This is a genomic window from Acinetobacter sp. WCHA45 (assembly GCF_002165255.2).
Lineage (GTDB): Bacteria > Pseudomonadota > Gammaproteobacteria > Pseudomonadales > Moraxellaceae > Acinetobacter.
Window position 1 is genome coordinate 1 of record NZ_CP028560.1, and the last position, 57,671, is coordinate 57,671.

General features: G+C 45.1%; 48 protein-coding genes and 12 pseudogenes (1 of these 60 running past the window's edge). 38 read left to right on the forward strand and 22 right to left on the reverse strand.

The features are described from left to right. Window positions 1-939, forward strand: a complete 939-nt coding sequence (gene repM / locus CDG55_RS00160; RefSeq protein ID WP_002046604.1) for a replication initiation protein RepM — start codon at window positions 1-3, stop codon at window positions 937-939. 82 nt (window positions 940-1,021) lie between these two features. Here the strand turns inward: repM and CDG55_RS00165 are convergent. After that, window positions 1,022-2,112, reverse strand: a pseudogene (locus CDG55_RS00165) (IS3 family transposase). Window positions 2,113-3,210: 1,098 nt separating this feature from the next. Here CDG55_RS00165 and CDG55_RS15400 point away from each other — a divergent pair. From CDG55_RS15400 to CDG55_RS15415, 4 genes are all read left to right on the forward strand, one after another. Further along, a complete protein-coding gene (locus tag CDG55_RS15400; protein WP_153565456.1) occupies window positions 3,211-3,354 on the forward strand; it encodes a hypothetical protein in 144 nt (47 codons plus the stop codon). A 543-nt stretch (window positions 3,355-3,897) separates the two neighbouring features. Continuing rightward, complete coding sequence (locus CDG55_RS15405; protein ID WP_153565456.1) at window positions 3,898-4,041, forward strand: hypothetical protein; 144 nt, start codon at window positions 3,898-3,900, stop codon at window positions 4,039-4,041. Window positions 4,042-4,584: 543 nt separating this feature from the next. Beyond that, on the forward strand, window positions 4,585-4,728 hold the full coding sequence (locus tag CDG55_RS15410; RefSeq protein WP_153565456.1) for a hypothetical protein: 144 nt from the start codon (window positions 4,585-4,587) through the stop codon (window positions 4,726-4,728). A 199-nt stretch (window positions 4,729-4,927) separates the two neighbouring features. Beyond that, entirely contained in the window at window positions 4,928-5,071 is a 144-nt protein-coding gene (locus CDG55_RS15415) for a hypothetical protein (RefSeq protein ID WP_153565456.1), read from the forward strand. 1,416 nt (window positions 5,072-6,487) lie between these two features. On the opposite strand, the gene CDG55_RS00170 is transcribed toward CDG55_RS15415, so the two are convergent. The 5 genes from CDG55_RS00170 to CDG55_RS00190 form a co-directional block, all read right to left on the reverse strand. After that, window positions 6,488-7,753 carry a type II toxin-antitoxin system HipA family toxin gene (locus CDG55_RS00170; RefSeq protein WP_000934717.1) on the reverse strand — a complete coding sequence of 422 codons (1,266 nt, stop codon included), beginning with the start codon at window positions 7,751-7,753 and terminating at the stop codon, window positions 6,488-6,490. Continuing rightward, on the reverse strand, window positions 7,753-8,058 hold the full coding sequence (locus CDG55_RS00175; protein ID WP_000366814.1) for a helix-turn-helix domain-containing protein: 306 nt from the start codon (window positions 8,056-8,058) through the stop codon (window positions 7,753-7,755). Before CDG55_RS00175 ends, CDG55_RS00170 begins: the two co-directional genes overlap by 1 nt. Window positions 8,059-8,978: 920 nt before the next feature. Continuing rightward, window positions 8,979-9,236: a hypothetical protein gene (locus CDG55_RS00180; protein ID WP_004726728.1), complete on the reverse strand. Its 258-nt coding sequence runs from the start codon at window positions 9,234-9,236 to the stop codon at window positions 8,979-8,981. Window positions 9,237-9,585: 349 nt separating this feature from the next. Continuing rightward, complete coding sequence (locus CDG55_RS00185; RefSeq protein WP_046267492.1) at window positions 9,586-10,182, reverse strand: putative adenosine monophosphate-protein transferase Fic; 597 nt, start codon at window positions 10,180-10,182, stop codon at window positions 9,586-9,588. A gap of 12 nt (window positions 10,183-10,194) precedes the next feature. After that, window positions 10,195-10,362 carry a YhfG family protein gene (locus CDG55_RS00190; protein WP_087537545.1) on the reverse strand — a complete coding sequence of 56 codons (168 nt, stop codon included), beginning with the start codon at window positions 10,360-10,362 and terminating at the stop codon, window positions 10,195-10,197. Between the two features lie 273 nt (window positions 10,363-10,635). On the opposite strand from CDG55_RS00190, the gene CDG55_RS00195 reads away from it, so the two are divergent. From CDG55_RS00195 to CDG55_RS00225, 6 genes and pseudogenes are all read left to right on the forward strand, one after another. Continuing rightward, a complete protein-coding gene (locus CDG55_RS00195; protein WP_000911011.1) occupies window positions 10,636-11,100 on the forward strand; it encodes a hypothetical protein in 465 nt (154 codons plus the stop codon). 12 nt (window positions 11,101-11,112) lie between these two features. Continuing rightward, window positions 11,113-13,452: a hypothetical protein gene (locus tag CDG55_RS00200; RefSeq protein WP_111313890.1), complete on the forward strand. Its 2,340-nt coding sequence runs from the start codon at window positions 11,113-11,115 to the stop codon at window positions 13,450-13,452. Window positions 13,453-13,456: 4 nt separating this feature from the next. Then, on the forward strand, window positions 13,457-16,651 hold the full coding sequence (locus CDG55_RS00205; RefSeq protein ID WP_074163991.1) for a site-specific integrase: 3,195 nt from the start codon (window positions 13,457-13,459) through the stop codon (window positions 16,649-16,651). A gap of 454 nt (window positions 16,652-17,105) precedes the next feature. Further along, the gene (locus CDG55_RS00215; RefSeq protein WP_039047814.1) at window positions 17,106-22,262 is read left to right on the forward strand and encodes a DUF4011 domain-containing protein; all 5,157 of its coding nucleotides are present in this window, start codon (window positions 17,106-17,108) and stop codon (window positions 22,260-22,262) included. Window positions 22,263-22,463: 201 nt separating this feature from the next. Beyond that, window positions 22,464-22,676: pseudogene (locus CDG55_RS00220) on the forward strand (TIGR02391 family protein); the annotation flags it as partial. Window positions 22,677-22,689: 13 nt separating this feature from the next. Continuing rightward, a pseudogene (locus CDG55_RS00225) lies at window positions 22,690-23,987 on the forward strand (hypothetical protein). Here CDG55_RS00225 and CDG55_RS00230 read toward each other — a convergent pair. Then, window positions 23,903-24,691: a hypothetical protein gene (locus CDG55_RS00230; RefSeq protein WP_016165493.1), complete on the reverse strand. Its 789-nt coding sequence runs from the start codon at window positions 24,689-24,691 to the stop codon at window positions 23,903-23,905. The pseudogene CDG55_RS00225 and the gene CDG55_RS00230 overlap by 85 nt on opposite strands. A gap of 6 nt (window positions 24,692-24,697) precedes the next feature. Then, entirely contained in the window at window positions 24,698-25,600 is a 903-nt protein-coding gene (locus tag CDG55_RS00235; protein WP_016165492.1) for a WYL domain-containing protein, read from the reverse strand. A gap of 89 nt (window positions 25,601-25,689) precedes the next feature. Between CDG55_RS00235 and CDG55_RS00240 the strand changes: the two genes are divergently transcribed. From CDG55_RS00240 to CDG55_RS00300, 13 genes and pseudogenes are all read left to right on the forward strand, one after another. After that, entirely contained in the window at window positions 25,690-26,883 is a 1,194-nt protein-coding gene (locus CDG55_RS00240; protein WP_016165491.1) for a hypothetical protein, read from the forward strand. Then, complete coding sequence (locus CDG55_RS00245; protein WP_087537478.1) at window positions 26,880-29,135, forward strand: ThiF family adenylyltransferase; 2,256 nt, start codon at window positions 26,880-26,882, stop codon at window positions 29,133-29,135. Before CDG55_RS00240 ends, CDG55_RS00245 begins: the two co-directional genes overlap by 4 nt. A 45-nt stretch (window positions 29,136-29,180) precedes the next feature. After that, window positions 29,181-30,251: a hypothetical protein gene (locus CDG55_RS00250; protein ID WP_016165489.1), complete on the forward strand. Its 1,071-nt coding sequence runs from the start codon at window positions 29,181-29,183 to the stop codon at window positions 30,249-30,251. 401 nt (window positions 30,252-30,652) lie between these two features. Then, a pseudogene (locus CDG55_RS00260) lies at window positions 30,653-31,209 on the forward strand (DUF6685 family protein). Window positions 31,210-31,473: 264 nt separating this feature from the next. Next, window positions 31,474-31,824 (forward strand): helix-turn-helix domain-containing protein, encoded by a 351-nt coding sequence (locus CDG55_RS00265; RefSeq protein ID WP_016165486.1) that lies wholly within the window; start codon window positions 31,474-31,476, stop codon window positions 31,822-31,824. 3 nt (window positions 31,825-31,827) lie between these two features. After that, window positions 31,828-32,361 (forward strand): ImmA/IrrE family metallo-endopeptidase, encoded by a 534-nt coding sequence (locus CDG55_RS00270; protein ID WP_016165485.1) that lies wholly within the window; start codon window positions 31,828-31,830, stop codon window positions 32,359-32,361. 155 nt (window positions 32,362-32,516) lie between these two features. Then, complete coding sequence (locus tag CDG55_RS15320; RefSeq protein WP_016165484.1) at window positions 32,517-32,669, forward strand: hypothetical protein; 153 nt, start codon at window positions 32,517-32,519, stop codon at window positions 32,667-32,669. A gap of 63 nt (window positions 32,670-32,732) precedes the next feature. Further along, window positions 32,733-32,963 carry a hypothetical protein gene (locus CDG55_RS00275; protein WP_016165483.1) on the forward strand — a complete coding sequence of 77 codons (231 nt, stop codon included), beginning with the start codon at window positions 32,733-32,735 and terminating at the stop codon, window positions 32,961-32,963. 24 nt (window positions 32,964-32,987) lie between these two features. Then, window positions 32,988-33,233, forward strand: a complete 246-nt coding sequence (locus tag CDG55_RS00280; RefSeq protein WP_016165482.1) for a hypothetical protein — start codon at window positions 32,988-32,990, stop codon at window positions 33,231-33,233. 7 nt (window positions 33,234-33,240) lie between these two features. Beyond that, a complete protein-coding gene (locus CDG55_RS00285) occupies window positions 33,241-33,492 on the forward strand; it encodes a hypothetical protein (protein ID WP_016165481.1) in 252 nt (83 codons plus the stop codon). 33 nt (window positions 33,493-33,525) lie between these two features. Continuing rightward, window positions 33,526-33,762: a hypothetical protein gene (locus CDG55_RS00290; protein ID WP_016165480.1), complete on the forward strand. Its 237-nt coding sequence runs from the start codon at window positions 33,526-33,528 to the stop codon at window positions 33,760-33,762. Between the two features lie 475 nt (window positions 33,763-34,237). Then, a complete protein-coding gene (locus CDG55_RS00295) occupies window positions 34,238-35,437 on the forward strand; it encodes a tyrosine-type recombinase/integrase (protein ID WP_000059658.1) in 1,200 nt (399 codons plus the stop codon). A 33-nt stretch (window positions 35,438-35,470) separates the two neighbouring features. After that, window positions 35,471-35,692: a hypothetical protein gene (locus CDG55_RS00300; RefSeq protein ID WP_001986288.1), complete on the forward strand. Its 222-nt coding sequence runs from the start codon at window positions 35,471-35,473 to the stop codon at window positions 35,690-35,692. Between the two features lie 252 nt (window positions 35,693-35,944). Here the strand turns inward: CDG55_RS00300 and CDG55_RS00305 are convergent, their stop codons facing one another. After that, window positions 35,945-36,196 (reverse strand): hypothetical protein, encoded by a 252-nt coding sequence (locus CDG55_RS00305; RefSeq protein ID WP_004658363.1) that lies wholly within the window; start codon window positions 36,194-36,196, stop codon window positions 35,945-35,947. 194 nt (window positions 36,197-36,390) lie between these two features. On the opposite strand from CDG55_RS00305, the gene CDG55_RS00310 reads away from it, so the two are divergent. The 4 genes and pseudogenes from CDG55_RS00310 to CDG55_RS00325 all read left to right on the forward strand — a co-directional run bounded on the left by CDG55_RS00310 (window position 36,391) and on the right by CDG55_RS00325 (window position 39,588). Continuing rightward, window positions 36,391-36,612: a helix-turn-helix domain-containing protein gene (locus tag CDG55_RS00310; protein ID WP_004658364.1), complete on the forward strand. Its 222-nt coding sequence runs from the start codon at window positions 36,391-36,393 to the stop codon at window positions 36,610-36,612. A gap of 283 nt (window positions 36,613-36,895) precedes the next feature. Further along, window positions 36,896-38,040: pseudogene (locus tag CDG55_RS00315) on the forward strand (IS3-like element ISAba14 family transposase). A gap of 132 nt (window positions 38,041-38,172) precedes the next feature. Next, window positions 38,173-39,033: an aminoglycoside N-acetyltransferase AAC(3)-IId gene (gene aac(3)-IId / locus CDG55_RS00320; protein ID WP_000557454.1), complete on the forward strand. Its 861-nt coding sequence runs from the start codon at window positions 38,173-38,175 to the stop codon at window positions 39,031-39,033. A 12-nt stretch (window positions 39,034-39,045) separates the two neighbouring features. After that, window positions 39,046-39,588 (forward strand): AAA family ATPase, encoded by a 543-nt coding sequence (locus CDG55_RS00325; protein WP_000587837.1) that lies wholly within the window; start codon window positions 39,046-39,048, stop codon window positions 39,586-39,588. A 481-nt stretch (window positions 39,589-40,069) separates the two neighbouring features. On the opposite strand, the gene CDG55_RS00330 is transcribed toward CDG55_RS00325, so the two are convergent. Then, the gene (locus tag CDG55_RS00330) at window positions 40,070-40,261 is read right to left on the reverse strand and encodes a hypothetical protein (RefSeq protein WP_000951934.1); all 192 of its coding nucleotides are present in this window, start codon (window positions 40,259-40,261) and stop codon (window positions 40,070-40,072) included. Between the two features lie 23 nt (window positions 40,262-40,284). Here CDG55_RS00330 and CDG55_RS00335 point away from each other — a divergent pair, with 23 nt between their 5' ends. The 4 genes and pseudogenes from CDG55_RS00335 to CDG55_RS15610 all read left to right on the forward strand — a co-directional run. Then, window positions 40,285-40,512: a hypothetical protein gene (locus tag CDG55_RS00335; RefSeq protein ID WP_000248278.1), complete on the forward strand. Its 228-nt coding sequence runs from the start codon at window positions 40,285-40,287 to the stop codon at window positions 40,510-40,512. 50 nt (window positions 40,513-40,562) lie between these two features. After that, on the forward strand, window positions 40,563-41,699 hold the full coding sequence (locus CDG55_RS00340) for a DUF3883 domain-containing protein (protein WP_000080860.1): 1,137 nt from the start codon (window positions 40,563-40,565) through the stop codon (window positions 41,697-41,699). Window positions 41,700-41,813: 114 nt separating this feature from the next. Further along, window positions 41,814-43,185 (forward strand): annotated as a pseudogene (locus tag CDG55_RS00345) (IS1182-like element ISCfr1 family transposase). 1,113 nt (window positions 43,186-44,298) lie between these two features. After that, a pseudogene (locus tag CDG55_RS15610) lies at window positions 44,299-45,285 on the forward strand (site-specific integrase); the annotation flags it as partial. Here CDG55_RS15610 and CDG55_RS00360 read toward each other — a convergent pair. The 3 genes and pseudogenes from CDG55_RS00360 to CDG55_RS00370 form a co-directional block, all read right to left on the reverse strand. Further along, complete coding sequence (locus CDG55_RS00360) at window positions 45,248-45,724, reverse strand: AraC family ligand binding domain-containing protein (protein ID WP_074163966.1); 477 nt, start codon at window positions 45,722-45,724, stop codon at window positions 45,248-45,250. The pseudogene CDG55_RS15610 and the gene CDG55_RS00360 overlap by 38 nt on opposite strands. 173 nt (window positions 45,725-45,897) lie before the next feature. Further along, window positions 45,898-46,604 (reverse strand): annotated as a pseudogene (locus tag CDG55_RS00365) (IS1 family transposase). Window positions 46,605-46,694: 90 nt separating this feature from the next. Continuing rightward, window positions 46,695-47,537, reverse strand: coding sequence for a carbapenem-hydrolyzing class D beta-lactamase OXA-58 (locus CDG55_RS00370; protein ID WP_002002480.1), 843 nt, complete (start codon window positions 47,535-47,537; stop codon window positions 46,695-46,697). Between the two features lie 80 nt (window positions 47,538-47,617). Between CDG55_RS00370 and CDG55_RS00375 the strand changes: the two are divergent. Further along, window positions 47,618-47,986, forward strand: a pseudogene (locus tag CDG55_RS00375) (IS1-like element ISAba3 family transposase); the annotation flags it as partial. Between the two features lie 150 nt (window positions 47,987-48,136). Beyond that, the gene (locus CDG55_RS00380) at window positions 48,137-48,556 is read left to right on the forward strand and encodes an SMI1/KNR4 family protein (protein WP_001180106.1); all 420 of its coding nucleotides are present in this window, start codon (window positions 48,137-48,139) and stop codon (window positions 48,554-48,556) included. A 79-nt stretch (window positions 48,557-48,635) separates the two neighbouring features. Here CDG55_RS00380 and CDG55_RS00385 read toward each other — a convergent pair whose 3' ends face one another. Genes CDG55_RS00385 through CDG55_RS00395 form a run of 3 tightly spaced genes read right to left on the reverse strand, consistent with a single transcriptional unit; the run spans window position 48,636 to window position 50,239 of the window. Beyond that, the gene (locus tag CDG55_RS00385; protein ID WP_000985609.1) at window positions 48,636-48,917 is read right to left on the reverse strand and encodes an addiction module antidote protein; all 282 of its coding nucleotides are present in this window, start codon (window positions 48,915-48,917) and stop codon (window positions 48,636-48,638) included. Beyond that, entirely contained in the window at window positions 48,918-49,220 is a 303-nt protein-coding gene (locus CDG55_RS00390) for a type II toxin-antitoxin system RelE/ParE family toxin (protein ID WP_000286964.1), read from the reverse strand. 50 nt (window positions 49,221-49,270) lie between these two features. Continuing rightward, window positions 49,271-50,239: an IS30 family transposase gene (locus CDG55_RS00395; protein ID WP_012308653.1), complete on the reverse strand. Its 969-nt coding sequence runs from the start codon at window positions 50,237-50,239 to the stop codon at window positions 49,271-49,273. A gap of 349 nt (window positions 50,240-50,588) precedes the next feature. On the opposite strand from CDG55_RS00395, the pseudogene CDG55_RS00400 reads away from it, so the two are divergent. After that, window positions 50,589-50,834, forward strand: a pseudogene (locus CDG55_RS00400) (hypothetical protein); the annotation flags it as partial. A 249-nt stretch (window positions 50,835-51,083) separates the two neighbouring features. Here CDG55_RS00400 and CDG55_RS00410 read toward each other — a convergent pair. The 3 genes from CDG55_RS00410 to groES form a co-directional block, all read right to left on the reverse strand. Further along, window positions 51,084-52,577 carry an IS91 family transposase gene (locus tag CDG55_RS00410; protein ID WP_043907034.1) on the reverse strand — a complete coding sequence of 498 codons (1,494 nt, stop codon included), beginning with the start codon at window positions 52,575-52,577 and terminating at the stop codon, window positions 51,084-51,086. A 224-nt stretch (window positions 52,578-52,801) separates the two neighbouring features. Beyond that, complete coding sequence (groL, locus tag CDG55_RS00415; protein ID WP_004201176.1) at window positions 52,802-54,442, reverse strand: chaperonin GroEL; 1,641 nt, start codon at window positions 54,440-54,442, stop codon at window positions 52,802-52,804. A gap of 55 nt (window positions 54,443-54,497) precedes the next feature. After that, window positions 54,498-54,788 (reverse strand): co-chaperone GroES, encoded by a 291-nt coding sequence (gene groES / locus CDG55_RS00420; RefSeq protein WP_004201172.1) that lies wholly within the window; start codon window positions 54,786-54,788, stop codon window positions 54,498-54,500. Window positions 54,789-54,981: 193 nt separating this feature from the next. On the opposite strand from groES, the gene cutA reads away from it, so the two are divergent. From cutA to CDG55_RS15425, 3 genes and pseudogenes are all read left to right on the forward strand, one after another. After that, entirely contained in the window at window positions 54,982-55,311 is a 330-nt protein-coding gene (cutA, locus tag CDG55_RS00425; protein WP_004201171.1) for a divalent-cation tolerance protein CutA, read from the forward strand. Between the two features lie 4 nt (window positions 55,312-55,315). Further along, window positions 55,316-55,690 (forward strand): annotated as a pseudogene (locus CDG55_RS15420) (protein-disulfide reductase DsbD domain-containing protein); the annotation flags it as partial. Window positions 55,691-55,780: 90 nt separating this feature from the next. Then, window positions 55,781-56,347, forward strand: a pseudogene (locus CDG55_RS15425) (twin-arginine translocation (TAT) pathway signal sequence domain protein); the annotation flags it as partial. Between the two features lie 10 nt (window positions 56,348-56,357). Here CDG55_RS15425 and CDG55_RS00435 read toward each other — a convergent pair. The 3 genes in view from CDG55_RS00435 to CDG55_RS00445 are tightly spaced (at most 4 nt apart) and all read right to left on the reverse strand, a layout consistent with a single transcriptional unit that may run on beyond the window. Beyond that, the gene (locus CDG55_RS00435) at window positions 56,358-56,996 is read right to left on the reverse strand and encodes a phosphoribosylanthranilate isomerase (protein WP_004201168.1); all 639 of its coding nucleotides are present in this window, start codon (window positions 56,994-56,996) and stop codon (window positions 56,358-56,360) included. A gap of 4 nt (window positions 56,997-57,000) precedes the next feature. After that, on the reverse strand, window positions 57,001-57,366 hold the full coding sequence (gene ble, locus CDG55_RS00440; protein WP_004201167.1) for a bleomycin binding protein Ble-MBL: 366 nt from the start codon (window positions 57,364-57,366) through the stop codon (window positions 57,001-57,003). A 3-nt stretch (window positions 57,367-57,369) separates the two neighbouring features. Next, window positions 57,370-57,671 carry the final stretch of a subclass B1 metallo-beta-lactamase NDM-1 gene (locus CDG55_RS00445; protein ID WP_004201164.1) on the reverse strand. It continues 511 nt past the right edge of the window, so only the last 302 of its 813 coding nucleotides appear in the window; its start codon lies off the right edge, out of view; it ends in the stop codon at window positions 57,370-57,372.

The following is a 57,671-nucleotide window of genomic DNA, read 5'->3' on the forward strand; positions in this document are numbered from 1 at the left end:
ATGAGTAACATAGTATATAAAGATAATAATTTGGTTGAAGCATCGTATTCACTAAATCTATCTGAGCAAAGGCTAATATTAATTGCGATCATTGCTGCTCGAGAAATTGAGAAAGAACTTACTTCTGATACTATACTTACGATTCATGCTTCTGAATACATGAAACAGTTTAATTTAGGACGTCAAGCATCTTATGAAGCGTTACAATCTGCATGTGATAATCTTTTTGAACGGCATTTGAATTATAAAGCAGTAGATCCTATAACTGGAAAAATAGGAATATACAAAAGTAGGTGGGTTTCAAAAGTTGGTTATGTTAAGGAAGAGGGATGCGTCCAACTAATTTTTGCACCAGATATTATCCCCTTATTTGTAAAACTTGAAGAAAAGTTCACAAGATATGAACTTAAACAAATCTCACCACTTACAAGCATTTATGCTATTCGCCTGTATGAGTTACTCATACGTTGGAGATCAACTGGTAAGTTATATATTTCTATAGATGAGCTTAGATCAAAACTCGGATTGATAGAAGATGAATATAAAAAGATGGGAGACTTTAAAAAAAGGGTTCTTACCGTAGCTTTAAATCAAATTAACAAATTTACGGATATTACTGTTTCTTATATACAAAAAAAGGAGGGAAGAAATATTTCAGAATTACATTTCATGTTTGAAGAAAAAGAACAAAATAAAACGAGTACAAGTGCTCCTTTAGAGCCAACTTATAAATTGACAGCTAAGCAATGTATATTCTTTGCTAAAAAGCTATGTGATATTACTAACTATCCAAAATTTGGTAATGATTTCGCACATCGTGGAGAGACTCTAGAAGACTTTCAGGAAAGGATATCAAGTGATCTTCTTGATAGCGATAATGTTAGAAAGTATTTTTCTTATTTGTTAGAAGTTGGTTATGCTCCTAAATACAAGAAGTAACCCTTTAGTTAATTGTCACTTTAAACAAAAGACCACGCCCTCTGGTAATCCTCCCATAAATAACCGAAGTTAAAAGTAGAGGTTAAGCAGCCATTAGAGGTGGCTTTCCTTTGTTAGCTTGATGTGGTCTTTCATGGTTGTAATGCCACAACCAGTTTGTTGCATAATCTTGTACTTCATCCAAAGTATCAAATAAATGCTTGCTCAGCCAACTATAACGTATGGTCCGATTATAGCGTTCAATATACGCATTCTGCTGTGGCTTACCCGGTTGAATATATTCAATACGAATACCGTGCTCAGTAGCCCAGCGCACAAATTCGTGACTGATAAATTCGGGACCATTATCGCATCGGATCACTAACGGTTTTTCTCTCCACTCCAGCAATTGATTCAACGTACGAATAACCCTGATTGTGGGCAATGAGAACCCTGCTTCAATGGCTAGGCCTTCGCGGCGGTAATCATCAATCACATTCAATAATCGAAACTTGCGACCATCGGAAAGCTGATCATGCATAAAATCTAATGACCAAACCTGATTTTCTCGGATTGGTTCTTTCAATGGTTCAGGCGCATGCCGTTTTAGTCTTCTTCTCGGTTTAATACGCAGATTCAGTGCCAACTCACAGTAAATGCGGTAAACCCGCTTGTGATTCCAGCAGCAACTCTCAACATGCCGTAAATACGAGAAGCACAAACCAAAGCCCCAATCGGAATTTTCCTCAGTGAGTTCAATGAGCTGTTCAGCAATGAGTGCATTGTCATCGCTGAGATTGGCTTGATAGCGGTAGCAGGTTTCACTAATGCCAAATGCTTTACAAGCCAAACGAATACTAATGGCATGCTGGGCAACTGCCTGTTGTGCCATCTTACGCCGGCAAGATGGCTTTACCCTTGCGCAGCAGTGCTGCTCATTGCCATCGCTTCCTGGATGATTTCGGCCTTTAATCGCTCTTCCGCATACATCTTTTTAAGTCTGGTATTTTCGGCTTCTAGCTCTTTCAGTCGAGCCATTAATGATGTATCCATACCACCATATTTGGCACGCCATTTATAAAAGGTAGCATTACTCATGCCGTGTTCACGGCAAAGGGTCGCTACAGGTGTGCCAGATTCTGCCTGTTTCAAGATGGACATGATCTGACTGTCAGTAAATTTAGATGTTTTCATGCAGAATCTCCTGCTCGTATCTTAAGAGAAAATTCTACTTTTAGATCCTATTTTTTTTAGGGGGGATTACCCTCTCATACTAAGTTTTTAATTAAGATTGCTTTCATGTGATTTTAATATGAATTAGCATAAGTTACATAACTTATGCTGGTTAAGTAACCACCTATCCTGCCTTTATAATTTATTGCTGCAGTTCTCATCATCATTGGAATAAGTGGACAGATTCCTGACACGGAATACTATAACTGAGGTCACCTAAATAGGATGCATAAATTATGTAAGTTACGCCACTTAAATAAGTTAAGGCGCTAAAGCGATAAAAGCTACATGATGGTCAGTACTGAGCACTGGCGATCTAAGTCAATGCTGCAGTTCTCATCATCATTGGAATAAGTGGACAAATTCCTGACATGGAAATTGCAGCGAGATTGGCTAAAGTTACTGCGCTGATTATCAGCCGAGATGTCGTTATTGATTATGCCTTATACGGAACTCCAGAGTTAGCCCTCGTTGCGAACAACAAAGCCAGAAATCCTGCAGTTCCGCGGACGCTGATAAGTAGACAGATTCCTGACACGGAATACTATAACTTACATCACTTAAATAGGATGCATAAGTTATGCAAGTTACGCCACTTAAATAAGTTAAGGCGCTAAAGCGATAAAAGCTACATGATGGTCAGTACTGAGCACTGGCGATCTAAGTCAATGCTGCAGTTCTCATCATCATTGGAATAAGTGGACAAATTCCTGACATGGAAATTGCAGCGAGATTGGCTAAAGTTACTGCGCTGATTATCAGCCGAGATGTCGTTATTGATTATGCCTTATACGGAACTCCAGAGTTAGCCCTCGTTGCGAACAACAAAGCCAGAAATCCTGCAGTTCCGCGGACGCTGATAAGTAGACAGATTCCTGACACGGAATACTATAACTTACATCACTTAAATAGGATGCATAAGTTATGCAAGTTACGCCACTTAAATAAGTTAAGGCGCTAAAGCGATAAAAGCTACATGATGGCCAGTACTGAGCACTGGCGATCTAAGTCAATGCTGCAGTTCTCATCATCATTGGAATAAGTGGACAAATTCCTGACATGGAAATTGCAGCGAGATTGGCTAAAGTTACTGCACTGATTATCAGTCGAGATGTCGTTATTGATTATGCCTTATACGGAACTCCAGAATTAGCCCTCGTTGCGAACAACAAAGCAGAAATCCTGCAGTTCCGCGGACGCTGATAAGTAGACAGATTCCTGACACGGAATACTATAACTTACATCACTTAAATAGGATGCATAAGTTGTGTAAGTTACGCCACTTAAATAAGTTAAGGCGCTAAAGCGATAAAAGCTACATGATGGTCAGTACTGAGCACTGGCGATCTAAGTCAATGCTGCAGTTCTCATCATCATTGGAATAAGTGGACAAATTCCTGACATGGAAATTGCAGCGAGATTGGCTAAAGTTACTGCGCTGATTATCAGCCGAGATGTCGTTATTGATTATGCCTTATACGGAACTCCAGAGTTAGCCCTCGTTGCGAACAACAAAGCCAGAAATCCTGCAGTTCCGCGGACGCTGATAAGTAGACAGATTCCTGACACGGAATACTATAACTTACATCACTTAAATAGGATGCATAAGTTATGCAAGTTACGCCACTTAAATAAGTTAAGGCGCTAAAGCGATAAAAGCTACATGATGGCCAGTACTGAGCACTGGCGATCTAAGTCAATGCTGCAGTTCTCATCATCATTGGAATAAGTGGACAAATTCCTGACATGGAAATTGCAGCGAGATTGGCTAAAGTTACTGCACTGATTATCAGTCGAGATGTCGTTATTGATTATGCCTTATACGGAACTCCAGAATTAGCCCTCGTTGCGAACAACAAAGCAGAAATCCTGCAGTTCCGCGGACGCTGATAAGTAGACAGATTCCTGACACGGAATACTATAACTTACATCACTTAAATAGGATGCATAAGTTGTGTAAGTTACGCCACTTAAATAAGTTAAGGCGCTAAAGCGATAAAAGCTACATGATGGTCAGTACTGAGCACTGGCGATCTAAGTCAATGCTGCAGTTCTCATCATCATTGGAATAAGTGGACAAATTCCTGACATGGAAATTGCAGCGAGATTGGCTAAAGTTACTGCGCTGATTATCAGCCGAGATGTCGTTATTGATTATGCCTTATACGGAACTCCAGAGTTAGCCCTCGTTGCGAACAACAAAGCCAGAAATCCTGCAGTTCCGCGGACGCTGATAAGTAGACAGATTCCTGACACGGAATACTATAACTTACATCACTTAAATAGGATGCATAAGTTATGCAAGTTACGCCACTTAAATAAGTTAAGGCGCTAAAGCGATAAAAGCTACATGATGGCCAGTACTGAGCACTGGCGATCTAAGTCAATGCTGCAGTTCTCATCATCATTGGAATAAGTGGACAAATTCCTGACATGGAAATTGCAGCGAGATTGGCTAAAGTTACTGCACTGATTATCAGTCGAGATGTCGTTATTGATTATGCCTTATACGGAACTCCAGAATTAGCCCTCGTTGCGAACAACAAAGCAGAAATCCTGCAGTTCCGCGGACGCTGATAAGTAGACAGATTCCTGACACGGAATACTATAACTTACATCACTTAAATAGGATGCATAAGTTATGCAAGTTACGCCACTTAAATAAGTTAAGGCGCTAAAGCGATAAAAGCTACATGATGGCCAGTACTGAGCACTGGCGATCTAAGTCAATGCTGCAGTTCTCATCATCATTGGAATAAGTGGACAAATTCCTGACATGGAAATTGCAGCGAGATTGGCTAAAGTTACTGCGCTGATTATCAGCCGAGATGTCGTTATTGATTATGCCTTATACGGAACTCCAGAGTTAGCCCTCGTTGCGAACAACAAAGCAGAAATCCTGCAGTTCCGCGGACGCTGATAAGTAGACAGATTCCTGACACGGAATACTATAACTGAGGTCACCTAAATAGGATGCATAAATTATGTAAGTTACGCCACTTAAATAAGTTAAGGCGCTAAAGCGATAAAAGCTACATGATGGTCAGTACTGAGCACTGGCGATCTAAGTCAATGCTGCAGTTCTCATCATCATTGGAATAAGTGGACAAATTCCTGACATGGAAATTGCAGCGAGATTGGCTAAAGTTACTGCGCTGATTATCAGCCGAGATGTCGTTATTGATTATGCCTTATACGGAACTCCAGAGTTAGCCCTCGTTGCGAACAACAAAGCCAGAAATCCTGCAGTTCCGCGGACGCTGATAAGTAGACAGATTCCTGACACGGAATACTATAACTTACATCACTTAAATAGGATGCATAAGTTATGCAAGTTACGCCACTTAAATAAGTTAAGGCGCTAAAGCGATAAAAGCTACATGATGGTCAGTACTGAGCACTGGCGATCTAAGTCAATGCTGCAGTTCTCATCATCATTGGAATAAGTGGACAAATTCCTGACATGGAATACTATAACTGAGGTCACTTAAATGGGATGCATAAGTTATGTAAGTTACGCCACTTAAATAAGTTGAGGTGCTAAAGCGATAAAAGTGGCACTGTTGGAAATATAGATTTAAGTCGATGATTTTTCCTTTAAAAAAAGTACTTAAAGACGGCTTTGTTGCACAAAGCTGTTTGTAAGGTCTGATTCAGCAATATAATTTCCGAATGAAGAAGCCAGCAACTAAAATCTACCGTACAACGAATTGGTCCGCATATAAACTCAGTGCGAGAAACTTTCAGAGCCAAGTGAATGAGATAACACTAAATATAAAAAAAATGGAAGAATAATTTACTAAGTTATTGTTTTTAAGTTGATCCTTGTTTTATATGTGGGTGATAATAACTTCTGATTACTAGTTTTTACCTTAAATATACCGATTGAAAGATTCATTTAAAGGCTATGAATACATGAGTTTTACAGTTTGGCTAGGTCAGCATGAGTACTTTTCACAAGATTTAAGATCGACCATGAACGTGATTAAGTTATAGGGGATTGATGAAATAGTTTTTATGAATTTCTGGCTTTCTGGGCTGATTTTATCAAATTCATGTCTATGCAAAATTGCGACATATTTCTCGTGCTGGTAGTTATCCAGAGTTTGGTCTGCATCTATCCATAGTGCAGACCTTTTTTTGGTGACAGTTTTTTCTTAGTGATTTTCGATCTGGATGTAGTGATTTCACGTTTGCAGAATATATCTTGGCGGTGATCCATCTAATATTCGTGATTATAAAGAGAGCTAATTCACAGGTTCTACAGATTATGTAGCGACTAACTATATCAAAGTCTATTTGCAGTTGATGGTTGGCGCTTAGTTTATATTTACGCTTAGGTTTCAGTTAAAAAATCAATATTCTGTTGAATCCGTGATTGAATCATCTGTAGGGTAGATTCTCGAATTTGATGGGGATACAGGCGCTGCGCAATTTGACTAAATTGAAGTGCAATTTCACGCATGGTCAAGATGATCTCATCGACTTCTAGAGTAGTCAGATTAGCTTCTGAAGTACCGAGTTTATGTATGTCATTTCGGGAAATATTGAGCGCTTCTCCCATAATGTCCATTTGATGATAACCACCTGGACCCTCGCAGAAGGTCACATCATAGGCTGGAGCCAATTTCCATTGACCATTTTTCTCCATGAGAAATGAAAAGTTCTTAGTATGGTCATCCCGATTATTGAAAAGCACATTAAACACAGCACGTTTAAAAGCATGCAATCTTTCTCGTACATCTTGCGTACACATCAAGGTTGCCCGGAGAAAATTGCGATAGTCTAGGCTACCTGGAACTTTATAGTCTGCTCCTGTATATGCAGCCAAACTCTGCATTGGAATCCGCATACCATTTTGACGATCGAATCGTTTAGAAGCAAAAGCCGTTAAACCATTGGGCAAATTAAAGAAATGGGTATCTGGAGTCTCAATTGCACAAAGTCGCAAACATTCTGCATAGACGGCTTCAATGGCGCAGACTTCAGGATGCTCTTGCTGAGCAGGAAACTTAATCAGCCAGGCTTCATGTTGATCAGAATCTTGAGTCGAAAACTCTAAATTGACAGGATCTCGGTAAACCAACGCTTTTGGTCTGGCACCTTGAGGGGAGCCACCCATGACCAATAAATGCTGTAGAAATTCACCACCTTCACCTTTGAGTACTTCTTGAACTTCCTGGGCTAGTTGTTGTAAAGGGATATTTTCTGAGGTTTGCATGTCAGCAACACAAGGTTCAAAGGAGAGGGCACCCATTGCGTGACTACTAATATAGGTCAGACGCTCCAAAGGTCCAATTCGTGCTGAATTTAAGCCAATTTTTTTGAAATATCGATCCATCAACATCATGCCCCAACCATCTGGTAAAGCGTCATAGACTGGACCTGGGAGTCCCATTTGATGAGTAGGAAAACCTTGTCTGAATGGTAGACCTTTTAAAGGCAGCAAGTAAGAAGAGAGCTCAACACCTTGCTGTATTGCTTCTGGACTATATTCAAAAGCAATGGTGGGTCTACCTGTCGTGGCTGTTGAACTAATCAGCGTTCCCCATAACCATGATTCGCCCCAACCGTTGTAATAAACATTAAGTCTATTGAGCATTATCCCTTCCTCTTAATACGGTGGCGCTTACTTTGACTCTCATAGCGAAGAATGTCATTCACACTGTTAAGCTGAGGTTTAAATAGTTCCTGAAGTTCGTTTAATCGACCCAAGACCATTGCAATACGGACTAAATTTTCAACAGATACATTTCGTCCCGCTTCAAGATTCGAAACTGTATTCACGCCGACACCAGCGCGTGCTGCTACCTCAGCTTGAGACATCTCCAGAAAGAGTCGTTGCTTACGTAAACGCTCACCTAAAAGAGTCACAACTTCTTCTGGTTTAGTGAAATATAAATCCATTAAATTGGGTCTTAAGAATGAATAATTTAATTAAATCACAAAATAATGGAATTAATCTATAGCTATAGTGTGGCTAAGGAGGGCTTTGTTGCACAGCACATCAGAAGGGTAGGTATAGTCCTTGGGTATCGGTTACAGAAAATCATCAGGATGTACTTTGACTGATTGTTGATACGGAGATTTCAGTATTTTCATTTTTCCTAATAGGTCACATTACTTAGAAAGGGTTCTTCGAAAATTAGTTCATACTTTAAAAATCCTATAAATATTGAGGATATTTTCTTAATGCTTTCAATATAGCATGCGGCTATATGTAACTCGAACGGGCTTAATCTGCCTTTCAGTATAAATTTTTTGGGCGTGAGAGGGGAGAGGTGTGAGGGCAAGCAATTTATATCGTGGATACTTCTAAATTACTTATGTAATAGAAGGTGGTAAACATGGATTTAGAGGTAATAACACTAAATATAAAAAAATTGGAAGAATAATTTATTAAATTATTGTTTTTATGTGGTTATTGGTGATGTTATGAATAATAATAACTTTTTTCTTGATGAATTTTACCTAAAAAAATTGATCAGATAATTTTCTTTAAATGTCATGCATACATAAATTTGACAGTTTGAAGGGATCGGTATGTGCATTTTTCACAAGGTTAAAGATCGACCATAAATGTGATAAACGGCAGAGGATCATTGAAAAATGAATGGATTTAAACACTACATGTATGCACGAAAAAAAGTATCGCTGCGGTTCTGCTGACAGGCTGTATTGAGCATTGAATGCAAATGATGTAGTAATTGTCTACAGGCTATAGGACCAGCATGAAGAAGAATGAAATGTAGTTGCCAATTTATAACCTTGGTTGAAAAGCATAGCATTGTTATTCGGAGAAGTGAGGTAAGCCATCCTTCTCTTATTCATTTAAAATGATTCTTACTCAACTGATCTCGACTCATGGGCTGGTTCCAATTAGACGGATAATAACTTCCATCCCCTATCTTTTTCTTACCACATTTCTTGCATTTAATCCCTTCTTTGGAGATTTGATTCAGCATCACTGTTGTCGGTTGAATCAAATCAATGACATAGTTCGTTGGTTCAGGAAAAGCAGAAGAGGCTGCTTTATTGCAAAAGAGAACATTCGGATCAAATGGATTGGATTGCACAAAAGCCATGATACAGCCACAGAGTAATTCACCTGCATGTAATCTGTAACATCCATTCAGGTCATCAGACGAAGATTAATCTGAAATTTAAGCACTAAACGCCATAAATCTATGTATGGGCAGACTTTTTTGAGACATATGTTGATAAACATGCGGCAAGTTACATTGCTTAAAAGTCTATCTAAGTTAACGATCTATTCAATTCTGGATAAGTAATCTGAATATTACGATCCTAAATTACCCGAAGAGTATTAAGATTTCTAAGAATCGTGATTGTTGGTTTATTTGGGAAATTAATCAGTGGATTGAAGCAAAGATGATGGCTCATTAAGGATTGTGGGCTTCGACTACTTAAATTTTAGGTATTTTGAATAAAGCATATTTCAAAAATCTTAATTAATGGATTTAAATTACCATAAAAACCTTCAATATTGGCTTGAATCCATTGTTGTTGAGAGTCAATGCGAGACCAATCAATACCATAACCACAATGAGCAATCAGATGCTCAAAGAAAATCCGTTGTGTACGTCCATTACCTTCACGGAATGGGTGTATGACATTAAGCTCACAATACAAGTCGGCAAGTTGAGGAATCAGTTGTTGTGGTGCTAAGCCTTGAAAGTATTTTTTTTCTTGAAGCGGTTTGAGTAGTTTATTGGTTTCAATTTCAATACGGGAAAAATTACAAAAACGGGTGTCACCTTTGGAAATATCGATTTGTCTTAACTTTCCTGCCCAGTCGTATAAGTCGCCAAAAAGCTGTGAATGAATTGATTTTAAGTATTTTAAGTCGTAGGGTGGTTCAGCATATTCAATTAGGCTGCTCGCCAATCCAGAGAGTTCCAGTTCGGCTTGCTCTAAAATATGTTCATCGCGGATATTGAGTTTGTTCTTTAGGGTGTTTGTGCCAGGGTAACAATATAGGCTATCACCCATTTCCCCATATTTATCCATACATGCACCTGACTAAGATTCGGGTTGCGAATATTTCTTATATTTTTGCAAGATTTCAGCTTTACTCTGTTGAGTTATTTGAGCTGTCGTTGTAATGCCTTCAAGCTTTAGGCTGGCTTGATAGTTTTGCACGCGTGTCGCTTGAATATATTTTTTTTTCTGTTCAGTGGTTCTGAGCATTTCTAAACTCCATTGATGCTATACGTGAAATAAGTATAGCAGAGAATCATTTGATCAATGCCTTGCACCTAATATTTCAAAATAGAAAGCAACAGTATTATTTCATGTAATAACAGAAAACTAAAAAAAAGTGGAAGAATTCTTAAAATTTAGACCACCCATGATAAGTAAACCATATGTATTTGTTGATAATTGTAATTTTGAGAAAATTTAGTTGATAAATTAAATGAATTTTAATATACAAAGATATGCTCATTTTTTATATCGATAAAAATGTTAAAATTTGACTATTTAGTAAAAAATATAGAGATATTTATGGGGCAATTTATCATGCCCTTTTGCTTTGAGCGACAAAATGTTCAATTTAAGATAGTAAAAATTAACTCAGAACTACTGAAAATCAAAAAGATTAAACAGAGCCAGAAAGTAGTAGTACAAGCAAAGTTCAAAATAATCTATGTGAAAATTTGGCAAAAAATATTGCTATTAATGCAAACGGAGCCATGCTTACGTGTACATTCTAATTATGTTGCAATCTTACAGTTGATACATAATCTTGATGATTTTATCGAAAAATCACAGCAACACTTGTGCTTTGAGAGAAAAGCTCAGAAAGAGCTGGATGCTAAATTTTTTGCTAGATTTTTTAAGCTGACAAAGAGTTCAATAAAAGATCAACTTTTACCAAATTGTTCAGATCGTAATGAATTTAACCAATGCAATTTGATAAAAAATTAAGCGAAAGCGAATATGCCAAAGATTGAAACAGAAGAGCAATTCTTAGATTTAGCAGAAAAATTCCAAAAAGATTATTGTTTATTACGCAATCATGTTGTGAATACACAATTTGTCGATCTATCAGATGATTTACGTGAAAAAGCCCATGCGCTATATGAGAAGGCGCAACAGATATACGGCTATATATCTAGTACGAGGCAAATTGGTAATTATTATTTGCTAGCTTGTTTAAGTTATTTTGCATCTCCTGATACTAGTAATACTCAAGAGCTGTCGTCTCAACGTTATCTGATTCTGCAAGCAAGTTTTTTAACTTATCGACATTACCAAGATTTTTCAAAAATTCCTAAAGGTGAGAATAAGAAAAAACAGGTCTGTGATCTCTTGCGTTATGTATCACGATATGTGCTGCATTCTAATCATGCTGAATTATTTGAAGAATGCAGTAAGCTATTAAATCGTTATGTCATGTACGAACGTAGCTTGAAAAACGAGGATCGTAATCAACTTTTTAATATTAATGATTTTCAAGAAATAAAAGTAATTGAATATTTATCGGCACTATTGATCATATTTATACGACTAGATGATCGTAGTGTTGTTCTTCGTCAACGTAAGTCAAAAGAACGGAAAGCTTTACAATGGCCAACTAAAAACGAAGTCAGAATATTTCGTGAAATAAAATCAGGTAAGCAAGAAGATGTCGGATATAACGCAAAAATCAGTTTTCATGATGCCGCTCTTCACAAAGATGAAGATGGTGAAATTGAGCTTGCAGACGCTGAAGTAGAGTTATATTCAGAAGATGAAAAGACTAAACAATTTAATCATATAATTAGTGATTATGTTGCGCATTACACGCGTCATCGCCAACGCCGGCATGCTCCATTTATTACAAATCCTCATTATTTAGCGCCGGACGTACTGAAGCAAGTTGTATATGTACTAAGAGCCGAATTATTTGGAAACTGGAAAGATGCTGCAATAGCTGCTGCATGTTTATTATCACTGTTGACAGGATTATCACCCGTTGCACTGATGAATTTTAACGAGCTTATTCAAGATGGAATTTTGATCCAAAAAGGTTCACGAAAACGACGGGAATATTTACTCAATTTAGATTTAAAAATTTCAGAGCAGAAAATACAGCGTCTTAATCATGTGCGATGGAATGAAGAGATGTCGCATCAACTACATCTACCTGCGGCATGGTTTGACTACATCGAGCAAGGAGATAATCCATCTATATCTTCAGCTTATATTAATACCAAGCTTAAGAATTGGCTTGATAATCGGTTTGTAGGTTCGATCACTGTAGAAAAACTGCAGGCTCAATTATATTTTCATATATATTATGAAACATATAATGAATATCTTGCTCATGTAATTGCTGGGCGGGATAGTCAGCATCACATGCCTGGTATCTATTATGGCGGGCTACCGAAAACTCAACTCAGTAGCACATATCTAGCCTTTTTAGAAAAAGCACTTACACCACATTCCACACATTTTACTGAAGACACGGCTGAACTAAAAATATTGCAACAACAATTCAAAGTGCAATCTGCATTATCTATAGGAAGGATAGGGAGCCAACTGGCACTTGAACCCAATTTTGTGAAAGAGCAATTCCATATTTTACATAGACATTGTCACGAAAACATCCAAGAAGATAAGCACATTATTAATCAACTTAATGCATATGCGTGTTGGATGTGGCATATCAGTTTGTTGAGTTTGGCAAGTCGGCCTAAAAAAAACCTGTTGGGGAATTTGGATGATTATTGTGTTGAGCTCAAGCTTTTATATGTGAATGATAAGAAAAATAGTAAGGCAAGAAAGGATGGTCGCTTTATCCCATTATCTGATTTTTTCATCAAAGCATTGCAAAATTACACTACTTTTTTAGAACAAATTATTGAAGCATACGGTTTATTTTTTAGACAAGTCTTTGTAAAGAAGAAAATTACTATAAATGATCTTTTTGGAATGGTCCTAGTTAGTAACGAGAGCCTTCCGATGACTGTCAAAGAGTGGCAGAGTAAAAAAATTAAGTTAATCCCGTTATCAAGGAGCTGGGTAAATGCCTATATGCGAGAGATTTTTCCCAGAAATATGTATTCAAATTGGTTACGCCATTTTGATATGAATTTTTTGATGCATGAGCAGCAAGAGGGTAAACCAGCATTAGCTTTTCACTTAATTCAGGCCCTGTATGGTCATGACCAACGTGACCGAGAGGCTTTTCATCCGCATTCTTCACTTATCCCGAATGTCTATGTACAGCAAGCCCGCCAGCAATTGCAAGATAATGTCAAATCTTTATCGATTAAACACTTAGAGCGAAAATAGTTGTATGCAAAAAATCAAAGAACTAATAAAACCACAACTAGATGATCTATTTGTTGATATTCATAAAATGGTGAAAAAGTCGCTAGATAGACAGCCTTCTCCACCTGAAGTATTGACGAAAGAAATGCAGCAAAAACTTGATCAGCAGATCGCTGAAAAATGGCATGACATTAAAGATAGTGTTGATTGTTTGAGTCAAAAGTTGAGCCGAGACGAACAATCAAAACTGATGCAATTTACTGAAGATGAATTTAATAAAAGAAGGAAGCAATTCAACCAGAATGTAGATAAAAAATCATACAGAATTAAGCTAAATCCACATACTAAACGGATCGTACTGCCTAGAAAAATTGAGAGTACAGAGTCACGGTTAGAACAGGGGCATCTACATATCCATGTACTTAAGGAATTAAGGCAGTATTGGCAAGATTCATTTGAATATTGGAATGAACCAAAGTACTTATGGGGAAATTTATGCTTAAGTTTTATATATATTTCAGGCTGTGCAGATGAACAGCATTTGATTGCTATTCAGAAGCAATTGCAGGAGGCCATTGAGCTTGGTACAGATCTGAATTGTTTTCGGTTATACCATTCGGACTACAAAAAAATCACTAATCCATTGTTACTACATTATCGTGTTGAAAACTCTCAATATGGCAACGATGTAGAACAGGGAAAGTTGTACCAATGGAAACATGTTTTTTTTAACCCATATGCGCAGTTCATTTTGCAATATTTAAAAAAGTTGAAAGCTACTCAGAAAGAATTTTGTCTGCAACATTCAGTTGAAGATTGTATTTTAGAAAGCTTGAGTAAGATAGGCAGGAAAAAAAGTCTTGGGGATCTGCAATATCAAATTAAACGCCGTGGATTTCGTGCATTTAATGATGTGCAAATGGTACTCGAATTTAATCCAAACCTCAGCATAGATATATTTTTGAGTAATGTGCTTCAGCAAGAGATTAATACTGTTGCTTTAAGGCCATCCGAATTTAGATTGCTGTGGAATAATGATTACAATCAAGTCACAGAACCAGATAATCGCCCTATTCATTTTGAACAAGAGCAGTTACTTCCTGAAGTTCCGACTGTTCAAAGCAAATTACAAACGATTCCGTATGAGTTGATGTTGTTTGGTCAAAAGAAACGTAAAGGTCAAAAAGTTGAGCGTTTAGATAAAAAGAGGAATAAAGAAGAACGCACGCTACGTTTTTGGCAAGAAACTAGAAGGGTGTTAGAGGAGAAGATAGTTGATGCTAATACGGAGGAAAAGTCTTTAATTGATGCTCAACTACGCTTAATTCACTGGTTAATGCATTTAAAAAAACGAGGGCTTCAATTATCAACTATTGAAAGCTACTTAGGATCGTTTGGCAAAGAATTTATATTTGAGATTTGGCTCAATAAATTAGATTTAAAGCAACAATCCATAGATGACTATGAGGATTTATATCGGCAGCTATTGAAATACAGCAGTGAACGTGATGAAAAAGCAGTTCAACGAGATTCGGTGAAAGGAAAAACCTCTCGTAAGATGCACCAAAGCGCAGAATACCGTTTTGGTCGCCTAAAAGATTTTCATCAATTCTGTATAGAGAATTATGATGCTCCAGGGGTATTGGTGTTACAGAATTCAAGTTTTAAGCATTTACAAATTTGCAATGCACGGCTAGTGAGTCCTTTGCTATTTGGCAAATTATTGGAAAAACTAGAAAATTTAAGTCAAGAGCCAACGGCATCAGAGTGGGTCGATCATCTGAGTTGTTTAAAGCTGATGTATTTACTAAGTTATAGAACTGGACTTCGATTAAATGAAGTTCGTTGTCTTAAAATACAAGATATTATTTGCCCAGAGCTACTTTATAAAGAAAAAGAAAATACAGTTTTTAATAATATCACGCTTCATATCCAAGACAATTCATATCGCCGTCTGAAAACGCGAAGTGCGAATCGTCAAATACCATTGAAAATTGCATTGTCAGAACATGAGTTTTTAGTAGTACAACGTTACATACAACATCGTTATGAGCAATATTTGGTTAATCAGCAGGATGATCAACTTTTTAGTGTGAATCATCGTGTATTAACTGATCAATGTATCAGCAAAATTACAGTAGATTTGTTTAGTCAAATATTAGGTATGCATCATGGCTTTAGTTTTCATACATTACGCCACAGTGCTGCTAACTATCTAGCAATAACTTTGCTCGGTTCAAAAGAAATGATCAAGACCTACACAGATTGTCCTTGGGTAAAAGCAAAAAAGATGAGGGATTTATTGTTTGGTATGAAAGCACGTGCTCAAGAAGAGATTATTCAACATAAATGGCAGGTGCTCGCCTCTTGGATGGGGCATAGCAGTATTGAGCAAACGGCTTCAAATTACCTTCATGTTTTGGATTTATTAGCAGTCGATCGAATTTATAATTCGCCGTGTATCATTTCAAAAAAAGTATTAGAACAGTGTTTTGGTCCAGTGAAGTCAAGTACAGAGTACATAAACTTAAATCGTTATACTCAGCAGCAGAAATGGTTTGATTCTTATCATCAGCAAACACAGCCATTCACAATGGTTGGCCAACAAGAGAAGAAGTTTAGTATCGAGAATAGTACTCTGACACCTTATCAACGTTTGATAAATTTTAGAGATGCCCGTAGCAAAGATCCCCAAGCTCAAGTATGGCTGCAGCGATGTCAATTGATGTGCACTAAATGGATGAGCCCCCAAAAATTTAACTTAAAAGTTGAAAATATTGAGGGAGAGATTATAGATGAAGGTTGGTTTGAGGATCTTCACAATAAAGCCAGGAAATTGTCTCGTTCTAATGAACGCAATACCTTCCTTGATTTGTACGATCAAGAAGAGAATAGGCCTGACATATATCAAAGAAAGAACAAGATTGATGCTCTAAAAATATTATTACACTTTGGTAAGTTACGTAAGAATTTTTTGCATTTTGTATGTCGAGATCAAGACGATGAGCAACGAATTAGAAGTTTTATTGCTGGAATGAAGCCAATATTAGGAGAAGAGCTAAATTTAGGTATACAAAATTATCCAGTTAATATGAATGCACCTGAGCGAAGAGTTCAATTCAGTTTTCAAAGAATAGACTCTAATAAAAATGTGACAGTTCTGGTTTTATTTAATCTAATGTTAAAAATCATGCAGGAAGATGAGCTTTGGATTAAATAGCCTAAGCTAACTAAAAGGTATTGTTTAAAAATTTCTTTGGTCATAAGTAAACGGCTTTTTTGCTCAAGCCTATACCTTAAGTCTACCGTACAACGAATTGGTGCTCTTACAATAAATCCTTGATCAATCGAGGAAACATATCGATAGGGTAAGCTCAACCACAAGATAAACAGGGATCAAATTAAGCTTATTCTGAGGCAGCTTGGGCAAATTTAATCTTCAAATCTTTGGGCAACAAAGCCGAGCGTTACCGAAATCGAGGTAAAAGACTGCGTATGGGATTTCTTTTAATTGTTGGAATTTACAATATAGAATTGAGAAAGAAATGATTTGTGTAAGAGAACTATTGTTATTCGTATAATTTTAAAACAAGATATCAACTATTTAAAATTGTGATTTTAGCATTTTAAGCATGCCATTAATTCGGTTTGATTAAATTGCAAAGGGGATAATAATGCTAGAAGATGAAAATAACCAACAACTTGATCCAAAATATTCATTGCAGGTTGATTGTGCTTCAGCTTTGAATTTTGTTTTACAGCAAAATTCAGTTCCTCTGATTCGACAAATCCTAATCTCTTCAACTGAAACGATTTCTGGTTCTCGAATCGTTATTCGTTCTAATCCTGATTATTTCAAAGAACACACTATCAATATTGCGAACTTGGAAGGCAATCAATTCTTGGCTCTTGATAAGCCAAAATTAGTTTTTGATATCAAACTATTGCAGGAGTTACCTGAGAATCTTAAAGGCAGTATTGAAATCCTTTGGTTGAATGAAAAGGAAGAGATACTGGCAGAGCAGCGGGCAGAGATTGATTTATTAACCATTGATACTTGGGGTGGGGAACGCCAACCCATAGAATTATTGGCGAGTTTTTCACAACCCAATGCTTCAGCACTCAGCCCAATTTTGGTTAAGGCCAGTGAAATTTTAAAAGCAAAAGAACTAGGTTCATTAAGTGGTTATCAAGAGCGAGATAGAGATTCTGTGCTATCTCAACTGAATGCCTTATGGGAGTCTTTATTACAACAAGATATTCATTATATTGTTAACCCAGCAAGCTTTGTTAAATCGGGCCAAAGAATACGTTTGGCAAAGCAGATTTTTGACGAGAAGTTAGCATGTTGTTTAGACACGACAATACTTTTAAGTGCCTTGGCTGAACAAATAGGCTTAGATACTTTACTTATTATTGAAGAAGGACATTCGTATCTTGGGGTTTGGTTAAATGAGACGCCAAATGTTGACTTGATCATTGATGATATTCAAGCATTAAGAAAGCGTTATGATTTGGGTGAAGTTGTTTTTATAGAAACAACGCTGCTCACACAACAAGTAAAGTTTGCATCCGCACTTGAAACAGCAAAACAGTACATTAAAGATGAATCCCGCCAGCATAAGTTCTATCTTGCGATTGATGTTCGCCAGTCCCGGTTGCGTGGCATTAAACCAATTTCCTCATATCAGGATAAGAAAAATCATCTGGATGAAACAGAAATTGAATGGGCGCCTGCATCTATTCCTGTATATGATGTTGAACGTCCTGTAGAAAGTAAAGCCACGCGGGTTGACCGCTGGTTGCGCCGTTTGCTTGATCTAAGTCTCCGTAACAAGCTCTTAAACTTTAAGGACAATCGTTACAGCATACCCTTACAATGTTCTGAGTTAACACTGGGGAAACTTGAAGATGCATTGGCGAACCAAGAGGGTTTCTTATTTAAGGGGATTGATAGCATCTCGCTAAAAGATGTCCAGCGTGACAATGAAAGCCAACATATCAATCAATATGTTGATGATAGCCTGTCCAGAAAACTATTGTTTAGTCCACTTGATACACCCTTACTGGAAAAGCGCCTAATTGAGGTTTACCGTGCCTCACGTACTGCTTTAGAAGAGGGAGGAGCGAATACACTATTTCTTGCTATTGGCTTTCTGGAATGGAAAGAGTCAGAGCGTTCAAAACGCACTTTTAAAGCGCCACTACTACTTATTCCTGTGCAGATCACCCGCGAGACCGCTAAAACAGGTTATCGCCTGTATATGTATGATGATGAGCCTCGCTTTAATTCAACTTTATTACAATTATTAAGACAGGATTTTGAACTAGATATTTCGGGTTTAAACCCTTTGCCGGCAGATGATTCTGGGATAGATGTTAACCAAGTCTTACATATTGTGCGTAAGGCTATTGTGAATATACCAGGATGGGAAGTTAAAGCTGAGGCTGCCATTGGTCAGTTCTCATTTTCAAAATATTTAATGTGGCTTGATTTGTCTACACGAATGGATCAACTTAAAAATCAATCTGTAGTAAATCATCTGATTGAATCACCACGAGAACCATTCATTAAACAGGATGATTTTCCGCAACCCGCTCAACTAGACCAACGATATCAACCTCAACAATTTTTTACACCGTTATCATCTGACTCGTCACAGTTAGCAGCAGTTATGTCCGCCGCATTAGGACGTACTTTTGTACTTTCTGGCCCTCCTGGGACAGGTAAGTCCCAGACCATTACAAATATGATTTCACAGTGTCTAGCAGATGGTAAATCTGTGTTGTTCGTTTCTGAAAAGATGGCAGCTTTAGAGGTTGTCTATCGTCGTTTGACACAGATTGGCTTGAGTGAGTTGTGCTTGCAGTTACATTCTTCCAAAGCGCAGAAAATGCAGGTTTTGGATCAACTGCGGGAAAGAGCACAGAAGAACAATGACCCATATTTTCTAAGTGCTCAGCTAAAGACAACAGAATGGCAAAAGTTGTCGGACAAATTAATCCAGTCTCGTGATGAACTGAATCAGCATGTAAATAATCTCCATACCGTACATGCGATCGGTTGGAGTCTGTATGCCGCAATGAGTGATGAACTTTGTTATCGGGATACACCACATCTACGTTTTCCTGAGATTGAAATTTCAACACTAACATCAGAAAAGCGTGAGTTGCTGAATAAGACGGTGACACAAGCAGTAAGCTTGCGTCAGCTAGTAAATGAAAATGCTAAAGACGTATTGGATGGATTTGCGGAGGGCTTGTCCGAACCTATCTGGAATCTGGCATGGCAGGAGCAATATCAACTATTACAGGACCAACTTGTAGGTCAGATACAACAATTACAAAAGTCTATTTCTGCTTGGCAACAGGTTTTTGGATTCAGTGAAAAGCAGAATCTGAGTCAGGTTAATCAGGATGTTGCGATTTTTAAAGCAATATCTAATCTGGTTCAGCAAACAGACTTAAAACTCTTAAATGCGATTAAAGATATCGATTTAAAAACCATTACCCAGACAAAACACTTAACGCAAGATCTTAAGCAACAGCGTTCTTCATTAGTAGGGAAATACCAATCTCAAATTTATCAAGCAGATTTAAGTCAAATTGGCTTTAAATGGCGTGAAGCAGAATCAAAAATGTTCCCATTTTCATGGTTTGCTAAATTCCAGCTGAGAAACTTAGTCAAAACTTATCAAGACTCAACTCAACGCCCAACAGCTTTGGCAGTTGCCCATGACTTACCAATCTTGCAGCATATCCAAAGCCAACAATTACAATTTACTGAATGTGAAAAACTGTTAGCGAGTAAGCTTGGTTCTTATTGGCAGGGTGAAGATAGCGCATGGCAAAGTTTTGAAGCTATTCACAATCAGTGGCAAGAAATTAAGCAGATAGTTGCGTTGTCAATTACTGATCAAGCAACTTTATTAAAAGCTGTAGAGTTTAGTAAAAATCATACTTTGGATGAGCTGACACAGAATATCGCTCAGGTGGAGAATACGTTTAGGCAATTGCTGAATGATCATGTCCTGAAGAGTGATACTGCGATTACCTCATATTCAGATATTGATTTTAATAAAATTATCGAAAGACAACAGCAGTTGCAGCAACACAGTTCATCTTGGAGACATTGGTTAAATTGGCAGGCTATAAAGAGCCAGTTGATTCAACATGGGTTAAAACCATTGGCATTTGAGCTTTTGAATGCCCCATTGAATGTGGATGATGCCCTAAAACGCCTGAATATTAATTTAGCGAGACACTGGATTACGCATCAATTTAGTCAGCATCCAGAGTTAAACCAATTTAACAGCCAACAACATGAACAGAAAATAATGTCCTTTGCCCAGCAGGATAAAGAACACCAACTTTCTGCAAGTCAGGAAATTATTCACCGTTGGAATAATATTTTTATAGAACAAAACCACTACAAAGGGCAATGGACTGTTCTTAACAAAGAGTTGGGTAAGAAACGCCGTCATATTCCTGTACGAGAGTTGATGCGTCAAATTCCTGATGTTTTAGTTGGCTTGAAACCATGTTTATTAATGAGTCCATTATCAGTTGCCCAATATCTGGACACAGAAGCAAAATTTGATGTAGTAATTTTTGATGAAGCATCACAGATTCCTGTATGGGATGCAATTGGTGCATTAGCGAGAGGTAAACAGTCAATCGTGGTGGGTGACAATAAACAAATGCCACCAACCAGTTTCTTCGGTAAAGGCGATTCTGAAGAAGAGGTTGATGAGGAGGTGACTGAAGATCTGGAGAGTATTTTGGATGAATGTCTTGCTGCTCAGTTACCAGAATTAGCTTTGAATTGGCATTACCGTAGTCGTTATGAAAGTCTCATTCAATTTAGTAATCAGAAATACTACAAAGGTGGTTTATTTACTTTCCCTGCACCTGTTGCTAAGGATACAGCTGTAAAACTACATGTGGTTGAGGGTGTATACGACAAAGGTGATACACGTACCAATAGTAATGAAGCAAAGGCAATTGTTGAATTTATTATTCAGCATTTACAGTCACAGTTAGGGCAAGAGAATCCTTTGACTTTAGGTGTGGTCACTTTCAATATGACTCAGCAGAAGTTGATTGAAGATTTGCTGGATAATGAATTGGCTAATCACCCTGAGTTAGAGACATTGAGTAAGTCAGGCATTGAACCTTTATTTGTTAAGAATTTAGAAAATGTGCAAGGAGATGAACGTGATATTATCGTTTTCTCAATTACTTACGCAGAAGACCGTGATGGTCGATTATCTATGAACTTTGGCGCGCTTAATCGTCAAGGTGGTCAGCGCCGTCTAAATGTAGCAATTACTCGCGCTCGTCAAGGATTACATGTTTTCTCTGCTTTGAGTCCTGAAGAAATTAATTTGGCACGCACTAATAGTGAGGGTGTAAGGGATTTAAAAGACTTCTTAGTTTTTGCTCGTAGTGGTCAGTTGCATTTAAATTATGCTGACCAAAGTAAACAGCAGGCTAAAAAAGAATTCCTACAGTACCTACAAACTAAGTTGCAAGAACAAGGCTGGAGTGTGGACCTTGGTATAGGTCAGGGAGATAGTTGTGTAGATATAGCAATTAAGGATAATTTGAATTCAGGTAGTTATCTTGCAGGTATTATAGTAGATGGTGAAAACTACGCTAAAGCAGCTACAGCAAGAGACCGTGATCAGCTCAGACCAACAGTATTAAATGGGTTAGGCTGGCAGGTATTATCAGTGTGGACAGTTGATTGGTGGCTGGATCCAGAGCAGAACTTAGCTAAATTGGTAAAAGAATTGGATGAGATCAAAATTAATCAACAGGTTGCTTAAATTGTCTGAAACCTTAGGGATGAAAAGCATGCTTTAAATCAACTCATTGACTTGGGTTGCATGGTCCATGCGAGTCGTAAATTCTATGAACTATATGTGACGGGGAAAAGTCAGATCAATGAACAGGCATTTTTAAGGGTCATCAGATTAAGTGCATTTTGATAATGAATAAAGCGCCGTTTGGCGCTTTATTCATCCTAGGGACCGCTCACCACCGAGTCCGAGAAGAGCGAGCAAAAAGGCTTTGCCAACCTGCTGATCGGCCTGTTCGGCGCCGTGCGCAATCCGCTGACTCATGCGCCCAAGGCGAATTAGCCCATGTCCGAACAGGATTCACTGGACATCCTGACGCTGGTATCGCTGATTCACCGCAAGCTGGATGGCACCACGAAATTAGCGGCCGTATCGCCATAAGGGAAAGACAAGAATGGACGAGGCGATCGTAGTCTTCTCTCGGAAAGGGATTTTCCAGACTACGATTGCCGCGCGTGACGTTCGCAGCCGGGAACATGCACGCAAGCTGTGGCCCCTGGTGTCTCCCGGCGCATCACGGCAGATGGTGACATGGGTCAGCCCCTCCTTTGAGAGCGGGAAGTTGCGTCGGAGATCCCACTTCCGCGTGCTTCCTGCCCAACACACCTTTAATCCGAAAGCGCACTTCGACGATGAAGAAGCCAGCCGGTGGCGCGCTGTGCAGGAAAGCCCCGAACACCGACAGGCGAAAGAACTTGTCGCTGCCGAACTCTCCCGACGCTTGAATGCCGGGCTTGCGATGCCGTGGGCGTTCAAAGATACGGATGCGTCGGACTATGCGCTGGAAGGCAACTTGTTGCTGGGTGCCGACCGGGTGGCAACCGAGCATCCTCTGGAGACGCCATTCGGCAGCAAATTCCGGCTCGACGTTGCCGTGCTCGGGCCGCCGGTTCAGGTCGAGCCGATGGTGCTTGGCGGCGTTGAAATCGAACTCAGCCACGCCTTCGACGGCCGCAAGGCGCTGATCGGGAAGTCGCTCGGATTTCCGTTGATCTCCATCGACATCACGGAGATGATGCTGGACGAACTCACGCCTGAGTGGGCACAGCGGGTACTGACCACAACCACGCGGAGCCACGAGCAAGGACGCCGGCAGACCTACATCTATCTCCACGACCTGCTGTACCACCTCTACGCGCAATTGCCAACGATGAGACGCTGAACAAGCTGGTGCGCTGGATGAACCTGCTCGCGGAGAAGCTAGAGTACCCGAAGGGTACGGTCGCCGTTGCCTTGGTCAATGGAAAGAACTAACAGTCGCGCAAGATGCTGGAACGCGCGGGACAAGTCGTTGGCCCCGACTGGAGTGAATTCAATGACCAGCGCTGCTTAGGGCTGACCTTGCCGCGCCCCAAAGGCCCAGCCGATCTCCAAGCCCATCGCTTCCACATGACGATGGCGCGCATCCTGCTGTCGCACACTGATGCGCACGTTAGCTACAAATACTGCAACTGCGTGGACAACAACCACCCCGAAGAAGACGTGTGGGTGGCGCATCGCTGGATTGCCGACCTGAAAACCCATACCCGGCACCGCGTATTGCCGGAGTCACCTTGCGGGCAAACACTACAACGGAGCCAGGCGCCTGTTTGCTTGTTGGACAGTTCTCAGTCCGTCGTCGGTTTTGGTGCTCTTTTCCGCGGAGCCGAAGAAGGCAAAGACGGCAAGCACTCGAATAGGCGTTCTGCATAGACGAACCCCATCCGCCTGACTGCGCTCTGATCGAAATACAGTAGCCAAGCGGCCAGTAACGCCAGCGAAATGAGCAGCGTTAGGCCAGCAGCCAGCCCCGGATCAGCAAAATGCACAGGGTCAAAATGTGGAGGCGCAACCTGCAAGATTTTTGCAATCAGCAATCCATAAAGGATACCCAAGAGGCACGACAAAATGCCAACAGGTTTCATCGCTAACATATTGCGATGGAATCCGTATGCAATATTCTCTTTGAGTAGGAGCTGCTTGTTGGAACGGGTGAGTTCACGAAGTCGCTTGGTTGCCCCAATGTAGGTATCGTCCGCCTTGTCCTGATCTGCTGATTCCTCCTCTGCGTTCGGCATGGCAATACCCAGCTTAGCTGTAATCGCGGTGTGATATCGCTGCTTGCTGACGCTATCCAGAAATTTGTCGCGATGGCGCAGGGCTATGGTTGTTGGCATTCCGCCCCATTTTTTCACTAGGGATTCTTCCAACTTTTTTCCCCGCCCACGGGCTACGCTTGCGAGTGCATAAATGGCACCGCAGCCACCCAGCAGTCCAATCACGCCTGTAAGTACCGGGTGCTTTGCGCCGTAGACACACAACAAGGGAACGAGCAGCGGCAAAGCTACAAGAAGTCCTGGAATTACGCGCGCCTTGCGCTCGTAGGGGTCTTTGACCAGTTCAAAAATATTCGTCATAGGTGCTTAGCTTTGGGCCGACAAGGCATCAATATAGGGTTGAATTTCATCGCGGTTTTTCAAAGTGATCTGCTGCGCGAGGGGGTCGGGTGCTTCCTTGGTATGCAAGCCCAAACGCCTCAGTGTGTAGTACAGAAACGCTTGGCGGCATGGAAGTTTGACCTGTCCACCCTCCATTCCATAGTCCAACTCCAGGACTCGTTTCTTGGCAGCGGGTAAATCGGGATGCGGTGCAAGCACCAGCGTCAATACAGTTTGCCAATGCGAATCCTGGCTGGCGTCCACTTGGCTCGCCTCGAAGCCATCGATGCGCAGGATTCGGGCGAGGACGAAATCGCTGAAGCGCTGGCGCTTATGGCAAAACGCGCGCATGTGCCAGCGAAAACCGTCGTTGCCCAGAGCGTGCGGCGACAGCAGACGAACCGATTCGTCCAAGGACGTCATGGACTGGTAGCTCACCCAAATGGCTTCCTGCTGCCGAATTGCCCGGACCACTGCTTCGACGGTTTGTTCATTGATGGTGCGCCAAGGGGACGGTGCCCAATCTGCCTCAGGCGCTGAGCCAATAAAGCTGGACGCTGGTTCGATGACGCCCATCTTGGTGGCCAGCAGCTCCGCTAGATAGTGTTGCACCGAACTTCGCTGGTAAAGCGGGTGAAAACTCGGTGCTGCCGTGTAAGTCTTGGAACTGCGGTCATAAATCAGGTTGTTCGGCGCTAACTCCGTGTACTTGGCAATGTCCAGTGAGGCCTGGGGAATCGATATGCCGAAGTGCTCGGTGAGATCCATTCGATTGATGCGCCGCTCCCAGCGCAAACGGAAATCGATGAATTGAAGTCTGCTCTCTAACCCCCAGCTTAGCCCTTTGGGCTCAGCGGGATCGGCGGCAGTTACAGGAGGCTCTTGCATTATTTGCGCCTAATAAGTAGACGGATATAAAAAATAGTCGTACATTAACTATACGCGATCATCCTTCGGTCGTCTACCCGGAGACCTCAATGCCCACAACCATCACCTTTTTCCCCGTCGACAACGGGGACATGACACTCATCAAGTTCGGCGATCTTGACGCGACGACCCTGCTGATCGACGTAAACATCAGACAAGATGCCGATGATCCTGGGAAGGACGTGCGCGATGTCGCCAAGGATCTGCGCGAACGACTGAAAAAAGACGAGAACGGCAGGCCATATGTCGATGCCTTTTTGTTGAGCCACCCGGACCAGGATCATTGCCGTGGGCTGACGCGGCATTTCTACCTGGGACCGCTGGACAAGTACCCGGATGACAAGAAGGACGACAAGGACAAGAAAATCGTGATCCGGGAGATGTGGTCGTCTCCCATCGTGTTTCGACGCGCAAGCAAGACGCACACTTTGAGCGACGACGCCAAGGTATTCAACACGGAGGCGCGTCGGCGGATACAACTGAACCGCGACAAGAACTTCGCCGTCGGAAACGGCGACCGCATCCAGATCATGGGCGAGGACATCGATGGAAAAACCGATGATCTCACCTCGATTGTGCGGAAGGTGGACACGCGCTTCTCGACGATCAACGGCAAGAGTTCCGCATTCTTCTCTGCGTTTCTTTTGGCCCCCCTGGATGCCCAGGACGACGAAGAAGAGGAAGAGTGCCTGGTCAAGAACCAGTCCAGCGTGATCCTGAACATCACGTTAGCCGCTGATGCTCAGACGCCGGATGGCGCAAAGTTCCTTACTGGTGGCGATGCTGAGGTGTTCATCTGGAACCGCCAGTGGCAGCGCCACGAGACCGAAGCCGATGTACTTGAGTACGACATCATGCAGGCACCGCATCACTGTTCTTGGCATTCGCTGTCCTATGACAGTTGGTCCGACTACGGCGAGAAGGCCAAACTCGATGCCGATGCCCGCAAGGCGCTTTCGCAGACCCGTGACGGCGCCGTCATCGTCGCCAGTTGCAAGCCGATTGCAGACGACGACAGTGATCCACCCTGCATCCGCGCAAAGCGTGAGTACGTGGCGATCGTAGACGAAGCAAAGGGCGAGTTCTATTGCACGGGCGAGTACCCGAGCGAGAAATCCTTGGAGCCCCTCGTTTTCACCGTCACCGCTCAGGGAGTGCAGCCGCCCTCGAAGAAGGAGTCCGGATCGAAGGCCGCTGCCGTGATCACCTCCGCGCGCACTCCGATGCCGCACGGGGCATCATGACGGGCGCCATCGCTGACGCACTACATCAACTTCAGCGGCATCGGGGCCTGATTCGCGTTGGCGAGCCCAAGGCAAGCGGTGCATCGACGCAAATAGAAGTCGATGTTGCCGTCCAACTGCCAAACAGGTCACGGCGTAACGGCGTCTCCGAAACCGGAGTGCGCGCTGTCGAGACATGCGTGCTGGTATTCGGCAGTGATTGGCCCCTGTCCGCGCCCAAGCCTTTCTTGCGTGCGGACTTTCCGCTCAATTTGCCGCACATCAACCCCCATCGCGAAGGTGAGCTGGTCTCGCCTTGCCTGTTCGAGGGGTCCTTGGACGAACTGCTGCATCGGTTTGGTCTAGACGCCATTGTCGATCAGTTGGTCGATTGGCTGCACAAGGCTGCGGCCGGAACATTGCTGAACTTGGAACAGGGGTGGGAGCCGACGCGCCGAGACAGTTGTCCTTCGACCATTGTATTCAGTGCCGAAAAGGTTGCGGCCTCCGCACCTGCTGACGGCACGATTCTGGTAGTTCCCGCAGGCTACGTGACGATTGATGGCGGGCTATACGCCATCCTCAATGCCGAACTGACCGCACAAATCGATGCAGTGTTCGTCCATGATGTTCACAACGACAAATTGGGCAAGTGGGGAAATGGCCATACTGCGGCCTTCATTGCGCGGGCTCCAATGACCGACGGCCACCCGCACATGGTCGGACGCTACCAACCGGAGACGGTTGTCGATCTCGCGACGCTGCTTGATCTAGCAGCGGAACTTGGCATTGATCGCGACGCGTTGGCCCAAGGCTTGGATGGTTATTACGGACGCTCGATCCTGGATATGCAGCAGGACTCGCGCGGCTGGGTGCATGGCTTGTACGCGATTGTAATTCTGACGGTACAACGGCCAGCGTCGCTTGTGGGTTCACCAGGGAGAAGTGTCGAGGTATTGCCCTACGCGGTGCGCTATGAACTCAACGCTAAAGCGCTCCTGGAGCGAAACGCCACGGTTCACCCAGCCTTTCACGCGCATGCGTTGTCTCCTGAGTTGCTAGCAAGGACATCCGGCATTCCACCAGCAGCCACATCGCAGCCGCTAGTCATACTCGGCTGCGGAAGTGTGGGATCGAAAATCGCGATGCAACTGGGGCGAGCAGGTTTCGGCTCAATGACTTTCGTCGACAACGAGTCCATGTCACCTCATAACGCGGCACGGCATGCACTCATTGAGCGGACATCGGTACTGGTCCCACCTCGGAAGTCGGCGCGGATGAAGACGGCCTTTGAGGAGCTGTCGCATCTTCAATCGCGCGCGTTCGACACCGACGCCGTGACCCTTCTGGTCGATCCGGCACAGTTCGCCACAGTCATTCCGCAGGATGCGGCTCTCATCGTGGATGCGACGGCCTCACTTCAGGTGCTGGCCGCAGAAACACAATCAGCAGTACTGAACCAGTCTCCTGCCCGCCTGGTACGGATCGCGATGTATGGTCAGGGCCGCTGTGTCGCGGTTTTGCTTGAAGGACCTAGTCGCGCCGGTCGGGTTGACGACCTCACGGCATTCTTGTTCGAGTGCTGTCGGTTTGTGCCGGAACTGCGGGCATCGATTGCTGGGGATACGTCGGAGCCGACGCGCATTTTTGTGGGCGACAACTGCCGTTCACTGACGATGCCAATGTCTGATGCCGTTGTTTCGCGTTCTTCGTCACTGGCCGGTCTGCAACTGGAACGCTGGCTCGTTGGCGGGCTTCCGAAGGAGGCGATGCTTTGCACCGGGATCTCGGATGCCGAAGGCCTCGGCATGGCATGGACCCGCGCCAGTCTTGGCCCGACCACTGTGCTCGACGTAGCTGATGATGGTGGCTGGAACATTCGGATTCTGCACCCAGTCGTGCAAGCGATCCATGCCGATGCGCTGCACTGGGGCGCTCTGGAAACAGGCGGAGCCTTGGTCGGCCGCATCTCGTTTGAAAATCGAACCATCACCATTGCGGGCATCGTGGACGCGCCGCCTGACAGCATTCGAGAGGCCGCCTGCTTCGTCCTCGGAACGGATGGACTTGTTCAGAATTTGCGTGCGGCAAATGGAGCCTCTTTAGGGTATCTCACCTTCATCGGAACTTGGCACAGCCACCCGAAAGGCGGCCCACACTCGGGCATAGACCGAAACACATTGCGCAACATCGCCGAGGATGCTGGTGGTCTTCCCGCCGTGTCGTTGGTATGGACTCCGACAGGACCCACATGTGCGGTGGATCGCTGGTAGGGGTAAAGCCACCAGCACTTTATTGGCATAAAACAAGAGGGATGTATGGCTGACTACTTCGAGATCGATTTTCTTGGCGTCGAAACAGCAAAAAGCGGAGATGCGATCACGCTTCGCTATTCTGTGAATGGCACTGAGGGCGTGCACGTCGTTGACGGAGGATATCTGGATACGGGAGATCAGATTGTCGAGCACCTGAAGACCTACTACGGAACAACAGTCATCGACCATGTGATTCTCACGCACCCTGATCGCGATCACGCAAATGGTTTGCGAAAAGTTCTAGAGCAGTGCACGGTCAGAAATCTTTGGATCAACAGGCCGTGGATCTATGCAGATCAGTTGATTGATCGATTCGAGACCTATGAATCGGTTGAGGCGCTGAGACGGAAGTTGCGCTCCATCTACGATGCCACGGCAATTCTTGAGGATCTGGCGGTAGAAAAGGGAATTCCAATCCATGCCCCCCTTCAGGGGCAGAGCATCGGCCCCTTCACTGTGATGGCACCAACCCTGGGGCGCTATTTCGACCTGATTGTGGACTCCACGAAGACACCGGAGGCTGTTGAAGAAAGTGCTTTGGACAGCGCGTTGAGCGGCATATTCCGGGCAATGAAGGCCGCGACCGCCTACATCAAATCCCTGTGGGGCGAGGAGTATTTTCCGCCTGAGCCTACCAGTCGTGAAAATGAAATGAGTGTGGTCCAGTCGGCTGTCCTGAACGGTCATCGTGTCATGCTTACTGGCGATGCCGGGCGTGAGGCGCTGCAAGAGGTTATTGACTACGCGCCATTTGCCGGACTCGCGTTGCCAGGCATTCGGTATTTTCAGGTGCCCCACCATGGCGGGCGGCACAATGTCTCGACTGAAATTCTGGACCAACTGGTTGGTTCACGGTTGGACAGTATGCCGATCCAGCATACCTGGAATGCCATTTGCAGTTCTGCCAAAGCCGATGAGGATCACCCGCGGAAGTCCGTAATTCGCGCTGTATTACACCGGGGTGGGCACTGGGCGGCAACCGAAAGCAAGAATCTCCGCATCGGGGCGGGCATTACCCGCGATGGTTGGGTATCAATTCCTCAAGCGGAGTACCCCGAAGAACAAGAGAGTTGAGTCTATGAATGCGATGTCGCTCTCTGAGTTACCAACTTCAGTGCTCGAACTCCACACATGGCCGTGGTGGCGAAGATATTGGAATCGACCGCCGGAACTGGTTCGGAAGCGGTGTGAAGCTTGGTGTGAACTATTGGAGCTTAGGGAGGCGGCAGGAAAAGGCGTGCGCCTCAACACCCCAAAATCGAAGATTTTTGATGACTCACGCCGTCGATGGAGCATCCTGGATAAACTCGACCGTGGCAACTTTACTTTGCGGAGTCGCTTTCCGGTCTCAGCCTGGGGCGCTAAGGAGGATTTTCCAAAGTCCACATGGATCGCTAGTGCAAGTGACGATGGCGCCTCACTTTGAATGCGACGCAAGCGATATAGAGGGCATCTCCTCAAGTAAGTCAGCAGGCATGCCGCACGAAAATGTGGATGTCTTTGGTGCCTACTATATTGATGAGCAGAATCGATATGCCAGAAAAGGAAAGCCCTCGCTCTGACTGGATGATGCGAGCTTAAAAGAGCTTTGTTCACATGGCGAAATCCGGCTAATGCACGGACGTGGCTCCGACACGTTTAGCGTGCGAGCTTGGGATGGCCGTTTTTCCTTGATAACAGTGGCGGATCTCACCATCTTGCGGGCGCCGTGCATGTCGCCACGCGCATTGGCGCGAGCATTCACCACGCCTCGAAACTCTATCTCTACCAGCTCAACCATTTGACTGTGCAATGGCTGCTCGATGGATTTCATCTGGTATTGCTCCCCAGGTATTTGGATGGACAGATGCTATGGACTGTGAAGAGCTTGGTAGGTTCTGGTTCGAACATGGAGTTCCCACCTGTACTGGGCGAAGGTTCGCTTTTGGCGTTCCCTCGGGGTTCGCAAATCGCCGAGTGCGTGATGGCAGAACTATTGAGTCAGGGGCACCACGATTTAGGCAATGATTTAAGGGAGGCACTGGCTGCGTAACAGCAGTTCTTGACTGAATCGACGACTCCATGGACAAAGCAATTTTCATCTCCAATCTGCTGACAAGGATGTCTATGAATCACAGATAGTTGGATTTCATGGCACAGTATCTATTCTTAGTAGTAATATTAAAAAATTAACCTTTAGGTTGAATATTTAATCCAATATGTTGAATAAAAGATAAAGTTAATATAAGATTGGTTAATACTGTAAAAAGTATTTACTCTTTCAATAATGAATGAGTAACGCAATAGGGTTACGAAAATGTCTAAACTAACAGATTTTGGAAAAGCGATTAGGAAACTTAGGATTGATTATGATACCAATCTTAATGAACTAGCGACTTCAATTGGCGTTAGTTCAGCTTTCTTATCAGCTGTGGAAACAGGAAAAAAGCCAATAAGTGCTGAATTAATTACAAAAATTACAAACGCATTAGGTTTAAGTAAAGCAGAGGAAAATTTGCTTACACATGCTGCTAGTCAAAGTGTTGATAATGTTACTGTTCGAACAAATAGCCCAGAAGAAGCAGAAATTGCTTTGATGTTTGCTAGACGAATTCAAGACGATACTTTGAATATGGCGCAACTTAGAAAAATTCTTGAGGAGAATTGATATATGACATCTGGATGTATGCCTAGAGGTGTTAAAGTCGCGCCTTTAAGTAAACAAAGCATAAAACAAAAAGCACTCATTATTCGTGACAAGATTTTTAAACTGTCACTAAATCAGTCAATAGATTTAAGTCGAGGCTTAGAACATCGATTGCATGAATTAGGTGTCATTTTAGAAGTCTGGGAAATTGAGGATATGCCTGATGTTGAGGCTTTAACTAATCCAGATGCTATGACTATTATTCTTCGTGCAGATACTTATGATGCTTTATGCGATGTATCTGATCCAAAACATTGCCGTGCGCGATTTACTGTAGCACATGAAATAGGGCACTTAATTCTTCATGAGGGTTTTGCCTTAGCACGTGGTGCAGTCAGGCATAAACATTATGAAGATTCTGAATGGCAAGCTGATACGTTTGCGGCAGAGTTACTGATGCCAACACAAGCATGTATTAATTTGTCTATTGAAGACATTCAAGAAAAATTCAAAGTTGGTTATAAAGCGGCTAGAAATAAATTTAGTTCTTTAAAATGAAAAAACTGATATGAAAGCTATCTTTCATATCAGTTTCGGATAGTACACCCAAGGGCTATTCGGCTTACTCAGATGACTACTATAAAGCGTGAGAACTTCATTGTAGATCATTTAAGTCAGCTTTTCAAATCTCCTTGGGAGAGGAGGTGAGCTATGTGCTTAAGAAATTAGGTACTCAAGAACCGCCGAAAGGCATGAAATGGATCTTTTGTAGATTCCGTAAAGTACGAGGCAATTCTGGCAAGGTGTTAGATGCGCATGAGTATGGTTATGAGGCATGGGCTTTTTTAGTTCCATGTGCAACTTAAGTGATCTGGTGCACAGGCATTCGTGCTTGTGTGCTTTCTAAAATTAACAATGGAGTATTAAATATGTCTAATTACTTAATCAATCACAAAAATTGCCCTGAATGTGGTGGGCGTATCAAAGGTTATTATTATTACTGTGGCCGTTGTGGGAATCAGGATGTCGTAAATTGGAAATTTACAGGCATATTCCTGATGATTGCAGGTGCTATTTTCTTTCTTGTTATGTATTTCTCAACAAAAAAAATCTGTGAAAATACCTTTTTCTCGCAAGCTATATTCTGCAATTTTTTTTAAATAATTTATAGGTTGAGTATTAACATGTTTGAAGGATTCATACCTAATTATTCATGTTTATTGCATGCTAGAGATCTTGAAGGAAATATAATCGAAATCCATTTTTTTTCGAAATATACGCCAGAGCAAGCAATTGAAAAAAGCAAAGATTATTGGACTTATGATCTTATAAGGTTTATAGATTTTCCGACTCCTCAAAGATTTGAGTGGGGGAAAAAGACTATAGTCCATCCATTGGATAAAAAAGAATATACTGTTATATATAAGTAGGTTAGGAATGAAAGTTAAAGATTTAATTGAAAAATTAGAAAAGTTTGATCCTGAATTAGAGGTTTTAATTGCCAATGAGGATGATGAGATCATTGGCCTAAACAACATGGTACGATTCTTTGATGTCAGTCATGTTTCTTCTGTTCATGCGGAAACACGAAGAAATGATGTAGAAAGGAATGTTGAATTTACATTCGTAGGAATGCCAACTAAACATTCTAGAGAGTTTATTTTCATTGATGTCGTTTCACAATTTTAGAATTTTTTTTTGAAATTACTTATAGAAGATTGTATGAACAATAATTGTGAAAAATGTACTGTTTTATCTATAGATAGTATGCCGTTAGGCTGGAATACAATAGTAAAAGAAGATTGGGTTGACGATCTAAGTGGCGGTACGGAATGGAAGCAATTTGAGTGTATCCATTGCAAATCTATTCATAATATTAAGTATCGTGATGTGGGTGCTAGTCGCTCACGTTGGTTTTTCAAAAATGAATTGCCAAAATACTTAGGATTTAATGATTAAATTCATGCAAAAATCTGAAAGAAAAAAGCGCCGTTGGGTGCTTTTTTTAATTGTTCAAACCCTTCCTATGATCCTAGACACCTAATTTCAGGGCGATTGCAGCTACAGACTTGTGTGAGGTTGAAAGTGCATAATCAATTGCTTGCTTTTTAAATTCTGGACTAAAGCCTTTAGCCATTTTTACATCTATAAAGTTAACGTTACGTTATCTTTAGAAGTAAGCATTGTCCATATGGGCTGGGCTAGGATCAGTATAAGACTTATTTAACATTGATCACAGATAAGTAAGTTGTTGGGAAATTAAATTAGAGGTGGTACTCATGATGGTTACTAAAACTAAAATATTTTCAATAATAAACATATAAAACAATATATTACAAATATATATGATGCGTAACATACGCATCATATATATTTTCTTCTATTTTGATATAATGGATCTCGTCAATCCGCTGATAGGTTTCATTTAAATTTCATGAGTCTTACTGAAATTAAAGTTCGCCAAGCTCATTGCAAGGAAAAAACTTGTTTTTTATCCGATGAAGATGGACTTAGCCTGAAGATTGAGCCGACTGGAAGAAAATCTTGGTGCTATCGCTATACAGATCCACAAACAAAAAAACGTCGCCGCATTCAGTTGGGGCTTTATCCTGATTTATCGCTGAAAAAGGCACGACAAGTCAAAGATGACTTTAAAGACAATAATTATTGTTTTGAGCATGATACTGTCTCTAATGTCATCACCTTTCGTAAGGTAGGGGAGGAGTGGCTGCAGTTCAAACTGAAAAATGCATTTAATGATTCACCCCGCTGCGGTGTACTACAGTTAGCAGAAAGATGTTTACAGCAAGATATTTATCCAGACCTTCAGGATTTACCTTTTCAAAACATCAAGCGTTATGACCTGGTTTCAGTAATCAAAAAAATAGAGGGACGCCAAGTAAAAGAACCTGTCAAGAAAGCTTGTAGTTATTTGAACCAAATTTATGACTACGCTGTAGCGATGGGTTATTGTGAATTCAACATCGCGCATGGTTTAAATAAAATCGCCATTAACAGTAAAATCAAGAAGAATTATCCGTATTTGAAAGCGGAGGATATATCAGATTTTAAGAAAAATTTATTAAAATTGGATGCCCATCCGATTATTAAAAAAGCACTGCTGTTCAAATTACATACTGGCGTGCGAGGGGCTGAATTGTTATTGGCTGAGCCTCATCATTTTGATTTAAATGAAAAAATCTGGAAAATACCTGCCTTGCATATTAAACAGTTTCGACGAAAAGTCATATTAGGCCATGAGATTCCCGACTTCTTAGTTCCACTTTCAGATCAGGCTTTAGATATTTTAAAAGACGTCATGCAATGGTCATACGGTGAAAAGTACATTTTTGCTAGCCCACGGAAACATAATCAACCGATTCATTTTAATACATTAAATATGGCTATACGTAAGATGGGCTATGGAAAACATCAATTATCCTCTCATGGACTACGTTCCACTTTTAGTACCATTTTGAATGACTCAGGTTTGTTCCAGGATAACTGGATTGAGGCACAACTTTCACATATTGATAAGAACCGTACCCGTGCCAGCTATAATCACGCTGACTATTTAGCCCAGCGGACTGAAATGATGCAGTGGTGGGGTGATTATTTAAGTACTGCTAAGTGAAAATCGTACTTTTATACATAGACTTAAAACATTATGGGGTTTCAAATGGATAGTAAACAATATACTTGCCGTGTTACATGGTCAGCAGAATATAATGAGTATGTTGGGTTGTGTGCTGAGTTTCCATCATTGTCTTGGCTTGATGCGGATCAGTCTAAAGCATTCTCAGGAATAGAGGAGCTCGTTGCTGATGTTGTCGCTGATATGATTAGCAATAATGAAAAAGTTCCTACACCACTCTCCGGGAAAATATAGTAGGCAGTTTGTTGTCCTTGTTCTCAGTGGTTCAACAAAAACTAGCCCTCGAAGCCGCAGAACGTGGCGTGGACATAAATTGTTTAGTATCAGTAAAAAGAGCGATGTAATTTTAGTACGAGTGAGTGATAGAGCAGGAACCTATGCTTCATATATTCAGTAAATGGTATGTTTTTGAATTAATAGGTATTTTTAAATAAAGCTTTCTTTGATTTAGTGCTTTTTATTTAATAAATTAATTTTAAAAACAACTTAGGCTAATTGATAAACACTATCTGGAAAGATTAAAAGAAAATATTTTTTAATTTCTGCTAATTCATTTAAGGCAGGTTCCCTTTCAAGCAGTTGAAATGTCCAAATAAGTACAGCCTGATGATTATCATAGCAAGTATTTACTCCAAGAAAATTAGCCATTCCATAACTTCTATTGATGTTCATTTCTTTAATTAATTGATTTCCTAAGTCACGAGCTTGCTGGCTGATCAATAACTCATTTGGTAACACGGCGGTCATCTCCACAAAATAATCTAATGCAGGTTCAATCCTTATATTTAAAAAGTTATAATTTAGTTGAAATGGATAAAATATACTTTCTATAAGTTGTAATAACCTGCTGTAGGTTAATTTTAGCAAAGTATTACTCAGTCAACAACTTCAAATAACCCACAGCAAGTTATTTTTTGTAAATTAATTTAAATATGATTACTTGTAAGTTATCTAGCCTCATGGGCGATAGAAAAATTTTAAAATTAAGTGAAGTGGTGCATGCAACAGGTATCAATCGCAACACGCTCACAAGTATGTATTATGACCGTGCTGTACGTATTGAATTACCAGTCGCCGATAAGTTGTGTAAGTACTTTAACTGTACGATGAATGATTTGTTTGAGTTTAAGGAAGAAGTTGAAGAAAAAGATTAACTTAATACTTCGTTTGATAAGTTTTTCGAAGAAAAAGACTAGCCAATACTTAGTTTGATAAGTTTTCCCTACAGGTCTAATACTGAATTTTATAAAGCTTCATCGAAAACATATATTTACTTTATTATTTATATAAAGGAATCAATCGAATGATAGAGGTATTTTTCTTATACCTTAATTAATCTGAATCGCGGATAAGAAATTAACAGAGATGGATCCGGAAATTTGAACAACTGCTATAAGTGATATTCTGCTCCTCAAATGATGTTATAAACATCAATATATGGAGTATTTTATGGCACGTAGACCAAGAAGAAATCATTCAAATGATTTTAAAGCTAAGGTAGCACTTGCTGCGATTAAAGCAGAAAAAACACTTGCTGAATTGAGTTCTGAGTTTGATGTTCATCAAAACCAAATTATTGACTGGAAAAATCAATTAATCTCAGCTTCCTCGCAAGCTTTCGATCAATCAAAAGCTCCATCAGAACCCCCCATTGATCTTAAAAAGTTACATGCAAAAATCGGTGAGCAGGCATTAGAAATTGATTTTTTAGAAGGTGTGTTGAAGAAACTGGGCCGCTTCAACCACAAAAGTTAATCGACGACTCACTTCAGATTTCAGTATCTAAGCAAGCTAAGCTGCTGAAAGTCTCCCGTGGTTGTTATTATTATCGCCCAAAACCTGTTAGCTCATCAGATCTGAAACTGATGCGGTGTATTGATGAATTACATATGCAATATCCTTTTGCAGGCAGCCGTATGATGCGTGATTTGTTGAATCGTCAAGGGCATCATATAGGACGACGTCATACACGTACTTTAATGAAGAAAATGGGTATTCAGGCGTTATATTGCAAACCAAATTTAAGCCAGGCGAATCAAGCTCACCGTAAATATCCATATCTGCTCTAAGGGTTGGCTATTCAGCGCAGTAATCAAGTGTGGTCTACGGATATAACGTATATCCCTATGGCAAAAGGCTTTGTTTATTTATGTGCTGTGATTGATTGGCATAGCCGCAAGGTACTTGCGCATAGGGTATCGATTAGTATGGAGGTGGATTTTTGTATTTCGGCTTTAAATGAAGCGATTGAAAAATATGGTCGACCTGAAATATTTAATACAGACCAAGGCAGCCAGTTTACCAGTGATGCATTTATTGATGTATTGAAATCAAATGGCATTCAAATCAGTATGGATGGTAAAGGTCGATGGGTAGATAATGTGATGGTTGAACGATTATGGCGGAGCGTTAAATATGAAGAGGTGTATCTCAAAGCTTATAGCAGTGTCACAGATGCGAAAAAGCAATTAAGTGCATATTTTGAGTTTTATAATTTGAAACGACCTCATTCGAGTCTAGACAAAATGACACCAAATGAGTTTTACTATGATCAGCTACCCCAACAAAACAAGGTGGCTTAACTAGAGCGGAATATCACTTATAAATACGCTTTTAGTTGTTCAAACAAGTGGGACCACCTCTATATCTCGATAGGTATAGTAGAGTGATATCTCGATAGGTATAGTGTTTTGCAGTTTAGAGGAGATATCGCGATGCATACGCGGAAGGCAATAACGGAGGCGCTTCAAAAACTCGGAGTCCAAACCGGTGACCTCTTGATGGTGCATGCCTCACTTAAAGCGATTGGTCCGGTCGAAGGAGGAGCGGAGACGGTCGTTGCCGCGTTACGCTCCGCGGTTGGGCCGACTGGCACTGTGATGGGATACGCGTCGTGGGACCGATCACCCTACGAGGAGACTCTGAATGGCGCTCGGCTGGATGACGAAGCCCGCCGTACCTGGCTGCCGTTCGATCCCGCAACAGCCGGGACTTACCGTGGGTTCGGCCTGCTGAATCAATTTCTGGTTCAAGCCCCCGGCGCGCGGCGCAGCGCGCACCCCGATGCATCGATGGTCGCGGTTGGTCCGCTGGCTGAAACGCTGACGGAGCCTCACGAACTCGGTCACGCCTTGGGGGAAGGATCGCCCGTCGAGCGGTTCGTTCGCCTTGGCGGGAAGGCCCTGCTGTTGGGTGCGCCGCTAAACTCCGTTACCGCATTGCACTACGCCGAGGCGGTTGCCGATATCCCCAACAAACGGTGGGTGACGTATGAGATGCCGATGCTTGGAAGAGACGGTGAAGTCGCCTGGAAAACGGCATCGGATTACGATTCAAACGGCATTCTCGATTGCTTTGCTATCGAAGGAAAGCCGGATGCGGTTGAAACTATAGCAAATGCTTACGTGAAGCTCGGTCGCCATCGAGAAGGTGTCGTGGGCTTTGCTCAGTGCTACCTGTTCGACGCGCAGGACATCGTGACGTTCGGCGTCACCTATCTTGAGAAGCATTTCGGAACCACTCCGATCGTGCCTCCGCACGAGGCCGTCGAGCGCTCTTGCGAGCCTTCAGGTTAGAGGCCGTCGACAATGATAATCTGGATCAACGGACCTTTCGGCGCCGGAAAGACGACGCTCGCTAAGCGGCTGCGCGATCGGCGTTCCAAATCGCTGATCTTTGACCCCGAGGAAATCGGGTTCGTGGTGAAAGAAACGGTCCCCATGCCAGCGAGCGGAGACTATCAGGATCTCCCCTTGTGGAGGGGACTTACGATCGCGGCGGTCAGGGAGATTCGAAGGAATTACTCGCAGGACATCATCATCCCAATGACGCTCGTGCACCCGGACTATCTGACTGAGATACTCGACGGGGTAAGGCGGATCGACGATCAGCTGCTGCACATCTTTCTGACGCTCAACGAGGACCTATTGCGTCACCGGATCGCGAACCAGACCATGCATCCTGACCCGAATCGAAATGCGGAGATTCGAGAGTGGCGATTAGCGAATGTCGCCCGATGCTTGGCCGCAAGGGAACGGCTTCCATGCACAACCCGTGTTCTCGATAGTGGTGCACACACCAGCGATGAACTCGCAGCGATGGTGCTCGACGGAATCGATGGGCGCACCTGATCGCCTTCGACGCCTGCGCAAAGCGTAGCGCGAGGGTGGCGGGCTCACGACCAAACGCCCAGAGGTCGATCATCGCAGGGATGTTTGGCTTTGTGGTGCGGACGACGGGACTCGAACCCGTACTCTCACAGAGAAGCAGATTTTCGTACCACCTCGACTTTCGCCGCCGTCTGATGACGTTCGTGGTCTGGACTGTCCCTTCGCCATTGCCCGAAGGCTTTAGGCGCCGCCCGTCCAGTCTCTACACCTTCCCCCGAAGGGGCTTGGCTCGGGATTGGCTTAGGGTATTGCCCGTTAGCGTTCCCCGACTTTGAGCGGTTCTACTCCGCGGATTTCCCCGCGGGCACTCCAATTTTAAAGTCTGCTGCGTCTACCGATTTCGCCACGTCCGCCTTTTTTCGCCGTTCCTAGCGCTCGTGCGATGCACCTATGTTGCACCTAGCGCCGAATCGTTCTTCGTCATCCTGAAAAACCACGTCTCCTAAAGCCTTGCATAGCTTATCTTTTCTCCACCACGAACTTTTTTGTGGGATGGTAGAAAAAAAGACTTTTTAAGTCCGCTGGCTTGCCAGGCCTTGTTAGCTTGTACGGTCATGGTTATCGGGTAAAGAATATTGACGGCATCGCTGGTGTCGGTGGCTGAAAAGCCGGCTCCCATCAGGGCAATAGCCATTTCAGATGCAGGCGTACAGGGCAATGGTCAACAGCTACAGCCTGTCTGACGATTCCGGCGTCATGGCTGCGGCGGCTATCACGCATTTTTTGTTCGGTCAGGCGGTGTTTTCGTACCTCAATGGTTGGAGCGTGTTGATCGGACCTGGTACAGGTTTGGACAGCACGGGCTGCAAATACGCAAGGGATTTAATGGGCCTGGTGGCGTTCACGGCTTTTATCGTGACGTTTCTGTTCAGGGGCTACTCATAATCTCGTGGCTCGGCGGTTCCCGGCACACCATGACAGTAAGGAAGGACCCTGTGTCTCAACTCTCCCAGCTTCGAAGCCCCGCCGCCGTGCAGGCTGCCATCGATGAGTTCGTGCAACTGGGCCGCACGAAATTCCTGGCGCGCCACGGCTACGGCAAGTCCCGCGACTTCCTGGTACGTGATCCGAAGACCGGCACCGATTGCGATTCCAAGGCCATCGCCGGTGTGGCCTTCGGCAAGCAATTTCCCGAGCAGGGCCCGCTCACTGCTGACAGCTTCTCCGGTGGCGAGGCGACCGTCGTTCCGGCGCTGACGCGGCTCGGGTTTCGCATCATTCGCATCGGCGAAGACTGGTCCGAAGAAGAGGTCCTGGCCACGGTCGAAGACTATTTCGACATGCTGCGTGCCGAGGCGGCTGGGGAGCCGTACAACAAGTCCGAGCACAACCAGGCACTGCGCCAACTGCTGAACGGTCGCAGCAAGTCTTCAGTCGAGCTCAAGCACCAGAACATTAGCGCCGTACTCGATGCCCTGGGCCTGCCCTATATCAACGGCTACAAGCCACGCGGCAACAGCCAACTGCTGCTGCGTAAATCCGTACACGCCTACGTTCTGGAACATCAGCAGACGGTCGGCGCTCTTGTCGATGCCCTGGAGGAGGTAAAACTTCCGGGTGACAAAACCTACCGAGCGGCTTTGGTAGAACCACCCGCCCGTGAAGTGCTTGTGCGTACCCCGGCATCTCTACGGCAACGCCTACCGCGAAAGTTCGATTATGCCGCTCGCGATGAAGCCAACCGCAAGCTGGGCCGGGCAGGGGAGCAGTGGGTGATTGGCTACGAACAGCAACGCCTGACCGAGCTCGGCCACCCAGAGCTTTTTCAGCGGCTGGATTGGGTGTCCGACACCCAGGGAGACGGTGCGGGGTTCGACATCCTGTCGTTCGAAGAGGACGCCCATGAGCGCTTCATCGAGGTGAAAACCACCAATGGCGGGGTAGGCTCGTCTTTCTTGGTCAGCCACAACGAACTCGAATTCTCCAAGGAGGCGGGCGATCAATTCCATCTGTATCGCGTGTTCCAGTTTCGGGACGGTCCGCGCCTGTTCACGCTACCCGGCGACCTCAGCCAACATGTGCATCTCAAGCCGACGGACTACCGGGCGAGTTTCCGGAGTTTGGTGGGGTAAAGGCAGGGTTCTGTTGAGCCGAATGGCTGTGTGCGGCCGATTCTGTTGAAAAAGTAGCGGCCTCCCCATGCCGTTGGCAAAATTGCTTTGTCAGCGAGCGTGGGGGCGAACAGCATGATGGGACAGTTACCGGGAGGACAGCAGCGCCTGTTCTACTCGTTCAATCTGGAAGATCACGTCCCGGCCCAACATCTCCTGCGCAGCATCGACCAGTGCTTGGATCTCAGTGATCTACGTGCCTACCTGGCAGATTTCTATAGCCCCATCGGGCGTCCCTCGATTGACCCGGAGTTGATGGTGCGCATGCTGGTCGTCGGCTACTTGCTATGGCATTCGTTCCGAGCGGCGATTGTGCGAAGAGGTGCACCTGAACCTGGCCTATCGCTGGTTCTGCCGGTTGGGTCTGGAAGACGAAGTCCCCAATCACTCGACCTTCTCGAAGAATCGCCATGGGCGTTTTCGTGACAGCGATCTATTCCGCTGGTTATTCAATGAGGTGCTGCGGCGCTGCATGGCAGCCGGCCTAGTCAAGGGTGAAGGTTTCGCCGTCGACGCCAGCATCATTAAGGCGGATGCCAGCCGGCAACGTGGGGTGGCGGGAGATGAGGTCGATTGGAACGATCCAAAGCTCAGCAGCCGCGCAGTGCGCGAGTACCTCGAAGCCCTTGATGAAGAGGCGCTGGCTGAGGCTCTTCCCAAGAAAATTTCGCTCACTGATCCTCAGTCCCGTTGGACAGCAGCGCCAGGTGGCCCGGCCTTTTTTGCCTACTCCACGAATTACCTGATCGACACTGAGCACGGTGTGATCATGGACGTGGAAGCTACCCCGGCGCACCGTACCGCCGAAGTCGATTCGACTAGGACGATGGTCGAGCGTGTCGAGGCGCAGTTCGATCTCACACCGGAACGCCTTATCGGCGATACCGCTTATGGCACCGCCCCGATGCTGGCCTGGATGGTCGAAGAAAAGGACATCGAACCGCATGTGCCGGTGTGGGACAAGACCGAGCGCAAGGACGACAGCCTCTCCAGTAACGACTTTCACTGGAGTCAGGACGCCAATGAATATCGCTGCCCAGCCGGCAAACCGCTACGCAGTGAATGGCGCGCCTTCACCCAGCAAAGGTCGCGGGTAACTAAGGCCAAAACCGTCATTTACCGCTCCAGCCAAACCGACTGCGCCACCTGCCCGTTGAAAGCGAAATGCTGCCCCAACACGCCGAATCGGAAGATCGTCCGCAGCATCCATGAGGCTGCCCGCGACGTGGCTCGACGCATCGCCAAGACACCGGAGTACCTCGTCTCTCGCTGCGAACGAAAGAAGGTGGAGATGCTTTTCGCCCACCTCAAACGGATCATGAAACTCGACCGTTTACGACTGCGTGGCCTAACGGGTGCCACTGACGAATTCACCTTGGCTGCGATGGTGCAGAACCTGCGCCGCATGGCCAAGCTTTTGCCTCAAGGGCCACCGCTGACGGGATAGGTATGCCTGCTACGAGCAGAAACCCTCAAATTAACCCTTAAACCTGAGCAAGGACGCTCAGTGAAACGCCGGAAGGCAACTTGAAGTGGCTTGCAGCCACTTCGACAGCAGGCACACCTGATCGGCAGGCTGCCGCTAAAGCTACTTTTTCAACAGAATCGGCCGATTTGTGCCGGTCGTCAAGGACCGCTTCGGATCACTCTCAACCGGATCGCGGGCCAGCTGATTTGCTAAAACCCGCGCCAAACTCAACGAAGGATTTCGCATGATCCGTTTTTTTTGGCGATCACGCTCGGCCTGATGGTTGGCTGCTCGTCGAGTTCAAGTTCGATCTGATCAGTGAGCGGTAGCGCAAGTGGATCGCCTCAGCCAAGCAGCGTTGTTGCCGGCGGCCGGAAGAAAGCCTTGAACTAGTAGCGGAAAGGATGAAACTTTATTTTTACGATTCTCAGCATTTTCCAAGGTTGAGCGAAAATTAGGATGATACTTTAATGATTCCGGCCTCCATCCCCACAAAACGCTTGCAGATGGCAGAATTGAAATAAGTCATTGTTTTAAATGGATTTTTGCAGGAATTGCTACGTTGCAGGGTCCTGTAGTTAGGATGACACTTTATTTTCCTCCCACAATCAAAGCATCCATCCATGCATTTGTGAAATCAGAACCCATTGAACGCATTGAGTTTGAAAAAAACTTGCTGAACTTAGGTATCGTGAACAATTATGAAAAATATATAGACTACAATAATTTGCTGTTTCACGTTTTGTTTAGCAAATGGATTAACAGTCCAGTTGACTTTGGATATTTTGTCGATCAAAACTTTTACGGTGCCAGCTAAGCTCACTCAAAACATCTACGGTGTAATACACCGTAAAAAGAATTGCACCTGGTACTTGCCACTAAAAAATGACAGTGAATGACATTTTGAGAGAAAAAAATTGTGGGGTAGTGCCTTTTCTACTCCTTTGAGAATTTTAATTATGACAATTCCGATACACCTAACAATAACTTCATATTTTTCTTTCTTGAACTAAGATTCAATAACTTAACTAATTTCTATTTCAATCATAAAATATGATATGTTGACCTTAAGAATAATTCATAAACTTTACTATGTTTGCTTTAAAAACAATTCATTTAGAAAAGAAAGTCTCAAACGAAAATCAAATTATTCTTTTATTTGATTTAGATTCATTCTGTCCATGTATGTACCCTATGCTGTACACCATGAAATTTCTTAGATTTCAAAGTATCTCTACGCAGCATGCAGATTTAATCGCAATAAAATTTTGGTATGAATTTTGGTTTGAAAAGTTTGCCACGTCCTTTTGTGAGTCGTTCTATTCGACATCCTATAATTTTGAGATCATTCAATGTGAAATTGATAATTTCATTGTTTACTTAGAAAATAATAAAAAACTTGAAAGTAATCTTATACGGCTAAGCAATTCAGAACATATTAATTACACAACAATTGGTCATAGAGTTAGATCCTTCTTAAAGTTTTACAACTTCTTGATTAATGAATACTTAAGCATGCAATCACAGCCACAACTTACGTTGAAGGAAATTCAAAAAATTAAAGAAAACTTGAATAAATATATGACAATAAAGAAAAAAATTATAAATAATTTTTCAAAAGCCAATAAGACAATTAAAAGTGAGATAAATCATAATTTTAAGAGCATGAATCAGGAAATGATTAAAGGATTGTATTCAGTCATTTCACCAAGTAACTCTAATAAATACAATGAATTAAATCCTTTTAGATCTAAAAATGTACAACTCAGAAACTTTCTGATCATACATCTCATGCTCAACTATGGTCTTAGAATTGGTGAGCTTATGCTACTAACAACCAACTCTATTAAAAAATCAATTCAGAATCATAGTTTTAGTTTAATTATTACAAATACAGATGATGAGTTCGATGATCGATCAAAAAAGCCAAAAATCAAAAATGAATATTCGTACCGAGTAATTAAACTGCAGGAACGAGACTACAGAATTCTTCAAATCTATATAAATGAAATCCGAAAAGAAATTCCTTCACATATCTTATTTACATCCTTAAAGCCTCCCTATTCTGCTTTAAGTTTTCTAATAAAAGATCTAAATACGTATCTTTCATCAATTGAGATTCATTGTTATTCAATATATTGTAGGTTGAAAGTATCAAATGTGAAAGTTGAGGATCAGAACGTAGGGTTGATTCGATAGCAAGTTCGATAGGCTCATTAAATATTCCTTCATAGCTTTTTTTTAACCATGCTGGATCTAAATGCATCATTTTATAAGTGAAGCCGAGAGGATCTGGTGCATTACCATCATGAACTTCTTCAGGTTCAAGCATGAAAGTTTGACCTTGATAGCTATCAATAATTTTTTTTCTACAATTGAATTGTTGATGTCCTAACTCTGTTACCCCTATAAGATAACTTGAGTGTAGATGAGGATCGTATGCAAAGCCTTTGAAGTGGGCATGAATTAGTTCTATACCTGTAGACTTATCCTGTGTGACATTGACCCAATTGCTCATATTTACTTAATTAGTCCTAATGGATTTAGCTTATCAAAAATTATCTAATGAAGAAATTCTAAAATTAACATAATACACCTTATACAAAATGCCCTTGTAAGCCCTTAATCAAGGGCATTTTTAGTCTCTACTTAACATAAAATTTTGGTGGTGCTTCAAAAAGTATGCTGCCTTTAAATGAAGCCATTATTGATGTAAAAGAAAAGAAGGCTAAATCAAAAGCTTTAAAATGGTTTTCAAGCTTTTTTGAAAAATTACAGCTTCTTCTGAAACTACGCCTAATTCTATGCCTTATTTTGCAATTATTGCCTTCAATACCTACAGTAAAAAATTTACCAATACTTTGCTTACCATTTTTAAAAGCAGTGATGAAACTGTCCCAATGATCACTTGCAATTCGGGTGTAGTGAATATCTAATTGTTTAAGCTTTGTCTTCAATTGTTAGACTGTAGCTAAATCTCGTTTACCCCAAACATAAGCAACAATTTCACCTGTTTCTCGATGATAGGCGTAAATAAGCCATTGTTTATTCTTTTTATTTCCAACAAAATTCCAGAACTCATCTACTTCGAGAGATTCATAATGACTTTGCTGAGGCTGAATTTCATAGGTTGATTCAGTTAAAGTACGTAAAACTTTACCGATACTGATGCGCTCAACTTCAGCAATATCTCGTATACCGCTGCCTCTGACCATCAACTGTAATATTTTACGAGTAATACCTGACTTACATCCTAGATAGCTCAGTGCATGATCACCAATAAACTGACGTTTACAGTCTTTGCACTGATAGTTTTGTTTCCCATCTACTTTGATACCATTTTTCTTTATACTATCACTGAGGCAGGTTGGACATTTGATTGCTAGAGTTATTTGCATTTCTCTATTTTATCAAAATCCAATCGGCTTTTTCTTCAGCATACTTTTTGAAACACTACCAAAAATAGATTAACCTCAAACTTCTAATTCTTATAAATAATGAAAAACACCCAACTTATCTAGCACATCTAAAGACAATTGTTTACGTAGAGCAATATCATCACCAGCTTTCATTTGCATATTTAAAGCAAATGCCACCACTTGCCCATCTGCCTTTTCAACAAAACCCACATACCAACCCACTTGCGGGTCTACAGCCATTCCCCAGCCACTTTTAGCATATAGACGATTCTCCCCTCTGCGCTCTACATACAACATCTCTTTCACTTGTTGCTGAACTTCAGGTTTAAAAGGCAATTGCCCTTGGGCTAAATCATACACAAACTTTACTTCTTGTATAGGTGTAATTGTCAAAGGCCCTTTCAACCAAAATTGATCAACTTCCGTGCCTATTTGCATATTGCCATAACCAATACGTTGCAATTCACTTTGCATTAAGCTTGGACCAATACGACGTGCCAATTCTTGATATACAGGCACTGTAGATGCTTGCATGGCTTCGCCCAAAGTAAAATCTTTGTCCCATGCTTTAAAAAAACGTGGCTTTCCATCCCACTTAAATATTTCTGTAGATGTTGCTTTATGATTTTCTAAACCAATTAGTGCATTGGCAATTTTAAATGTAGATGCAGGAATATAAGCTGTTTTTGCTCGGTCTAAATGCGTGCCATATTTTTTAATATTTTGACCATCATATGTGACAAACACAGCATCAGCTGAGATTTCATTAAAAAGCGCTTGAACATTCTGATCGATGATTGAGTTATTCACTTGTGGAATTGTACTTGTTTTTGCTCGACTCATACTATGCTCAGCACAAGCCCCAATACTTATGCTTAAGCAAACTAAACTCAATATTTTTAATAATTTCATGATATACAACTTTAAAATTTGGTAGTGTTTCAAAAAGTATGCTGAAGAAAAAGCCGATTGGATTTTGATAAAATAGAGAAATGCAAATAACTCTAGCAATCAAATGTCCAACCTGCCTCAGTGATAGTATAAAGAAAAATGGTATCAAAGTAGATGGGAAACAAAACTATCAGTGCAAAGACTGTAAACGTCAGTTTATTGGTGATCATGCACTGAGCTATCTAGGATGTAAGTCAGGTATTACTCGTAAAATATTACAGTTGATGGTCAGAGGCAGCGGTATACGAGATATTGCTGAAGTTGAGCGCATCAGTATCGGTAAAGTTTTACGTACTTTAACTGAATCAACCTATGAAATTCAGCCTCAGCAAAGTCATTATGAATCTCTCGAAGTAGATGAGTTCTGGAATTTTGTTGGAAATAAAAAGAATAAACAATGGCTTATTTTTGTTCAAAAGTCATATTTTACCTCGGAGAAACCGGACATTTTTATTGGTGAGAATATAGACACTTTAAATGGGTTCTAACACTCTCGTTTCGTATAACAGCCATTATGTTAAATTGTAGTAAGAACTTTAATGCGATAGAGCAGAATGTATATGCAAAATAAGCTTGATAACATTATTCAAGAATTAAAAGAACTATCTGGGAATAGTCGTCTAAACATAGAACTACCTGATGATATTTTCATATCTGCTTATGAACGAAAAATAGGTTTTATTTTTCCAAAAGATTATAAAAAAGTTTTGAAAGAGATTAGCAATATCTTTTATGGAACAATTGAATTAGCGTCTCTTACAGATGAGAAAGAATGCTATCGAGGGCTATCTCAGATATTAAATGATGCTAGGGAGCAAGGTCTGCCAGAAGATTGGCTACCTATTTGTGAAGATAATGGTAGTTATTATTGCCTATCTCCTAATCATAAAATTAGATATTGGACAGCAGATGGATATAGCGATGAGCAGTGGGAAGATTTAGCAGATTGGATCAAGCAAGTTTGGATAGATGGAAATTAAGAATTTCTAAAATTAACATAATACACCTTATACGAAATTAAAAAATGGAGCCTAAAGCTCCATTTTTTAATAACTTTTTTTAAATTGCTAAGCGTAAATTCAGTGCTTTTACAACTTTAATCACAGTATCAAAACTAGGGTTAACATCACCAGAAAGTGCTTTATAAAGACTTTCTCGGCCTAAGCCTGTATCTCGTGATAATTGAGCCATTCCTTTAGCTTTTGCAATGTTACCTAAAGCCTTTGCAATGAATGCGGCATCGCCATTAGATTCTTCAATACATGCTTGTAAGTAAGCCTGCATATCATCCTCTGTTTTAAGATGCTCAGCACTGTCCCATTTGCGAAGTTTAATAGCCATTTATAGCTCCTCCTCTAAATCTTGTGCCAATTGCAGGGCAAGTTTTATATCTTTACTTTGCGTAGACTTATCTCCGCCTGCTAAAAGAATAACAACCCTTTGCCCTTGCTTGCAGTAATAAATCCTATAGCCTGGCCCAAAGAAGAAACGTAATTCAGAAACACCTTCACCGACCGGCTCAGTATCTCCAAAGTTTCCATCTTCAACCCGATCAATTCGGACTTGTATGCGTCTTTTTGCCTGCTGGTCTTTTAACTTGGTGAACCAGTCATCAAAGACTTCAGTGGTATATATTGAGTACATAAGTAGAATGTATCCTATAGGATACATTTATGCAAGAAATAAAGGCGAATTCAAACATGAGGTGCGACAGTTTCAAAAGCCATATGATAATCAACAAGCTGAGCAAATTTCTCTAATGGTGTAAGCCAATCTAACGCCTTTCTAGGACGAGTATTCAGTGACATGGCAACTTGATTTAAATAATGCTGATCTGCCTGATTTAAATCAATCCCTTTAGGTAAATATTGCCTAATTAAACCATTCATATTTTCGCATGTGCCTTTTTGCCAGGGTGAATGTGGGTCACAGAAATATACATCTATGCCTAAATCTTCTTCGAGTATTTTATGTTCTGACATCTCACGTCCACGGTCATAGGTCAACGTTTTACGCAGTTCTGCAGGTAAATATTTCAGAGCTTCAGTTAAAGCCTTGCGCACTGATTCTGCCTTTGCATCAGGTAATGTTGCCAAGATACAGAGCCGTGTATTTCGTTCAATAAGTGTTGCTATCGAACTTTTATTGTCTTTACCTTTAATTAAATCAGCTTCCCAATGACCCGGTATTTTTCTTTCTTGAACTTCGGCTGGGCGCTCATGAATAGTTTTAATATCCTGTAATATAGAATCTTTTTTAGGTTCACCGTTAGCTTTTCGCTTTTTATTTTCATGACGTAGACAGGATAATAAGTCTTTTTTCAACTCACCCTTTGGTAATGCTCGTATCGTTGAATAAATCGTTGTATGGCTTACATTCATTGTTTGATCCAAATCAGGAAATGTCTTTAAACGCTTTGCTATTTGCTGAGGAGACCATAAACAACGGATCGCTTCAACAATAAATTTCCAGAGGATTGAATCGATTTTGAGTTTTCTGTGACCACGTCTACGTCTAGCAAAAGTGTTATCAGAAGCATATTGAGCTTGATAAACGTCATTGATGCTATTTCTTTTAAGCTCACGATAGATCGTACTAGGATGTCTTTTAATGAGTTCAGCAAATTTTCTGGCTGAAAAGCCTTCTTTTCTTGACTCAAGCATTAATGCAGTACGATCTTCAAAGTTAAGATGATGGTATGACAATTTTATATACTCCATAAACCCTTTAAATTAATTAGGTGGTTTATGTCGCACTTCAAGTTTTACTCTGCCCTCCATTGTTTTCAATTTATCGGATTTCTAAAAACATGAGATATATGTTTCAATAAAAGTTTTTAAGAACTTTATACACCAAATACCAATGCTTCACTTATGATAAAGTGGATTAAAATTGCAGAAAATGGGTAAATCCATAAAAAATGTCAACATCTTCAAATATACAATTGTATTTCAATTTCCGTTGTTTATAGTTGGAACATTTTTTTAAATCTCTACACTCAAGGTTAGATTTATGTCTACTGCTCATAAAAAAGCATCCTTATTGCAAAAAGTCAGTAAAGGACTCACAGTTGGTTCAGTCATTACAGGAAGCACGTTTTTACATGGTCCCCCTGTTTTGGCACTCGGTTTTACCAAGCTGTTTAAAAAATCAAAAAAAGTAGACGAAACCAATATTCAATTGGCCAATAGCTGGATTGGTGTAAACAACCACCTGATTGAAAAGGTGCTGCCAAACCTAAAGTGGGATATGGGTATAGGAAGTTCAACCGCCCTTTTTGGCGAGTCTGGCGGGTAGGAAGCGGCCGCGCAAGCGCCGCTTTGGGCACAGATCGGGCACAGATCGGGGGTTCATGCGTGGGTTTTCGACATCGCGGGGCCACGCAGCGGCTCAGTGCGTAGCCATTTCTCACCGAATCCCGGCACAGGGCCGAGCGCAGCCCTGCGGGGTCGTGGCCGCATCGGATCGGACTCTGGCTTGGCTGCCGGCTGTGTGGCCGGCGCCTCATCACGCGGCGGGCGGCGGGGCGCGCGCTGCGGGCCGGTAGTGCGCTTGCTCCAGCGCGCCGTGTTTCTCGAAGTGGGCGAGGATGGCGCGAATGGCCTTGGGGTCTTCGATGCTGGCGACGATCCGCACCGCGCCGCCGCAGTGGGCGCAGGTGGTGATGTCGATGGAAAAGACCCGCTTGAGCCGTTGCGCCCAGCTCATCGCACGGCGCTTCTGCTCGGGGCTGCGCGGCTCGTCGTGGGCGCTGACGTCCACTGGCGCCGCATCGCCCGCAGGCCGCCTGCCGCGCCCCGAGGGCGTCAGCTGCGCGCGCAGGTTTGCATTCGGGGCGAATACGCCGTGGAAGCGGGTGAGATGCGCGCGTGGCGGCGGGACCAGTGCCGCCAGCTTGGCGATGAAGTCCACCGCATCCCATTCGACATGCGTGGTGCCATTGCGCCACGGCGTCTTGAGCTGGTAACGCACCCTGCCCTGTGGCGAGATCGATAGCCGCTGCTCGCTGATCGCCGGGCGCGTGATGTAGCGGCACAGCTTTTCGAGCTTGTGGCTTTCGTGTGCTTCCGCGGCCACGCCGGCATGCAGCGAGAAGCCGCCGACCTTGCCGGCGTCGCCCTCCAGCGGACCGGCGTCGCCAGGCAGCGTTTGCAGCGTGACGACCTTGCGGCCAGCGTCGCGACCGGTGGCGATGCGGTAGGTCATCGAACTCATCCGCAGCCCATCCATGCCGTCGTCGCTACCCGCGCTGTCGGACAGGAACACGGATTCGTCTTCGCCTTCGAGCCAGCCGCGGCGCGACAGGTGCCGGCACACGCGATGCGCGATGGTGTTGGCCAGTTCCGTCAGTTGCGCCGATGTGGGCGCACGGGTGCGGTGCAGGCGCGGCTTGCGCTGCGGACGCTCGGTGGTGTCCTCGTACACGCCGTCGAGCCACAGCATGTGGAAGTGGATGTTGAGATTCAGCGCGCTGCCGAAGCGCTGGATCAGGGTCACCACGCCGCATTGCGCCGTATCCCGCGGCACGCCGGCCTGATCGGCAAGCCAACCGGCGATCACACGATGCACGATGCCCAGCACCGGGCCGATCGCCTCAGGCTTGCTGGCGAACAGGAAGCGCAACGGGTACGGGAAACTCAGCACCCATTGCCGCACCGGCCGCGGGCCGAACACCTCGTCCACCAGATGCCGCGCCGACTCGGCCATGCGCCGTGCGCCGCAGCTCGGGCACAGCCCGCGCTTCTTGCAGGAATACGCCACCAGCCTCTCGGCACGACAGTGCTCGCAGACCACGCGCAGGAAGCCGTGCTCGAGCACGCCGCAGCGCAGGTAGGTCTCGAACTCCTCGCGCACATACTCGGGCAGCGGGCGGTCTTCGGCCTCAAGACGCGCGATGAAGTCCGGGTAGTGCGCCTGCACTAGCGCGTACAGCAGCGTGCGCTCGGGCAGGTGGCGCGCGTAACGCGCAGCGGCGTGGGCGGCCGGCAGTGGCGCGCACACCTCGGCCTGCCGCCGGGGTGCGGTCAGGCGCGGCACGCAGCGCTCCGTTGCAGGGACGGCTGCTCAGGGTTGCGCCCGCGAGCACGCGTTCATATCGGCGTTTTCTGATCTTCGCGTCAGACATTGCCGCGGGGCGGGTAGGAAGTCTCCCGCCTCGGACGCCAGAACGCACAAAGCCCGGCACGAGGCCGGGCTTTGTGGTCTTGCTTGATGGATCGCGGGGCTTAGAAATCCATGCCGCCCATGCCGCCCATGCCGCCGCCGGCCGGCATCGCCGGCTCGTCCTTCTTCGGGGCCTCGGCCACCATCGCTTCGGTGGTGATCATCAGGCCCGCGATCGACGCGGCGTTCTGCAGCGCGGTGCGGGTGACCTTGGTCGGGTCCAGGATGCCGAACTCGATCATGTCGCCGAACTCGCCGTTGGCGGCGTTGTAGCCGAACGCACCCGAACCTTCGACCACGCGGTTGAGGATGACCGACGGCTCATCGCCGGCATTGGTCACGATCTCGCGCAGCGGGGCTTCCATCGCGCGCAGGGCGATCTGGATGCCGTGGTTCTGGTCTTCGTTCACGCCCTTGATGCCGGCGATCGCCGCCTTGGCACGGATCAGGGCGACGCCGCCGCCCGGGACGATGCCTTCCTCGACGGCCGCACGGGTCGCGTGCAGGGCGTCTTCGACGCGCGCCTTCTTTTCCTTCATCTCGACTTCGGTGGCGGCACCGACCTTGATCACCGCAACGCCGCCGGCCAGCTTGGCCACGCGCTCCTGCAGCTTCTCGCGGTCGTAGTCGGAGGAGGTCTCCTCGATCTGCGCCTTGATCTGCTTGATGCGCGCCTCGATGCCCGCGCCTTCGCCGGCGCCATCGATGATGGTGGTGTTTTCCTTCGACACCTGGATCTTCTTGGCGCGGCCGAGGTCCTTGATGGTGGCCTTCTCCAGCGACAGGCCGACTTCCTCGGAAATCACCACGCCGCCGGTCAGGATCGCCATGTCTTCCAGCATCGCCTTGCGACGGTCGCCGAAGCCCGGGGCCTTCACCGCGCAGACCTTGACGATGCCGCGGATGGTGTTGACCACCAGGGTCGCCAGCGCTTCGCCTTCGACTTCCTCCGCCACGATCAGCAGCGGCTTGCCGGCCTTGGCCACGCCCTCGAGGACGGGCAGCAGGTCGCGCACGTTGGAGATCTTCTTGTCGTACAGCAGGATGAAGGGATCATCCAGGTCGGCCGACATCGACTGCTGGTTGTTGACGAAGTACGGGCTCAGGTAGCCGCGGTCGAACTGCATGCCCTCGACCACGTCGAGTTCGTTGTCCAGGCCGCTGCCTTCCTCGACCGTGATCACGCCTTCCTTGCCGACCTTGTCCATCGCCTGCGCGATCAGGTCGCCGATGTTGGCATCCGAGTTCGCGGAGATCGCGCCGACCTGGGCGATTTCCTTGCTGGTCGACGACGGCTTGGACAGCGACTTCAGTTCGCCGACCGCGGCCTTCACCGCCTGGTCGATGCCGCGCTTCAGGTCCATCGGGTTCATGCCGGCGGCGACCGCCTTCATGCCCTCGCGGATGAACGCCTGCGCCAGCACGGTGGCGGTGGTGGTGCCGTCGCCGGCGTTGTCGGAGGTCTTGGAAGCGACTTCCTTCACCATCTGCGCGCCCATGTTCTCGAACGCGTCAGCCAGTTCGATTTCCTTGGCGACGGAGACGCCGTCCTTGGTGATGGTCGGCGCGCCGTAGCTCTTCTGCAGCACGACGTTGCGGCCCTTCGGGCCGAGGGTCGCCTTCACGGCGTTGGCGAGCACGTTGACGCCGCGCACCATCTTGGAGCGCGCGTCTTCGCCGAAACGAATGTCCTTGGCAGCCATTGCGAATTACCTCGAAAAATTATTCGGATGAGAAATGTGTGGGAGCGACGCGCGATCAGCCGAGGATCGCGAACAGGTCGTCTTCCTTCACCACCAGCAGCTCGACGCCGTCCAGCTTCACTTCGGTGCCGCTGTACTTGCCGAACAGCACCTTGTCGCCGACCTTGACCTGCGGCGCGCGGACCTGGCCGTTGTCCAGCACCTTGCCGGTGCCGACGGCGACGACTTCGCCCTTGATCGGCTTCTCGGTGGCCGAATCCGGGATCACGATCCCGCCGGCGGACAGCTTCTCTTCTTCCATGCGCTTGATGACCACGCGGTCGTGCAGCGGCTTGATATTGGACATGGCAACCTCGGTAAATGGTTGATTGACGTGGAAAAACCCGGCGATTTTAGCAGTCGCGCGAAGCGAGTGCCAAACCGCGGACAACAGAACCGGGCGAACCCGGCATGCCACCGAGATGGGGCGGGCCCGCCGACTTTCAAGGGCCGCACGCGGATGTCCGCCAGGCCCGCCGGATCGGGGCAGCCGCTACCCTATGCCGGTGAGCGCCCTGATCTGCTTCTGCACCTGTCCCGACGCCGACAGCGCCGAGCGCATCGCCACCGCGCTGGTGGCCGAGCGCCTGGCCGCCTGCGTCAACCTCCTGCCCGGCCTGCGTTCGGTCTATCGCTGGCAACGCAAGGTCGAGGCCGCGGCCGAGGTCCTGCTGCTGGTCAAGACCAGTGCCGAGGCCTACCCCGCCCTGCAGGAACGCCTGCGCCAACTGCATCCCTACGAACTCCCGGAGCTGCTCGCGGTCGAAGCCGCGTCCGGCCTGCCCGAATACCTGCAATGGCTGGCCGCCGAGAGCCGACCGGTAAACTGAGCCAATGACCGCATCCACGATCCGCCTGCGCCGCTGGCTGGCCGGGCTCGCCCTGCTGCTTGCGCTGCCCGCGACCTCGGCCGTCGCCCAGGACTTCGAACTGCCGCCGGTCGACGAGGTCTTCGTCCTGTCCGCGCAGGCCACCGCGCCGGACCGCATCGAGGTGCGCTGGCGGATCGCCGACGGCTATTACCTGTACCGGCACCGCACCTCGGTCAAGGCCGATGCCGCCTTCACCGGCGCGACCATGGCGCTGCCGAAGGGCAAGGCCTACCGCGACGAATTCTTCGGCGACGTCGAAACCTACCGCAAGGAATTGCTCGGCACCCTCACCGGCACGCCCGCGGCCGGCGCGAGCGCGACCACCCTGACCGTGAAGTACCAGGGCTGCGCCGATGCCGGCGTGTGCTACCCGCCGCAGACCCGCACCCTGAAGGTCGCGTTGCCGGGCGAAGCGGGCGCTGGCGGCTTCGGCTGTAAGGCGCGCGGGCTGCATGATTATGTCGTCAAGAACGGCTCTGCCGATCATCCCAACGCCGAGGTGAAATTCGCACTGGGTGATGTGGTCAACACCATGATCGGCTGCACTAATGGTGAAACGATCATGCTGTGCCACGACACCTCGCTGCCGCGCCCCTATTCTCTCGGCTTTCGGGTGCAAGGCACCGAGGGGCTGTGGATGGACGTCAACAAGTCGATCTATCTGGAGGGCAAGAGCCCACAGCCGCACCGCTGGGAGCCTGCCGAGGGCTGGTTTGCGAAATACGATCACCCGCTATGGAAACGCTACGCCGATCTGGCGGCAGGGGCCGGGCATGGCGGGATGGACTGGTTCGTGATCCACGCTTTTGTCGAGGCGCTGAAGGCCAAGGCCCCGATGCCAATCGACATTTACGACGCGCTGGCCTGGAGCGCGATCACGCCTCTGTCGGAACAATCGATTGCTGAGGGCAATCGCACGTTAGATTTTCCCGACTTCACCCGAGGGCAGTGGCGCACCCGCAAGCCGATCTTTGCGCTGAACGACGCCTATTGATCGACGCGATTTAGGCCAAGCGCACCGCAAAGGCGAAATTGGTAATCTTGTCGGTATCCTTGACGCCCGGCGCGCTTTCGACGCCGCTGGAGGTATCGACCAGCGGCGCTCCGGTGCGCGCAATCGCCTCGGCAACATTCGTCGGATTTAGCCCGCCTGCCAGCCCCCACGGCAAGGCACCGCGATATCCGGCCAGCAGCGACCAGTCGAACGCCAACCCCATGCCGCCGGGCAGCGCGCCTTTGGGGGTCTTGGCGTCGAACAAGATCAAGTCCGCCGCCCCGGCATAGGCTGCGGCGCGTGCGACATCGCTGGCGCTGGCGACGGGCAGCGCCTTCCACACCGGCTTGCCAAACCGCGCGCGCAACTGGGCCACGCGTTCGGGCGATTCCGAACCGTGCAGCTGCAGCGCGTTCAGCTTGGCTGCCACCAGTGCGTCGGCGATGACAGCATCATCCGCATCGACGAACAAACCGACCATGGCGATCTGGCCAGCTGCGCGCGATGTCAAAGCGCCCGCGACATTCGACGTAACCGCACGGGGCGACGCTGGATAGAACACCAACCCGGCATAGTCCGCCCGCGCCGCGATGGTCGCATCGAGCGCCTCGGGTGTGCTGATCCCGCAAATCTTGATTTTCGCGGGCATGCGGTCAGTCGGGGTTCTGGATCAGCCGCACCAGCGTGCAGTCGGGATCGATCAGGTAGCCGATCCTCAGGCCGCTCGCCTCCAGTTGCGGAGCTTTGAAGCGCGGCCAGCCGGTGCTTTTTTCCTCGGCTCCCGCCGCGTTCACCAATGCCACCATGGCATCGAGATCATCCAACCGCAGGCAACAGCCGAACGAGCTCGTAGCTGGGTCGAGGTCAGGATAGGGGAAGAATTCGAGCTGCAAACCGCCGCGCTGCAGGATCATCCAGCCGCGATCCTTCCAACTCGTCGCAAAGCCCAGCTTCGCATAAAACGCCTCTGTCACATCGAAATCGCGCGATGGCAGATTGGGGGTGACGTGGTCAGCCATGGCTCAGCGCAGCTTGTCGGCCATGCGGGCCGTATGAGTGATTGCGGCGCGGCTATCGGGGGCGGAATGGCTCATCACGATCATGCTGGCCTTGGGGAACGCCGCACCAAACGCGCGCGCTGACGCGGCGTAGTGCTCAGTGTCGGCATCACCGAGATTGCCGAGCGACTTGGCCTTGCTGTCCTTGATCAGGCAGCCACCAAAAGCGATGTCGGTGCCGTCGATCCCAACGGTGATATTGTCACTGGTGTGGCCGGGGCCGGGGTAAAATACCTTGAGCGGGCCAAAGTTGGGCGCGGTTGCTG

Coding starts and splice junctions, on each gene's coding strand:
- repM (WP_002046604.1), top strand. CDS start 1: ATGAGTAACATAGTATATAAAGATAATAATTTGGTTGAAGCATCGTAT.
- CDG55_RS15400 (WP_153565456.1), top strand. CDS start 3,211: ATGGAAATTGCAGCGAGATTGGCTAAAGTTACTGCACTGATTATCAGT.
- CDG55_RS15405 (WP_153565456.1), top strand. CDS start 3,898: ATGGAAATTGCAGCGAGATTGGCTAAAGTTACTGCACTGATTATCAGT.
- CDG55_RS15410 (WP_153565456.1), top strand. CDS start 4,585: ATGGAAATTGCAGCGAGATTGGCTAAAGTTACTGCACTGATTATCAGT.
- CDG55_RS15415 (WP_153565456.1), top strand. CDS start 4,928: ATGGAAATTGCAGCGAGATTGGCTAAAGTTACTGCGCTGATTATCAGC.
- CDG55_RS00170 (WP_000934717.1), bottom strand. CDS start 7,753: ATGCTCAATAGACTTAATGTTTATTACAACGGTTGGGGCGAATCATGG.
- CDG55_RS00175 (WP_000366814.1), bottom strand. CDS start 8,058: ATGGATTTATATTTCACTAAACCAGAAGAAGTTGTGACTCTTTTAGGT.
- CDG55_RS00180 (WP_004726728.1), bottom strand. CDS start 9,236: ATGGCTTTTGTGCAATCCAATCCATTTGATCCGAATGTTCTCTTTTGC.
- CDG55_RS00185 (WP_046267492.1), bottom strand. CDS start 10,182: ATGGATAAATATGGGGAAATGGGTGATAGCCTATATTGTTACCCTGGC.
- CDG55_RS00190 (WP_087537545.1), bottom strand. CDS start 10,362: ATGCTCAGAACCACTGAACAGAAAAAAAAATATATTCAAGCGACACGC.
- CDG55_RS00195 (WP_000911011.1), top strand. CDS start 10,636: ATGTTAAAATTTGACTATTTAGTAAAAAATATAGAGATATTTATGGGG.
- CDG55_RS00200 (WP_111313890.1), top strand. CDS start 11,113: ATGCCAAAGATTGAAACAGAAGAGCAATTCTTAGATTTAGCAGAAAAA.
- CDG55_RS00205 (WP_074163991.1), top strand. CDS start 13,457: ATGCAAAAAATCAAAGAACTAATAAAACCACAACTAGATGATCTATTT.
- CDG55_RS00215 (WP_039047814.1), top strand. CDS start 17,106: ATGCTAGAAGATGAAAATAACCAACAACTTGATCCAAAATATTCATTG.
- CDG55_RS00230 (WP_016165493.1), bottom strand. CDS start 24,691: ATGACGAATATTTTTGAACTGGTCAAAGACCCCTACGAGCGCAAGGCG.
- CDG55_RS00235 (WP_016165492.1), bottom strand. CDS start 25,600: ATGCAAGAGCCTCCTGTAACTGCCGCCGATCCCGCTGAGCCCAAAGGG.
- CDG55_RS00240 (WP_016165491.1), top strand. CDS start 25,690: ATGCCCACAACCATCACCTTTTTCCCCGTCGACAACGGGGACATGACA.
- CDG55_RS00245 (WP_087537478.1), top strand. CDS start 26,880: ATGACGGGCGCCATCGCTGACGCACTACATCAACTTCAGCGGCATCGG.
- CDG55_RS00250 (WP_016165489.1), top strand. CDS start 29,181: ATGGCTGACTACTTCGAGATCGATTTTCTTGGCGTCGAAACAGCAAAA.
- CDG55_RS00265 (WP_016165486.1), top strand. CDS start 31,474: ATGTCTAAACTAACAGATTTTGGAAAAGCGATTAGGAAACTTAGGATT.
- CDG55_RS00270 (WP_016165485.1), top strand. CDS start 31,828: ATGACATCTGGATGTATGCCTAGAGGTGTTAAAGTCGCGCCTTTAAGT.
- CDG55_RS00275 (WP_016165483.1), top strand. CDS start 32,733: ATGTCTAATTACTTAATCAATCACAAAAATTGCCCTGAATGTGGTGGG.
- CDG55_RS00280 (WP_016165482.1), top strand. CDS start 32,988: ATGTTTGAAGGATTCATACCTAATTATTCATGTTTATTGCATGCTAGA.
- CDG55_RS00285 (WP_016165481.1), top strand. CDS start 33,241: ATGAAAGTTAAAGATTTAATTGAAAAATTAGAAAAGTTTGATCCTGAA.
- CDG55_RS00290 (WP_016165480.1), top strand. CDS start 33,526: ATGAACAATAATTGTGAAAAATGTACTGTTTTATCTATAGATAGTATG.
- CDG55_RS00295 (WP_000059658.1), top strand. CDS start 34,238: ATGAGTCTTACTGAAATTAAAGTTCGCCAAGCTCATTGCAAGGAAAAA.
- CDG55_RS00300 (WP_001986288.1), top strand. CDS start 35,471: ATGGGGTTTCAAATGGATAGTAAACAATATACTTGCCGTGTTACATGG.
- CDG55_RS00310 (WP_004658364.1), top strand. CDS start 36,391: ATGATTACTTGTAAGTTATCTAGCCTCATGGGCGATAGAAAAATTTTA.
- CDG55_RS00325 (WP_000587837.1), top strand. CDS start 39,046: ATGATAATCTGGATCAACGGACCTTTCGGCGCCGGAAAGACGACGCTC.
- CDG55_RS00330 (WP_000951934.1), bottom strand. CDS start 40,261: ATGGCTATTGCCCTGATGGGAGCCGGCTTTTCAGCCACCGACACCAGC.
- CDG55_RS00335 (WP_000248278.1), top strand. CDS start 40,285: ATGGTCAACAGCTACAGCCTGTCTGACGATTCCGGCGTCATGGCTGCG.
- CDG55_RS00360 (WP_074163966.1), bottom strand. CDS start 45,724: ATGAGCAATTGGGTCAATGTCACACAGGATAAGTCTACAGGTATAGAA.
- CDG55_RS00370 (WP_002002480.1), bottom strand. CDS start 47,537: ATGAAATTATTAAAAATATTGAGTTTAGTTTGCTTAAGCATAAGTATT.
- CDG55_RS00380 (WP_001180106.1), top strand. CDS start 48,137: ATGCAAAATAAGCTTGATAACATTATTCAAGAATTAAAAGAACTATCT.
- CDG55_RS00385 (WP_000985609.1), bottom strand. CDS start 48,917: ATGGCTATTAAACTTCGCAAATGGGACAGTGCTGAGCATCTTAAAACA.
- CDG55_RS00390 (WP_000286964.1), bottom strand. CDS start 49,220: ATGTACTCAATATATACCACTGAAGTCTTTGATGACTGGTTCACCAAG.
- CDG55_RS00395 (WP_012308653.1), bottom strand. CDS start 50,239: ATGCTTGAGTCAAGAAAAGAAGGCTTTTCAGCCAGAAAATTTGCTGAA.
- groL (WP_004201176.1), bottom strand. CDS start 54,442: ATGGCTGCCAAGGACATTCGTTTCGGCGAAGACGCGCGCTCCAAGATG.
- groES (WP_004201172.1), bottom strand. CDS start 54,788: ATGTCCAATATCAAGCCGCTGCACGACCGCGTGGTCATCAAGCGCATG.
- cutA (WP_004201171.1), top strand. CDS start 54,982: ATGCCGGTGAGCGCCCTGATCTGCTTCTGCACCTGTCCCGACGCCGAC.
- CDG55_RS00435 (WP_004201168.1), bottom strand. CDS start 56,996: ATGCCCGCGAAAATCAAGATTTGCGGGATCAGCACACCCGAGGCGCTC.
- ble (WP_004201167.1), bottom strand. CDS start 57,366: ATGGCTGACCACGTCACCCCCAATCTGCCATCGCGCGATTTCGATGTG.